A 56,210-nucleotide genomic window follows, 5' to 3' on the forward strand; every position below is an offset into this window, starting at 1 on the left:
GTGGAGGGATCGACGACTTCGATAAGACGGCCGTCAGCGGCCTGCCGCCATTGGCCGTCGATATTGAGACCGCGCGCATAAGTGCGGAGGTCGATGGTTTCCTGATCGGTCTTGAACGTGTTCTGGGACATGTTCATGAGGGGGTCCTGTCAGCTTAGATAGCGCTGCCGGCGAAATCGCCGTCGTAGGCGGCTTTCACCAGTCGTTTCATCGCGGGAAGGTATGAGGGGCGGGGATTGTTCTTGATCAGCCGATCGATGCCGAGGGCGAGTTCGGCGGTCCAATCAATCCTGTCGGAGGGAAGTCCAAGACCGGCCAACGTAGGAGTGATCCCAATCGCCGCGAACAGGCGGCTGATTTCTTCAATCGTCGCGCGGGCCATCTCGCCGTCGCTCCGGCGGGAGCGCCGAGGCCGAGAGCGACTCCGACGTGGGCGATTTCGGTTGTCGCCGCTAAGCAATTGAAATTCATTCACATAACGCAGCATGGTCGCGACGTCGAGCCCGTGTGGCGGTTGGATCGCGGTTCATCCTCAGAATCGGTTTTGTTGCCCGAGCATTGCACGCGAGCCATGATTTCGCATTACTGAGTACTTTGGATTTCTGGTCGGCTTGGTATTTGACCATAGAAATGCCCGTATCTCGCAGCGATCCTCTTGCATGGAAGTCGGAGCAGAGGCATTGACCTGGTCGGCGATGATGATGTCCTGTTTGCCGCGTTCTCAGATTTAGCTTCGCTTATCCCCTAGTCCGGTCAACTCCACGGCGTCGCGCCCAATAGCTCGTGCTTCGCCCGTCCGTAACGATGAACTGAAATAGCATGCGAGTACTCGTTGTCGAAGATGAGCCTGATCTCAGCTCGTTCCTCTCGTCTCTTCTGCAGCGCGCCGGTTCAAATCTGGGGCTTGCCTATTCTGCCGCGAGGAGCGCCGCGCGCAAATTGCCGTCGCGGGCTGCAAGGCGCAAGGATGCCTCCACGGCTCCATCGATGGGACTGAACTCCGGTAAATTCAAAGGCGGAGTCACTGATCGCCGACAATAAGACGTCCTTTCGCTCGCCGTCCAATTGAACGGCGGATAAAATTCGCAAGCTGTTCTACAGCAGGAGACCGCAACTGCTCTTCTTGGGCAACTAGCGCCAGTTCGGTTGCTCGCACATTCGGAAAGCCTGCCCGCCCATTGAGGATGCACAAATTCGCGGGTACTGCCGTACGGGCTAACAGTGTCACTGCCAAGCCGGACGAAACCGCAGCGAGGATGCCTGTCAGACTGGCGCTCGCATAGGCGATGCGCCAGGGCAGTTTTGCTGTCTCCATCGCGTAGATCGCGCGCTCGCGATAGAGGCACCCTTGCGGAAAGAGGGCAAGGGGAATCGGATCGTGGTCGCGACGCTCTGCAATACCCCGCGCTCCAACCCACACAAGCTGCTCCGGCCAGCTTCTGAGGCATGGACCGGACCGCGCCTCGCGCTGCATCAATGCGAGATCGAGCTCACCCGAACTTAGCAACGGCTCGACCTCCGCGGTCAATCCGCAGACCGTGTCGACACGAACGTTGGGGTATTGGCTGCCGACGACCTGCAATTCTGTCTTTCAGGAAAAAGGCCGATCGCAAGCTACGCGTTGTCGATCCGATAGGATCGCGCGTACTACAGGAGGGCAAGGAGAGCCTTGCCCTGACACGATTGAATTGGTACGCTCCTTTACCCCAAGGTTGAGGACAGAGGGGGAAGGTCGATGAATCATCATAGCTTCCACAATCCAACCCGAGGACCTGTGTCCGCCCCGCGTTTCATCTCGCGGGGCTGATCAAGGAGCGCATCGCGGTCTCGTTGTCAGCCATTTGCGCGCGTTTGGTCGCGCTCACTGATTCATGAGACTGCAATGTCACTTATCTCCGTCAAAGACCTCTCTCTAACTCGTGTTGACTCGCTCTTCACCGGCCTGAGTTTCTCAATCGGCAAAGGCGATCGCCTTGGCCTTGTCGCCGCTAATGGCCGCGGCAAATCATCCCTCCTTCGTATTTTGGTCGGCCAGGAAGACGCAACGGCGGGGACCGTCACCCGCATACGCGGACTGATCGCCGCCGCCGCCCCGCAAGATCCACCCGAACGGCTCCGGTCCCTTAGCTTCCATGATGCGAGAAGCTCTTGCTCCGGAGGTCGCCCAAACACAGGGCTGGCGGGTCGATGTCCTGCTCGATGATCTTTTCGTCGACGAATCCATAAGGGGCCGCGCTGTCCATACTCTATCCGGCGGCTGGCAACGGACGATGCTTCTAGCGAGGGCCGCCATTGTCGAACCTGACCTGCTCCTGCTGGATGAGCCGACAAATCACCTCGACATCGGCCGGATCGGCGTGCTGGAAAGGTTCCTAGCAGCGTTGCCTCGCGATTGCGCCATGGTCGCAGCGAGCCATGACCGCGCCTTCCTCGACGACGTGACCAGCCGGACGTTGTTCTTGCGCCCAAAGGAAAGTTCAGACTTTTCTCTGCCCTATTCTCGCGCTCTGCAAGCGCTGGAGGATCACGACGCGGCGCGAAAAAGACAGTTCGACAACGATATGCGCAAGGTCAAAGTTCTTCGACAACAGGCGGCGAAGCTCAAGAACATCGGCATCAATTCCGGGTCCGACCTACTGGTGGTAAAGACAAAGCAGCTGTCGGAGCGCGCCGACAAACTCGAGGAGCGCGCCCGACCGGCGCAGCTGGAGCGCTCAGCAGGAACCATCCGCCTTACCAACAGCGGCAGCCACGCCAAAGCGCTGATAGCAATCAAGGACACCGCCATCGTCACGCCGGATGGGAGGCCGTTGTTCCGTACCGGTACGAAATGGATCGAGAGCGGGGATCGGGTTGCTCTCCTAGGAGCAAACGGTACGGGCAGACGAGGCTCATCGAGCGATTGCGGGCGGCTGTTGCGGGGTCCGATCCGGATATCCGTGTCGCGACGAGCCTCAAGTTGGGATATTCGAATCAGGCGCTATCACAGCTCGAGATGTTCAAGACCCCACAGGACGCGTTCAAGAGCCTGAGCAATCTCCCGGACCACCAGGCGCGCTCCCTGCTCGCGGGCGCCGGCGTCGGCATAGACGCCCAAACTGCGCCTATACCTCGCCTTTCGGGGGGGGGCAGCGAGCGCGGCTTGCAATGCTTCTTCTGCGCTTGCTCCAGCCAAACTTCTACCTTTTGGATGAGCCAACCAATCATCTCGATATCAATGGGCAGGACTCGCTGGAGAGCGAGTTGGTCGAGCATGGCGCGGCTTGTCTTTTGGTCAGCCATGATCGAGCATTTGTCCGAGCTGTGGCGACGCGAATCTGGGTCATCACAGGTCAGCGACTTGTCGAGGTTGATGACCCGGTACCGGTCTTTGACAAGCTGATGTCCAGCTGATCCTGCATTGCCTGGGGCGTTGACTAGTCTGCGACCTGCTCAGGCCTAGTTGAGTTCGGTTGTCGGAATGGTCATTGATTGTCCGGCGAAATCACACGCCTCTTAAATCAGCGGGTCCCAGGTTCGAGCCCTGGTGCGCCCACCAAGCTTTTCAAAGACTTGGACAGACCTCGCGGAGTACGGAGCTTTCGGTCGGGAAATCGGCTTGATCGGTCCTGAATTCGCCTGAGAATCCGGCTTTGATAGCTGCGCGCCAAGCCGCCGGGCGCTCGGCCACGGCAAGGCCATTTGCGGATGTATCGGCCCGTTGAAGTCGTCCACGACGTTCTAGCGGACCTGCCTTCCTGCATCGAGCTGTTGAGACGTCGGAGGTCAACCAGCGTTCTTCGCCGAAACGCCGTTGCTCGTCGGCAAAGACCGTCTCGCGCCGGGGCCCGGATGAACATGGACTGCCTTCGCCGTCAGCGGCTCACCGCATTCGGAGCAGATCATGACAGGATCAAACATCTTGTGGCAGTTCTTGTGTTCATGCAGCAGCGGTCGTCCGCGCGAGTCGACCATGTGGACGTTGCCCCAGTGCACAATCGACATGATGATTGGATAGAGATCGAGACCCTTTTGCGTCAGGATATACTCGTAGCGCTTCGGCGCTTCTTGATACGGAATCTTGCGCAGGACGCCAAAGCGGACAAATTTCTTCAGCCGATCGGCGAGCAGATGGCGGGTGATTCCGAGCGACGTCTGGAAGTCATCAAATCTGCGGATGCGCAAGAAACATTCGCGCAGGATGAGGAGGCTCCAGCGGTCACCGATCACCGCCACGGTACGGGCGAGAGAGCATGGCTCCTCCTCAAGGGTATCCCATTTCATCGAAGTCTCCAGCGAATCCGTAGCGGCACTGCAAATAAATTCTAAATCAGAACTCACGGAAAATCAATGGGATGCCCGCATTCGCGCGCCACGACGCCGATTGTATGATAAACATCATATTGACAGTTCTAAAATAGAACTTTATCGGTGCGGCACGATCAATCGGGTGGCGAACAACCGCCGCCGTCGAAGAGAAGGGCGTTCCATGGCTGCTCCGCTCAAGGTCGAGTTTCATTTCGATTTCGGCAGTCCCAACGCTTACCTCGCCGAGCTCGCGCTGCCCGGCATCGAGCAACGAACCGGCGTCAAATTCGACTACGTGCCGGTGCTGCTCGGCGGCGTCTACAAAGCGACCGGCAACCTGTCGCCCGCCGAGTCGCTGCGCGGGATCAGGAACAAGCCGGAATACAATGCGCTCGAGACCCAACGCTTCCTGCGCCGGCACAACGTCACGAAGTTCACGATGAACCCGTTCTTCCCGGTGAACACGCTTGCGCTGATGCGCGGCGCCGTTGCCGCGGAGTTCGAGGGGGCGTTCGAGCCCTACTTCCGCGCTGCCTATCACCACATGTGGGTCGAGCCCAAGAAGATGGACGATCCGCAGGTCTTCCGCGATGCGTTTCTGTCGTCAGGGCTGGACATCGATCGCATCAGCGCGCGCGCCCAGCAGGACGACGTCAAGAAGAGGTTGATCGAGAACACTGGCAGCGCCGTGGCGCGCGGTACGTTCGGCTCGCCGACGTTCTTCGTCGGCGACGAGATCTACTTTGGCAAGGACAGCCTGCGCGATGTCGAGGACGAAATCCTAGCGCAATCGGCGGCGGCGCAGCGTAAGAGCGCCTGATCGCGCGGAGGCATCCAGAACGAGCCGAGCCCGCAAAGGGCCTTTCATTGGGAGGTTTCATTGGCGAACTGGCAGCAGGCTGCAGCTGAAATCACGAAGACGTTGCCGCATCGCATCCATGAGGTGATGGACATCTATGTTGCCACCACACCCGACCGGACGGCGCTGATCGAAGACAACGCGTCCATGACCTATCGCGAACTGGATAGGGCGGTTGGTGCCACGGCGGATGCGCTCCGCGCGCTCGGCGTCCGCGCCGGCGATCGCGTGATGCTGGTCAGTGAGAATTCGATCGCGCTCGCCTGCCTGCTGTTTGCGGCAAGCCGCCTTGATGCCTGGGCAATCGTCGCCAACCCTCGGCTATCGCCGCGTGAGCTCGATCAGATCAGGGATCACAGCGGCGCCCGACGCATGCTCTTCACGGCAAATGTCTCCGAAGAGGCGGCCGCGCATGCGGCGCGTTACGACGCTCCGTTGCAGGATGTCGGGCCGCTTCACGGCATCGGCGTGTCTGCTCTGAATCAGGACACGCAGGCCGAGCCGGCCGAGACCGACGGCGCCCGCCAGGTGGCGGTGCTCATCTATACGTCCGGTACGACCGGAACGCCGAAGGGCGTCATGCTCACGCATCGCAACCTGCTGTTTTCCGCAAGGACCACCGCGAATCTGCGCAGCATGACGGCGGACGACGTGCAGTATTGCGTGCTGCCGATCTCGCATATCGTCGGCATCTCGCTGCTGACGATGACGCTGATGGTCGGTGGCGTCACCCGGCTGGTCACGAAGTACAACCCCGCTGCGCTTGCCAAGGCGCTGGCCGAGGAGGGCATCACGCTCCTGAACGGCGTACCGGCGACCTACCAGCGGCTGCTCGAATACAAGCAGACGGCGGGCCTGCCGAAACTGGAGCGCGGCGCGCTGCGGCTGATGAGCGTCGCCGGTGCGCCGCTCGACCTCGAGCTCAAAGCGCGGGTCGAGAAGGAGCTCGGTCTTCCGCTCGGCAACGCGTTCGGCATCACCGAATGCTCGCCCGGCATTTCCGGCGTTCGGGCGGAGGCGCCGCGCAGCGACAATTCGGTCGGCACTCTCGTGCCGGGCATCGAGGCTCGAATCGTCGCCCGTGACGGTGCCATCGTGACCAGCGGCGATATCGGTGAACTGCATGTCCGCGGACCGAACGTGATGCTCGGCTATTACCGCGCGCCGGACCTCACGGCGAAGGCGATCGACCCGGATGGGTGGTTCAACACGGGCGACCTGGCGCGCTTCGAGGGCGAGGCGATGTTCATCGTCGGGCGCACCAAGGAGATGATCATCCGGTCCGGCTTCAACGTCTATCCGGCTGAGATCGAGGCGGTGCTGAGCACCCATCGCGACGTAGTGCAATGCGCCGTGGTCGGACGGCCGGTCCCGGGCAACGAAGAGATCGTGGCGTTCGTCCAGCTCCTCAAGGGCTCCTCCGCAACCGCGCAGGATTTGATGGCGCATGTCGCGCCTGAGCTCACGTCCTACAAGCGACCGTCCGAGATCATCCTCATGGACGCGCTGCCGGCCACGTCGACCGGCAAGCTGCTGAAACACAAGCTGGCGGAATCGCTGCGCAACTGACGCGGGCGAGATCGCTTCAACATCTCACGAGGCTGGAGAAGTCCCATGCAGAAGAGAAACAGGACGGTTGCGGTGATCGGCGCCGGTGACTTTATCGGCGGCGAGATTGCCAAGAAGTTCGCTTCCGAGGGCTTCACGGTCTTCGCCGGTCGTCGCAATGGCGACAAGCTCGCGCCGTTGGTCAAGGAGATCGAGGCCGCCGGCGGCGAGATCCACGCCCGCTCGCTCGATGCGCGAAAGGAGGAGGAAATCATCTCGTTCCTCAATGACGCCGACAAGCACGCGCCGCTCGAGGTCTGCATCTTCAACATCGGCGCGAACGTGAATTTCCCGATCCTGGAGACCACCGAACGTGTGTTCCGAAAGGTCTGGGAAATGGCCTGCTATTCCGGCTTCCTTGCGGGGCGCGAGGCCGCGCGGCTGATGCTGCCGCGTGGTGAGGGCAACATCTTCTTCACCGGCGCGACCGCGAGCTTGCGCGGCGGTTCCGGCTATGCCGCCTTCGCCAGCGCGAAGTTCGGCCTGCGAGCCGTCGCGCAGGCGATGGCGCGCGAACTCGGGCCGAAGAACATCCATGTCGCGCATCTTATCATTGACTCTGGCGTCGATACTGAATGGGTGCGGCAGCGCCGGCTTGAAGCGCTCGGCCCCAATGCGCTCGACGATCCGGACCTGCTGATGCCGCCAGCGTCGGTGGCCGCGTCCTATTGGCAACTCTACCAGCAGCCAAAGAGCGCCTGGACGTTCGAGCTCGAGATCCGCCCCTTCGGCGAGAAGTGGTAGGGGAAGCGCCAATGGAGCTCGCGCTATCCCCGGAAGACGCGGCGTTTCGCGACGAAGTGCGCGCGTTCATCAACGACAACTATCCGGCCGCGATGCGTGTCCCCAATCCGGAGACCGACCTATCCAAGGAGCAGATGCTTCTATGGCATCGCGTCCTGCACAAGAAGGGCTGGATCGCGCCGCTCTGGCCCAAGGAATATGGCGGGCCCGGCTGGTCCATCACGCGCCGCTTCATCTTCGAGCAGGAGACCACGCGTGCCGGCACGATGCCACCTTTGGCGTTCAGCGTCACCATGGTCGGTCCCGTCATCTATACGTTCGGCAATGAGGCGCAGAAGAAGAGGTTTCTTCCCCGCATCCTCTCGGGCGAGGACTGGTGGTGCCAGGGCTATTCGGAGCCCGGCTCGGGCTCGGATCTCGCCACCGTCCGCACCAAGGCGGTGCGCGACGGCGACCACTACATCGTCAACGGCCACAAGACCTGGACCACGTTGGCGCAGCATGCCGACTGGATCTTCTGCCTGGTGCGGACCGATCCAGCCGCAAAGCCGCAATCTGGCATCTCCTTCCTGCTGATCGACATGAAGTCGCCGGGCGTCACCGTGCGTCCGATCATCACCATCGACGGCTCCCATGAAGTCAACGACGTCTTCCTTGAAAACGTCCGCGTTCCCGTCGAAAACCTGATCGGCGAGGAGAACAAGGGCTGGACCTACGCCAAATTCCTGCTCGGCAACGAGCGCACCAGCATGGCCGGCATCGGCCGCTCGACGCGCTATATCGAGAAGCTGAAGAAGATCGTGAAGGCGGAGATTCCCGCGGACGATCCGGCGCATATCGAATTTGTCAGGGACATCGCCCGCATCGAGCTCGATGTGCTGGCGCTGGAAGCAACCGAGCTGCGCGTCGTTGCTCAAATGGCCCGCGGCATCGATCCGGGACCCGCGGCCTCGCTGTTCAAGATCCGCGGCACCGAGATATTCCAGGACATCACCGAGCTGACCCACCGCGCGGTCGGCAACTACGGGCTGGCCATCCGCGAGCACCCCGTCAGCGCCAATCACTTCATGCCGGGACCGGATTACGGTCACACCGCGTCAGAGAAGTACCTGAACTCGCGCAAGCTCTCCATCTACGGCGGATCGAACGAGATCCAGCGCAACATCATCGCCAAGGCCGTGCTCGGTCTCTAGCGAACAGCAGCACGGGAGGAATCGGATGGATATCCAGTTCACGGAAGAGCAGGAGCTGCTCCGATCCAGCGTCCAGCGCCTGCTGGGCGACCAGTATGGTTTCGATGCGCGCCGTAAGGCCGTCGCGAGCGAAGAGGGGTACAGCCGCAGTCAATGGCAGTCATTCGCCGAGCTCGGACTGCTGGCGGCGCCGTTCTCTGAGGACGTCGGCGGTCTCGGCGGCGGTCCGCTGTCGACCATGATCGTCATGCAGGAGTTCGGCCGTCATCTCGTGGTCGAGCCCTTCGTCGAGACGGTGGTGCTTGCCGGCGGCCTGATTGAGCACTTTGGATCCGCCGAGCAGAAGCAGGGCTTCATTCCCGACATCGTCGCCGGCAGCAAGGTGTGGGCGCTTGCCTGGACCGAGAAGGGCTCGCGCTTCGATCTTGCTAACGTCACTACGACGGCGCGGCGCCAGGGCAAGGACTATGTGTTGACCGGCCAAAAGACCGCGGTCATCGGCGCGCCCTGGGCGGACTTTCTGATCGTTTCGGCGCGCATGTCCGGTCAACAGCGCGATCGCGGCGGGGTCAGTCTCTTCGTGGTTGATCGCCGTGCCGCCAATCTAGATCTGCAGAGTTTCAAGACGATCGATGGCCGCCGCGCGGCGGAGATCAGCCTGCGCGGCGTCGCTGGCCAGCTGCTCGGTGAGGAGGGCGAGGGTGTGGCCGCGCTGGAAGCCTGCCGCGACCGTGCCATCGGCGCGCTCTGCGCCGAGGCGGTGGGTGCGATGGCTGAATTGAATGCCGCGACGCTAGAATATTCCAAGACCCGCAAGCAGTTCGGCACGACGATCGGCTCGTTCCAGGTGCTGCAGCATCGGATGGTCGACATGTTCATCGCGCATCAGGAAGCGCTCTCATTGATGCAGCATCTCACGCTGAGCCTGGATGCAGGCGAGGCCGGCGTGTCGCGTCTTGCGTCGGGCGCCAAGTCGAAGATCGGCTATGCCGGCAAGTTCATCGCCGATCAGGCGGTGCAGCTGCATGGCGGCATGGGCATGACCGACGAATTGAACGTCGGACACTATTTCAAGCGGATTTCCTCCATCAACATCCAGTTCGGCGATCCCGCCTTTCACGTGTTGCGCTACGCGCAGCTCGATGCGGCCGCCTAGCAGAGAGGCAGACATGACGACTGAAGCAGTTATCGTTTCCACCGCGCGCACCGGCGTCGGCAAGGCCTACCGCGGCGCGCTCAACCACACCGATGGTCCGACCCTGGCGGGCCACGTGATGGCCGAGGCCGTGAAGCGCGCCGGCATAGCGCCCGGCGAGGTCGAGGACGTGGTGATGGGCTGCGCCATGCAGCAGGGCACCATGGTGATGAACGTCGCTCGCAAGGGTGCGATCCGCGCCGGCCTGCCGGTCACCGTAGCCGGCACCACGATCGACCGCCAGTGTGCTTCCGGTTTGCAGGCGATCGCGGTGGCTGCGCGTTCGGTGATGCTCGACGGCGTCGAGATCGCAATCGGCGGTGGCATCGAGTCGATCAGCTTGGTGCAGAACGATCACATGAACAAGTTCCATGCCATCGATCAGGATCTCATGGCGATGAAGCCAGAGATGTACATGTCGATGCTCGAGACGGCCGAAGTGGTCGCCGAGCGTTACAAGATCGGCCGCGATCAGCAAGACGAATACAGCCTCGAATGCCAGCGCCGCGTCGGCGCGGCGCTGCAGGGCGGCCGTTTCAACGACGAGATCGTGCCGATCACGACCAAGATGGCCGTCGTCGACAAGGACACCAAGCAGGTCAGCTATCAGCAGGTCACGCTGAGCCGGGATGAGGGCCCGCGGCCAGATACCACGGCGGAAGGCCTGTCGAAGATCAAGCCGGTGTTCGAGGGCAAGACCATCAGCGCCGGCAATGCCAGCCAGCTCTCGGATGGCGCCTCCGCCTGCGTGATCATGAGCGACAAGATCGCGGCGCAGAAAGGCCTGAAGCCGCTCGGCATCTTCCGCGGCTTCGTCGCTGCCGGCGTCGAGCCCGACGAGATGGGCGTCGGCCCGGTCGCTGCGATCCCGAGGCTCCTCAAGCGTCACAACCTCAAGATCGATGACATCGATCTCTGGGAGCTCAACGAGGCCTATGCGGTTCAGGTGATCTATTGCCGCGACAAGCTCGGCATCGATCCCAGCAAGCTCAACGTCAACGGCGGTTCGATCGCGATCGGTCATCCCTATGGCATGACCGGCGCGCGGCTTACGGGGCATATCCTGCTCGAGGGCCGGCGGCGCAAGGCGAAATACGGCGTGGTGACCATGTGCATCGGCGGCGGCATGGGCGCGGCCGGTCTGTTCGAAATCATCCACTGATCGGAAGACGGAGTTTTCACGTGAAGACAGCAATAACCGAACTGTTCGGCATCCAGCATCCGATCATCCAGGGCGGCATGCACTATGTCGGCTTCGCCGAGATGGCCGCGGCCGTGTCGAATGCCGGCGGTCTCGGCATCATCACGGGCCTGACACAGAAAACGCCGGAGCTCCTCGCCAAGGAGATCGCGCGCTGCCGCGACATGACCGACAAGCCGTTCGGCGTGAATCTGACCTTCCTGCCGACGCTGTCAGCCCCGCCCTATCCGGAATACATCGCCGTGATTCGCGAGGGCGGAATCAAGGCTGTCGAGACCGCGGGCCGCAGCCCGGAGGCCTACATGCCGGCGCTGAAGGCGGCCGGCATCAAGGTGATCCATAAATGCACCTCGGTGCGGCATTCGCTCAAGGCCGAGAAGATCGGCTGCGACGCCGTCAGTGTCGACGGTTTCGAATGCGGCGGTCATCCCGGCGAGGATGACATCCCGAACATGATCCTGCTGCCGCGGGCGGCGGACGAACTGAAGATCCCGTTTGTGGCCTCCGGCGGCATGGCGGATGGACGCAGTCTCGTCGGCGCGCTAGCGATGGGCGCAGCCGGCATGAACATGGGCACGCGCTTCGTCGCCACCAAGGAAGCGCCGGTCCACGACAACGTGAAGCAGGCGCTGGTTGCGGCGACCGAGCTCGACACCGTGCTGGTGATGCGCGCCCTGCGCAACACCGAGCGGGTGCTGAAGAACAAGGGCGTCAGCGAATTGCTCGAGATCGAGCGCGAGAAGGGCGCAAGTCTGAAAATCGACGACATCCTCGACCAGGTGGCCGGCGTCTATCCGAAGGTGATGGTCGATGGGGAGATGGATGCCGGGGCCTGGAGCTGCGGCATGGTGGTCGGGCTGATCCACGACATCCCGACGGTCAAGGAACTGATCGACCGCATCATGGCGGAAGCGGAGGCGATCATCCGCCAGCGGTTGACCGGCTTCCTTGACGGCAAGGTCGAGACGCAACGGGCGCGTGCGGTCGCCTGACGAAGGGCGAGATACGAGCACAAGACCGGGGTGGCTGACGGCGTCGCGATGCTGACGCCGCAGTGGTGAGCAGAAAAGAACATCAGGGAGGAAGAGCATGCCTGTCGTAGGTAGCCATCAATACCCCACCATGGAATCCGTGATCTACGGCAAGCCCGCGGCGGAGGCGCTGCGGGAGGAGGCCGAGCGCCTGGGCGCCAAGCGCGTCTATCTGATCGCGAGCCGCACGCTCAATACGACGACCGACGAGATCGAGAAGATTCGGACGGCGCTCGGTCCACGCCATGCCGCGACCTTTGACGGGGTGCCGCAGCACACGACCCGGGACGTGGTCACGCAGATCGCCCGGCAGGCCAAGGACGCCCAGGCCGACCTGGTCGTTGCAATCGGCGGCGGCTCGGTGGTCGATGCGGCAAAGATCGTGCTGATGTGCATGGAGCACGAGATCTTAGAGCCGATGGGGCTCGATGGGTTCGAGACCACGCCGGACCGCCGCTTCGGGCCATTCCGAACCCCGAAAGTGCGCATGATCGCCATCCCGAGCACGCTCTCCGGCGGCGAGTACAATTCGGGTGCGCTGGTCACCGACACCGGCCGCAAGCTGAAGCAGATTTTCAATCATCCGATGATGATGCCGCGAAGCATCATCCTCGATCCAGCGATCACGAAATACACACCCGAGAAGCTCTGGCTGGGATCAGGTACGCGCGCGATGGACCACGGCATCGAGGCGATCTGCTCCAGCCGTCCCAATGTGCTCGTCGACGCCGTGTGCCAGCAGGGCTTGCGCTATCTGTACGACGGACTCCGGCGCACCAAGGACAATCCGAACGATGAAGCGGCGCGGCTGAACTGTCAGTTGGGGTCCTGGATGTCAGCTTTCGGGTTGCAATCGCGCGTTCCGATGGGTGCCAGCCATGCCATCGGCCATGTCCTCGGTGGAACCTGCGACGTGCCGCATTATTTCTGCACGGCCGTGATGATGCCAAGCGTGCTCCGATACAACCGGCCCGCTACGGAGGCTGCTCAGAGAACGATCGCAGCGGCGCTTGGCGCACCGGAACGGGATGCCAGCGACGCATTTGCGACGTTCATCGCGGAGCTCGGCTTGCCGCAGAGGCTCGCGGACGTCGGCGTTGCCGAGGACCGTTTCGAGTTGATCGGCAAGAACGCAATGCTGTCCATCTTCACGAGGGCGAACCCTCAGCCGATCCGTGAGCCCGGCGACGTCGTCAAGATCCTCAAATTGGCCGCCTGAAGAAGCGCCAAGTGTCCGTCACGGCCTGCCGCACGGAAGGCCGCGCGCAAAAGCAACACTGGAGGAACACGTGATGTTCAGGAGCATCCGACTGGCCTGTGCACTCTTGATCGTGGCAGCCGCACCCTGCTGGGCGGGCGATTCGGTCGGTGTCACCGCAACAAGCATCAAGATTGGCGGCATCTTTCCGCTCAGCGGACCAGCTTCCTCGATCGGCCAGGTCGGACATGGCGTGCTGGCGTATATGCGATCGGTCAACGAGCGCGGCGGCATTAATGGACGCAAGATCGACTATCTGCTGCTCGACGACGCCTACAGCCCGCCGAAATCCGTGGAGCATGCACGAAAACTCGTCGAGAGCGACGAAGTGGCGTTCATGTTCAGCCAGCTCGGTACCGCAGGCAACACGGCGGTGGCGAAATATCTGGCTGCCAAGCGCGTGCCGACGATTGCGATCGTCACAGGCGCGAGCAAGTTCACCAGTGTCAAGGATTATCCGCTGACCACCACCGGACTCGTCAGCTATGACACCGAAGGGAAGATCTACGCCAAGTATCTGACGCGCGCGTTGCCCTCGGCGAAATACGCCATTCTCTACCAGAATGACGATCTGGGCCGCGACTACGTCGGCGCGTTCAAGGCCGTTCTCGGCCCTGAGTTCGACAAGCGCGTAGTCACCGCCAGCTACGAGGTCACCGAGCCGACGATCGACTCGCAGGTCGTGGCGCTGAAGAGTTCCGGCGCGCAGGCGCTGTTCATCGCCGGCACGCCCAAGTTCGCCGCGCAGGCGATCCGCCGGGCGGCCGAGACGGCGTGGAAGCCGACGATCCTGATCAATTTCCCATCGTCGTCGATTGCCGGAACGATCAAACCGGCGGGGCTGGAGAATTCCGTGGGCGTCATCGTCGGCACCTTCAACAAGGATCCAAACGACGAGAGCTGGAAGGACGACGAGGCCATCAAGGCCTATCGCGCCTTCTTCGATCGGTATCTGGCGGGCTCCGATATCACCAATACGAGTTATCTGACCGGCTATCAGCAGGGCATGCTGCTGGAACAGATCCTCAGACAATGCGGCGACGACCTCTCGCGCGAGAACGTCATTAGGCAAGCGAAGTCGCTGAAGAACTTCACACTGTCGACCGCATTGCCCGGCATCCGGATCAACACCAGCGAAACCAACAACATGGTCTGGACGCAACTGCAGCTTCAGCGCTGGACCGGAACCCGCTGGGAGCCGTTCGGCGGGATTCTTGACGCAAGCTCGGAGTAACCCATCCGCCGCGTGACTTCTCGGCCTCGAGGCGAGGACCGACGAGGGCGGAGACGATCAGGAGGAAGCCATCATGGCCGACTTGCGGATATTCTCCTACTTGCCGAACCCCCGGGTCTGGAAGGCGACCATCGCAGCGCGGTTCTGCAGTGTGGAGGTCGAGGTCAGGGGAGCTCCGCCCAAGGAGCTGCGGGACTGGTTGTGGGACTATGACGCCCATCCTTTGGCAGAGCATGAACGCTCCTCGCTATCTTCGCTGGCGCGAGCCGGTCGCGTTGGGCTGACCGGCTCGCGCCTCTTCAAGACCGATGCGTTCATGACAGCGCAGCCGTTCGGCAATGTGCCTGCTGCCTTCGGGCCTGATGGCAAAATCGGGATCTTCGAATCGAACAGCATCATGCGGGCGGTGGCACGGCTCGGCGAGTCGAAGTCCGGGCTCTACGGGCACGATGCCTATGAGGCGTCCAGGATCGACAGCTTTCTCGACGTCAGCCTGGTGTTTGCCCGGGATGCGCAGATCTATCTCTTGGCGCTGTCGGGCGGCACGGTCGATGCGGCCGTTCACGCACGTGCAAGGGAAGCGTTTGCGATCTATGCATCAGGGATCGAGCAGGCGTTGTTCCCGCGGCGCGAGGCACTGGTGGGTACGGGATTATCGCTGGCCGATATCTGCTTTGCCGCAGAGCTTGCGCTGTTCATGAATGAGCATACGCGGGCCGACCAATTGCACAAGCGCGGGCTGGACAGGATCCTGCATCCGGCGGTGCGGGATGAATATCCGCGGACCTTTGCTCATTTCGCTCGTCTCGTCGAACACGTGCATTTCCAGCCTGATCTGAAGCCATACGTCGAAAAGCTGTTGGCGAAGGCTGGCAACTGACCTGCCGGCCGAACGTGGAGGACTAATTGCATGACCGCGCCTGTCTGCCTGATATCCGGTGTCGGCCCTGGCACAGGTTCCGCTCTCGCCAGGCGGTTTGCCGAGGGCGGCTATCGCCTCGCTCTGCTCGCCAGGAATGAGGAGCGCCTCGCTGCCCTTGAGAGGGAACTGCCGGGCGCGAAAGGATTCCGCTGCGATGTTTCCGATCCCGAGCAGATCGACGCGGTAGGGGCGGCCGTGGAGCGCGATCTCGGCAATCCCGCCGTGGTCATCCACAACGCCGTCGGTGGTGCGTTCGGCACATTCCGCGAGATCGATCCGTCGATCCTGAATCGCAACTTCCAGGTCAACACCATGGGACTGTTGTATCTGGCGCGGCGGTTCGTCCCCGCGATGCTGACGGCCGGAAAGGGTGCGATCGTTGCCACCGGCAACACCTCGGCCTTGCGCGGCAAAGCCGGTTTCGCCGGCTTCGCGCCGACCAAGGCGGCGCAGCGAATCCTGGCCGAAGCGATGGCGCGCGATCTCGGGCCACAGGGCGTTCACGTCGCTTACGTCGTGGTCGATGCCGTGATCGACCTCGAGTGGACACGGAAACGCTGGCCAGATCGGCCGGACGATTTCTTCATCAAACCGAGCGCTATCGCCGACGAGATCTGGCACGTCGCCCACCAGGATCGAAGCGCATGGTCGTTCAATGTTGAATTGCGGCCGTTTGGAGAAAGCTGGTAGCCGAGAAGCGCTTCATTGCCGATCCGTATCGGCCCGAGCGTCACTACATGCGCGGGCCGGGCCCAAAATGGTTCGCCAAACATGGTGCATCCGCATCTGTCACGATTCGCTGGAAGCAAGCCTTGAGTTCCCGGCGCAGCCAATGGCAACAGCTCTAACGTCCTAGTACTCGCCGGACGCAAAGCATTCTGATTTCGTTGGTTTGGTGTAGTTGCTCAGCACTCGGGAGATCAATGGAGCCTAGAGTCTCGGTACTAAACTTCGTTTCCAATTCTGAAGCCATGCAGATGCAAATCTGCAAGCAAGCGTCCGTCGAAAGGCCGCCTTGCTGCCCGCAACCGTTTCGGCACGCTGAGAGAAACTGCGGTCGCCATTCTGCAGCCGTGGCGACTGGTATAAAATTGAGGGCAGCTATCGTCAGAGCTGGGAGGAACGCGGACATTGCTTCGCTTCCCTTTTTCAGTTTGCTGATGGGAGGCTCTAATTCGACTCTATCTTTTTCAGTATCGAGCTACTTGCGTAGTTGTCCCCTGAAGCGGAACCACAAATGACCGATCAGCGATAGGACGATGGCGGCCACAATTATCGGGAGCCAAATCGACGTGGTTATGATGAACAAGGAAACGATGACCGCACGTCCAAAGACCGATTCGCTGACCGGATTCTTAAGGCGAGCGAAATAGACGTAGATAATAAAAATGGTGGCCGGCACCATCCACACGGCGACAAGCACCAGTAATAGGTCAACAAGTTGGCTGGCATAATGGTGCATAAGCGCACCTCCTGACAGCGTCGGCGCGAGTTGCTATCACCGCTGCGAGAGATGCGGCGATTGTCGACGATAATTGGTCTTTGTTCGCGTTGACGGGCATCTGCACGCTCGGCATCGCTGTCACGGCCGGTGCCCAAACCCACGCGAACCCACAGCCCTCGAAGCTAGGGCCTCTCAACGCGCACTCGCTGAGATGGCTCGGGCAAGGGCTCGTCCAATGCAATTATAACCATCGGCGGTGTTGTGCAATCCGTCCCACGTTACAAGCGCGCTTTGCGCAACTCCGGCACTGACCGAGTTTCGCATCAGCGCAAAACGAGAGAACAGCCCGACCCGCTCCTGCTTTGCGACATCGATGATGATGTCCTCCATCGTCGAATAGCCAGCTGAAGCGAGCACCTGTGGCGCATATTGCAGATCCATCAACACGACATCGGCAGACCCCGCCTTAAGTGCTCTTACCCCTTCAAGAACGCTTCTCTTGAGCCCGTGGTCCGGCCGGCCACCCCAGGCGACGTCATTAGTACCTAATTGCCAGATAACGAGATCAGGCGTGTGCGCGAAAACGTCACGCTCGAACCGTGCAACGTTGTTCGGAATCGTATCGCCGACTCGGCCGCTGTTGATCACCTCGATCGTCGCGTTCGATCTAAGTCTCGCTAGCTCTCGGCGCATGACCTCCGGGTATGTGGCCGCGGACCTAAGCATCCAGAGTCCCACTGTCGACGACGATCCGATCGCTACAATCCTTAACGGCTCACCGGATTTCAAACGCGACGCCGTGCGGGGCAATTGTGCACCCAGCGAGGTGTTGAAATTTGCCGAAAGGCATTTCTCGGCAGATGATAACTCGTCCTGCGCTTGAGAGGACCCACTGCCGGACAGTCCGATAAGCAAGGCCGCGCCGATTGACGCCATTATTCCAGCGGCTCGGGTCCGGAGGGCAAAATAGGTCAAAAACATGTTCCCCCAATAACTGGTCGATTCTCTCTTGACAACCGTTAGCGTCAGACGTTTCGCTATATATCCTTGAATTGCAGGTGGATTGACGCGTGGGCAGTGAGTAACCCGATGAATCCGCGGGTAGTCGCGGGTGAGACCATGACCGGACAGCCTGTAGCGAAGCGGCTGGTATTCCATATCGGCGGCTACGATCCAATCACGTTGCATGTCAGCGCGCAACGACGCTTCGTGCGCGAAATTGCCAGGTTCCAACGTACCTGGTCAGTGAAAGCGACCGTCGACGATTCGCATGATACCGCTGACCAGATCCAATGGAACGTGACGACAACCGGCCCCGATTGGCTCGTCGAAACCGATTACCGTCTGGTCCGATGGCACGATGTCATCGAGGTGTTCGGGGGGCGAAGCATCGGCTCACGCATTTCCGTCGGCATTCTTGCGTTTCTGGATTTCGTATTGGCCGGCACTCTCTGGCGTTACTTGCAAGCCAATTGGCGATACGCACTTTTCTTTCTCTATCCATTCGTCACGTTCGGATTGCTCATCGCGGCCGCCTTTTTGATCGGGGTGGCTGCATTCAAGATCACCGGATCAATTCTCATTGCTACAGGTGGCGGCCTCTTCGGGCTCGCAGCCGTGTTGGCGGGGCCGTGGCGCTGGCTGCACCTGGGCGACTTGTTCGACGATTGGATTTTTTCTTGCGAGTACATTCGATTCGGTAACTCGAAAATAGAGCAAAGGCTGGACAGGTTGGCCGCCGAGCTGGTGGTTGCTGCGACCAACTCTGCCGCAGACGAAATTTTGGTCGTGGGGCACAGCCTTGGCGCCGTACTAGCGGTCGATCTACTTGATCGCGCCTTGAAGCTGGACCCTGCGCTCGGTCGGAAAAAGAGTCCCGTCACATTCTTGAGCGTTGGATCATCGATACTCAAGATCGGCCTGCACCCGAAGGCAGTACGCTTTCGCAGGACGGTGGAACGCGTCGCCAATTCCCGCGCGATCTTCTGGGGCGACTATCAGGCCCTCACCGACGCGTTGAATTTTTACAAATGCCGGCCAATGGCCGAAATGGGCTTGTCGACAGAAAACGAGGCGACCGTCAGGGTCGTGAAGATTAGTCGAATGCTTAACGACGACATGTATCAACGCATTCGCTTCAATTTCTTCCGCGTGCACTGCCAGTTCGTCAGTGGAAATGACAGGCGAACATCGTACGACTACTTCATGCTCACATGCGGACCCATTTCAGCCAGATCCCAGACGCTCGCCCCGGACGGCGCTGTGTCGATGATCGCTGACGACGGAGGCCTTGTTGCGGGCGCGCCGGTGTCGGAAAGCGAACTGCTGCGAAGTCCGGGCGCGGCAGCCTGATTTAAATGACGCCCACCATTTCAAAAGTCATCTTCGTTGCGTTGGTGATCGGCTGGTACCTCATACGCTATAAGTACGCGCGGCGTTCCCGCCGTGCGAGGGTTGTGTGGAGCGCTCGCGGCCCCCTGGAAAACGCGCTCCTGCTCATATCTCTTTCGGGGCTTGGACTTGTGCCGCTCGTCTACGTAGCGACAGGAATGCCTCGTTTCGCAGCTCACGGCTTTTATCCCGCGTTGGCTTGGCTGGGCTCTTTCTTTGCGATTGCGGCTTTGGGCGTGTTTCACCTGACGCATCGTGCCCTCGGCCGGAATTGGTCGATAAGTCTCGACGTGCGGGAGAATCATGAGCTCGTGACGGAGGGGATTTACCGGAGAGTTCGACACCCGATGTATTCGGCATTTTGGCTGTGGGCTATCGCCCAGGCATTGCTGCTGCCGAATTGGATTGCCGGTTTCGCGGGCCTGGCCGGCTTCGGGGTCTTGTTCTTTGGACGCGTCGCAAGGGAAGAGCGAATGATGTTGCAGACGTTTGGCGACAGCTATCGCGAGTATATGGCGCGGACCGGTCGGGTCTTCCCATGGATACTCTGAGGTAGGTCCCGGCACGTCTAACCCTATGGTACCCAGAGACTGATTTGGAACCAGACGCCTCGATTTGCGTGCCATTTCCGCAACATACGGTAGAAAAAGCTGTCGGAACCGCGTCTATTCGTTGCTGCCGTGGCGAGTGTCAGGTTATTCCTAAGCGTGTCAGGTGAATACCAATCGCTCCCGAACAAATGGTGAGATCCGATGCTGAAATTCGTTGTCCTTGGAATCGCGTCTTTGGCTTTCGTGGGAACCGCAGCTGCTGCGGACCTGCCACGGCCTCAGCCGGTTGCCGCCGCGGCGCCGGTTGGCAAAGCTCCGATCGGCAAATATCCCGTGGGTAAGAGCCCCGTGGGCAAATACCCGGTCGCCGCCCCGGCTCCGTTGGTGACCAAGGGTTGATCTGACTATCTATTCGGACGCCAGCGGCGTCCGTTTGGGGTAGCAGACTACCTGTGGCATCGGATCTTGGATCCAAGAGGATTCGAAGATGGCTGGAGTGATTCGGAAATATCCGGGTCTAAAGCTTCTTGCAAAGGCCGCCATGCTGGCGGCCTTTGTAGGCTTGGGGGCCGGGATCAGTAGCGCGCAACCAATCGTGGCGCGTACCGATCAGCAGCAACGGGACGCTCTCCCCAGTTCGGTGACGAAGCATGCAGCGACCATGGCTGCTGCTACGCCGGCGATATCCGATGTAAAGCCAGCTCGAAGAGCTGCTGCCACGGGTCCCTACTACGTTGATTTTCGTGCCCGCACGGCGGCAACGTACGGTCATGCCTTCGTCTGGTACGGAAAGACGGGCGAAAAGCAGGTCGAGGTCGCTGGTCTGGCTCCGGCCGGCGACGAGGTGCCCTATATCCTGGGACACATCATGTTTGTCCCTTCTGAGACGGGTGCGACCTACGGTGATCTTGACGAGCAATATCTGACGGCCAGCTATCGCGTCTATTTGTCTGAGGCCGACGCCAAGAAGGTCTTTGCTTATATCAAGCGCCAGCAGGAGACTTCGCCGCTCTGGAATGCAGCAACGGCAAACTGCACTGCCTTTATCGGCCGCATAGCGACGTTCATGGGCCTGAACGCTCCGTTTCATCTGCTAAAGCCTGAGGAATACGTCAACAGACTCAGAGAGCTGAACGGGGGGCGAAAGACGGTGCAGCTCGAACCCGGTCGAGGCTAGAATCCTCGGATTGAGTTCATCCAGTTTTCCGCGCGTCAGGATGGACGTGAGGTCTTCAAGACATTCAATCGAGCTTATTCTTTGAGGATGCGGTTCGATACGATCAACATTCGTGGGCTGCCTCGCTTGGTTGACGAATGGGCCGGGAAGATCATGGGAACGCCCGTGGCGTTGCCTGCAAGGCAGGTCCACCTCTGCTTTGACATTGCTAAGCTCTCGTTCGAAACCGTTCCGGGGGCGAAGTCTTCCTTGGCGTAGTTGAGGAGGATTCGCAGAACTTGTCGTCGCAGACGAAGATTACTGCTGAGGCAATGGTTCTGCGTCGAGGCCGAGCATCAACATCAATCGACCAGTGCACGTCGCGTACACCGCGCTGAATCGAGATCTGTACCATCAGCACGCTTGTCGCCGCCTATGTCGATCCGCGATCATGATCGCGGTGTAGCCGACCTTTGCGGCGGTCACCGCGCGGAAAGCTGCGTGTTATCAAGTCGACAAGCGCTCTATCGGCTTTGTGAAAATGGAAGAGCTGAGTTCACGTCACTCGTATTCGAGTACGATGGATCAGGCGCTTTTTTTGAGCTAAGCCGTCTAGGCCGCCTGGAACGGCGCGGGCGGCCGCTCTATTGCGGCATACTCAAATGCCTGCAACCTATCGCGCCGGTATTCGGGGGACGCGGATGCGGGTCCATATGATTGTTGCCGGCCTTACCCTAGCGATCATCGGGAAGGCCAATGCCACGGTTGTCGACAAGGGAGCCGACGCGCAAAAGTCTTGCGAACTGCTTGTCAAGAATTCGCCTCGCAATCAGGACGAAGCTCGGTCCGCAGGGGCATGTGAGGGGATGATCGAAACCGCGATGCTCTTTTCACCAAATCTGCCCGCTGACGTGCGTGCATGCCCCCCCGCGCAAGGCAGCCCTTTGCAAAGTGCGAAGGTTTTTCTGCAGTATCTTGATGGCAATCCCGATCGAGTGAATGAACCGGGGATCACCGTCGCTATTGCAGCATTCAGGGATGCCTGGCCCTGCCGTGGGGACGATGCCGGAACTGGACCGAGAAAGCGTGCCCAAAAAAAATCCAAATAGAACGCGTATCTGTGCATACTGATGCTAGCCTCACGGTCGGCGATGTCCGTGTCAGGCCTGATTGATTCGCAATGCACTACCGTCGAGGTGCGCGAACTGAATCGCAGCGCTCACCTCCATAACCAGCACTCAAGCGCCTTATCGACGAGCCAAGCGAACCCTTGAGCCCCGATAAACAGCGGGGCATTGTGTCATCAACGCCGGGGCTGGAACAGCATGACAATCGCATGCCGCGTCCTGATGATCTATCCGAAGTTCGTTCCGAATTCGTTTTGGAACTATGCGGAGGCCTGCGAACTCGTCGGCGCGAAGTATCCCACGGCGCCGCTTGGCCTGATCACCGTCGCCGCTATGTTGCCGAAGCATTGGGACATCCGGCTCGTCAACCGCAATACCGAGGCGTTGACAGATGCGGACCTCGATTGGGCCGATCTTGTGATGATCGGCGGTATGCTCAACCAGCAGCCGGATGCCATCTACCTGATCGATCTCGCCCACCTGCACGGCAAGCCAGTATGTGTTGGCGGGCCGGACGTCTCCTCTAGCCCGCATCTTTACGCGGACGCGGACTTTCAGGTGATCGGCGAGGCCGAGCATGTCATCGAGCAGTTTATCGCCGCCTGGGAAAGCGGCGAACGCAAGGGCGTGTTCATCGCCGAGAAATTCAAGATTGATGTCACGCTGAGCCCGATGCCTCGCTACGATCTGCTTAACTTCGATCACTATCTATACATCGGCGTGCAGTATTCGCGTGGCTGCCCGTTCACCTGCGAGTTCTGCGATATTATCGAGCTGTATGGTCGCGTGCCGCGTACCAAGACCAACGATCAGATTCTCGCCGAGCTGCAGGCGCTCTACGATCACGGTTATCGCGGGCATGTCGATTTCGTTGACGACAATTTCATCGGCAACAAGAAGAACCTGCGCACCTTGATGCCGCGGCTCAAAGCCTGGCTGGAAGAGCACGACTATCCATTCGAGTTCTCAACCGAAGCCTCGATCAACATCGCGGACGACAGCGAGCTGCTGCAGGCAATGAAGGATGCGAACTTCTTCGCGATCTTCGTCGGCATCGAGAGCCCGGATCCCGAGACGCTCGTGCAGATGAAGAAGAAGCAGAACACCAAGCGCAACATCGCCGAGTGCATTCACAAGATTTACGGCTACGGCATGTTCGTCACCGCTGGTTTCATCGTCGGGTTCGACAATGAAAAGGCCTCGATAGGACAGGCGATGGCCGACCTCATCGAGGAGACGAGCATTCCAGTCTCCATCGTTGGGCTTCTTTATGCGCTGCCCGGCACCCAGCTCACACGGCGGTTGGCCACGGAGGGCCGCTTGCACCGCGGCCATGACCTTATGAACGTCGAGCAGGCGGGCGATCAGTGCACGCTTGGGTGCAATTTCGATACCAAGCGTCCACTTCGTGACATCCTTTCCGATTACAAGGCCGTGCTCGGGCACGTCTACAGTCCGGCGGCATATGCGGGACGGCTGTCCCGTCTCGCAGCCATGCTCGACCGATCCGACCGGCGCCGCGATCTGCCGGATGGCGATGTGCGCAAGAGGCTTGGCGGCATCGACAGCCTAAACAAGATTATGCGGGCTCTGCCGAAAGTTCGTGAGCCGTTCTGGAAGACCTTTGTCGAAGTCGCCAAGACCAATCCGGGCGCGCTGCGTTACATCGTGATGCTGATGGCGTTGTACATGCACCTCGGGCCGTTCTCGGAACGCGTGATCGGCGAGATTGACCGCCGCATTGCCGAGTTGGACGATGTACCTCCACTAGGGGCTACCGCGGCCAGTCAAGTGCTACCTCCAGCGACGGTGTAGCCACAGCCACTGATCGGGATATTCGCGGATCCAGCCGTCGATGACCGATGTGACCGCCTGCACCATTCACTGAATGTCGATTTGTCCTCCGGCATCGCGGACCGGCTTCACTTCTTCGGACAATTCGCCACGAAAGCGCTGTCCGGGCAGCCGGATAATGCGCGCGCCATGAATCGGGCACTCAATCTGCCGCAGCAGATCTAGTGCACGGCGCGCGGCGCAATCGACTAACTGATCGCGCCAACTGCGTCGCTGCCACGCCAGCCGATCGGGGCGACTGCGCGCCGCGCCGCCAAATCAGAAATCGACTTCGCGCCATGCTGCCGCATCTTTCGATATGCAAACGCGTCAGTGGTCGAACGCGGTTAGGACCTTCAAGAACAGGGGCCGGGACGCCATCGAAAGTGCGTACTACGCCGCGCGATTTCAGTTGGCCCACCGTGTTAGGCCGAGCGAGAAGGTCCGACGATCGGCGATTCCATCGACGGATGCTCCTTCGCAGACCCCTCCAATGTGCTATTCTCATGGCATAGGCCATAGGTATCCCATGACAGGTACTGCAGAGTGGCTCGCATCGATCGGTTTGGCGGAGTACGCCCAGCGTTTCGCTGAGAACGCCATCGATTTCTCGGTCGTTGGCGATCTCACGGAGCAGGACCTCAAGGATCTTGGCGTCCTGCTTGGGCACCGGCGCAAGATTCTGCGCGCGATTGCCGAACTCAAGAGTGAAGGCGTCGTATCAGTCCAAACGTCCGCTAAACCAGCGCCGCGAGACAGCGCCGAGCGGCGCCAATTGACGGTCATGTTTTGCGATCTGGTGGAGTCGTCGGCACTTGCGACCCGACTGGATCCAGAGGACCTGCGCTCGATAATCGGTGCTTATCACGACTGCATCGCTGGTGTTATCGCCCGGAATGAAGGCGTCATCGCGCGGTACATGGGGGATGGCGTGCTTGCCTATTTCGGCTATCCCCAAGCGCACGAGGACGATGCCGAGCAGGCGACACGCGCGGGGCTGACACTGGTCGATGCCGTGGCCAACCTCCAGACAGATATCGGTACGAGACTACAGGTCCGCGTCGGCATCGCCACCGGAATGGTCGTCGTGGGTGATCTGATTGGCGAAGGCGCCGCCAAGGAGCACGCAGTCATTGGTGAGACACCGAACCTGGCCGCTCGCCTGCAGCAGTTCGCCGAGCCCGGTATGGTGCTGATCTCCGAGAGTACGCACCAGCTCACACATGGACATTTCGAATACCGCGATCTCGGCTCTGTCGTGCTCAAAGGATGGGCGGAGCCAATACCTGCCTGGCAGGTACTCGGGATCAGCGGAGTGGAAAGCCGCTTCGAAGCGCAGCACAAGACTCGGTTGACGCCGCTAATCGGGCGTGACGAGGAGATCGAGCTGCTGTTGCGGCGCTGGCAGCACGTCGCATCGGGTGAAGGCTGCGTCGTGGTTCTAACTGGAGAGCCAGGTATCGGTAAGTCGCACATCGCGCTGGCCCTTCAAGAGCGGCTCAAAGCCGAACCACACATTACGATCCGCCATTTCTGCTCGGCACACCACACCAACAGTGCGCTTTACCCGTTCATTGCCAATCTCGAACGTGCCGCCCGGTTCGAGCGAGGCGAGACGCCGACGGAGAAGTTTGCCAAGCTTGAAGCTCTGCTGTTGCGGTCCGGCGCCGATGCAGATCGCGTGGTGCCGGCCCTGGCCAACCTTCTGTCGCTTCCGCTCAACGACCGCTATCGCCTGCCCGAGATGACCCCGCAGACCCGCAAGGACATGACGCTGGCGGCGTTCCTGGCCGAGCTTGAGGCATTGGCGGCGCAGCGGCCAGTGTTCGTCATATTCGAGGATGCCCATTGGGCGGATCCAACTTCGCTGGAGCTGCTCGCTGTTACACTGGAAAAGCTGCCGCGGCTTCGAGTGCTGCTGCTGATCACCGCGAGACCGGAGTTCGCGCCGCCCTGGCCTGGTCATGCACATGTGACGACGATCTCGCTCACACGGCTTAGTCGGCGCAACGGGGCGGCGTTGGTCGAGCGTGTCACGGCCGGGAAGACGCTCCCGGAGGAGGTCATGCACCAAATCCTCGCCCGTACCGATGGCGTACCCTTATTCGTCGAGGAACTGACGAAGACCGTGCTGGAAACAGGGCTGTTACAGGAGAGGGACGACCATTACACGCTCAGCCGTCCGCTACCATCGATGGCGATTCCAACGACGTTGAGCGCATCGCTGATGGCCAGGCTCGACCGATTGGCTCCAGTGAAATACGTGGCTCAGATCGGCGCCGTCGTGGGACGCGAGTTCTCTTACGAACTGCTGAGCGCCGTTGCCGAGTTGCCAAGGCAGACGCTAGAGGAGGCGCTCGCCCAGCTGGTTCGGGCGGAGCTGATATTCTGCCGCGGCGAGATACCTCGTGCGGTCTATACTTTCAAGCATGCGCTCGTGCGAGATGCCGCAGAATCGGGGCTTCTGAAGAGCCGGCGCGCAGCACTGCACGCCACCATCGCGGACGTGTTCGAGCAACGGTTCCCGGAAATTGTGGAGGCTCAACCCGAGACTCTCGCACTCCACCTTACGGAGGCGGGACTGTTCGAAAAGGCAGGAGAATATTGGCTGCAGGCGGGGAGGAAGGCGGCCATGCGCTCCGCCAACCTCGAAGCTATCGCACACCTGCGCAAGGGCATCGAGGTGCTCGCCCATTTGGCTGACGGCGCTCGGAAGGACAGACGAGAGCTTGATTTCCAGTTCGCGCTGGGACCATGCTTGATCGCTACCCAGGGACCGGCCTCGCCACATGCGGTGGCGATCTTCGCTCGAGCGCGCGAGCTGTGCCAGCGCCTCGAGGATCCCCCCGAGCAACTACAGATCATGTTCTGGTTGACCACTGCGAGTGTCATTCGTGGTGAGTTGCCGGTTGCCGTGGAAATGATCTCGGCGCTGCTCGAACTCGCGGAGGCGCGGGGCGATCGACCAACGTTGCTCAACGCGATGCGCGGGCAAGGCATGATTCGACTTTTCATGGGACATCTCGAAGGAGCCCACGACGTTATCGTACGGGCCTTCGAAGCGTTCGAGGCAAGCAACGAGCAGGACAGATTGGCGGCGCGTGCCGCTGGCCAGGATGCGGGCGTGGCCGACCTTGCCCTGATGTCGTGGGCGCTCTGGCTGCTGGGCCGCCCCGATACCGCACTCGCACGACTGGATACCGCCATTCAGCGTGCCGACGCCATCGGTCATCCGCATTCGCAGGCCTATGGATGCTACTATGCGTCCATTCTCCACGCTCTTCGGGGCGAGTTCCCGGCTGCGCACGCTTCTGCCGAACGCTGTCTTGCCTTGTCGGAGGAGCACGGATTTCGGCAATGGAGAGGATTGGCGCGCGCCGTTCGGGGGATAAGTGCCACCTTTCTTGATCCTTCGTCCGCCGCGCTCGCGGAAATCCAGGCTGCGATGAACGAATATCGCAACGCGGGCTATCAGCTCGGCATCACGGCCCTCTACGTGCTCCTGAGCCCGGCCTTATTGTCGATCGGTCAGCGCGAGGCCACGCTCGAGCTGATCGAGCAGGGGCTTGCCACAACCAACCGCAATAGCGAGCGGATATTTGAGGCCGAACTGTATCGACTGAAGGCGCGCGTGCTGCTCTTTGATGACGTACCGGGAGCCGGTGCCGAGGCGCAATCACTGTTCGAGTGCGCGCTGACAACTGCAAGAGGCCAACACGCCAAGGCCCTTGAACTTCGAGTTGCAGTTGACCTCGGCGCCTTGTGGATCGATCAAGGCAGACGCAAGGAAGCGCTCGACCTGCTCGCCCCCGTCTATGCGGGGTTCACCGAGGGCTCTGAAACGCAGGATCTCAAGCAAGCAAAGGCGCTACTTCACCGACTTCGGTAATTCTGCCTGGACGACAGATATTGGAGTCTGGCTCAACGGTCGTAGAGCTGCTTTACCTTGGCACTACGCATCCGCTCGCTCTCGGCATCTATGATACGTATCTTGCACCTTTTGCCATCCCACCTTGTCGTTCTTCTCCGGATGCTCATTTATGAAGTGTGGCCCGTCATGCGGCGGAAGGTCTCGATGTGCGTGATACCTCTTGATGGCCTGTTCCGCCGCGGCTTTTCCCAGCTCCCGCCCGTTATAGAGGTTGCTGTGATTCCATTTGAAATTGATGTGCCCCGGCACCTGGATCTCGACGATTATGCCGTCCCATTTGGGCTGGTCGTACTGCACGTGATATTTGAAGATCCTGACGTCGTCCTCGCCAACGGTCGCTGCGAATAACTGGCAGAGATTCGCCAGGGCATCATGAAGGTCTTTCGGTTTGCGGACCTGCCCGGAATCGACGATCCTGCTCACCCATATTTCGTCCAGATCACGGTGCTCCTCGAGCAAGCTCTCGAAGTTGACCGTGTCGACCAGCGCTCCCTCGCAGTAAGTAACTCCGTCGATCTCTACGGTTTCTTCGATGAAGGGAAGAGCTGAACACGCACATAGGCTGGACGCGCTGATTGGCCCTTTGTACTCTTTCTTGTCGCTTTGCTGGGTCATTGGTCGGTTGGAAAACAACGCGAGCTTATGGTCGTCAAGATTCCAGGCGTTGTGAAATATGAAGGGGAATGGTTCAGCCTTTTCAAGCGCCTTGAAATTTATGCTCTTCATGAATTGGCTATGCGGATAGTTGATCTTGGAGAGGCCAGTGACGTGGGACAGGTACATCATGGACGTGAGATAGCGAACGAAAGGATTGGGTGCCAGCACCTGGTTAAGGATCCATCTGTTGATGTCTCCCTCGTCCGGGATCGTGAACTTCTGTTGAGGGAACCAGAGCGACAGAGTATCCCTGACGGCGTTCATCATGCTCGATGGGTCCCATAAATGCTGATAGTTCTTGGGATCCATGACGAAGCTGGTCAGAGCCCTGCTAATGCTTCCTGCCCAATCTGGACCGAACACGGTGTTGATGGGAAAGCGCTTATAGCTTTCGTTGTCTCGAAACACGCCATTCTTGAAGAATTGATAGGTCTTTTCCGCCCTGGCTTTGTTTTCAACTCCATCAAATTGATTGTAGACAATCCCAACCCAGGCGCCGATGCAGGACAACGCCCACACGTCAAACCTTATGTCCGCATTGGCGAGAGCTTCCAGAACACCGATGTGCAGTCCTGCTGCCGGACCGCCTCCGCCGAGTGCAATAGCTCTCTTCACCATTTGGTTTCCTCCACTCAATTTATCGCAGCACTTATTCTCCAATCGGATTAATGAATTGCGTGGCGATGTCGAGGTTCGACGGGTTCTATAACATGCCGCCCGCACCGGCACACGGCGGCCAAGAACGCAACTCAGCGTATCGCAGTCTGGCCCGTCTAATTGTGAACCAGTTCACCTTTGATGTTTGTCACGAGAGCGTGGGTATTTGGCGTCGTCTTTTGCGCGCATGGCGGATGCGGCGATACCAAGAACTCGGTGCGCCTGGCTGAACTCTCGCATCCGCGGACGTTACGCTGCTTCGCGTCGGCAGACGATGGGCCAAAGCGTGTGTTCGCGAGCGACAGCCCTGTCTTCCCGCAATCAATCGCCGCGCTTCACCACGAACTGGACGCGTTCCCCTGCAAATCGGGTCTCATGATAGACGATCGGGCGCCTGTCGCGGTCGACGTCGACGCTCTCGACCGCAAGGATGGGCGTCATCGCGGATTGTCGCAGATATCGAACGTCGTCCTGCGAGGGATTTCGCGCAACGAGGCGGGTCCGCTGACGGCGACCCAGCTTGCGCAAGGTCGCGCGCTCCATCGAATTGCTGGTGCGTCGAGGGTTGATTTATCGTGACGTGGATAAGGCCGACCGCCGCCGCACCAGCCTGAGCCTCACGGCCGATGGCCGCAAGGTCTACAAGGACATTGAGAAATTCGTCGTTAGGGTCGAGCGCAAGCTCATGGCCGCGCTCGATCCGCACGAAGTCGAGGTTTTAAGGCGAAGCCTCGACAAGCTCGATCGGCAGCTGGAGACCGAGATCAAAGCGCAAGGCCGCGACAATTTCCTATGACGGTCAGACCGTCCGAATGCCGTTCCTGATACCATCGGCGATCTGACTAATCTGCTCCTCGCTGATGATGAGAGGCGACGACAGGATCAGTGTATCGCCAACGGCGCGAATGAAGATTCCGTTTTCGAGACAATGGTTGGCCACGGCGCGGGCCCGTTGACCAGGAGCATTCGGGGCAGCCTCGATCTCTACGGCCCCAAGTAGCCCGAGGTTGCGAATGTCGCGGACCACGCCGCCGGCGCTCCTGATGTCGTGAATGGCGGCTTCCCATTTTCCGGCCATGCGCGCGACTCTCTCGAAGATGCCTTCCTCCTGATAGACATCGAGCGTGGCAATCGCGGCGGCGCAGGCAAGCGGGTGGCCGGAGTAGGTGTAGCCATGAGCGAATCGACCGTGGCCTCCGGTCCCTGCGACATGGCGTCATGCACGTGCTGATGGATCAGCACGCCGCCCATGGGAACGGCGCCGTTGCTCATCCCCTTGGCGCAGGTGACGAGATCGGGCGTGACGCCCAAAGCCTGCGCGGTAAAGGGCGCTCCCAGTCTCCAGAAGCCTGTGACGACCTCGTCGAAGATCAGCGGGATGCCGGCCGCCGCCGCTGGGCGGGATACCGCTCGGCCGGCCAGCAAAAAATGTGTTCTCCCAAGCATTGCGTTCCGATGGGTCTTCGCTTAACGAAACTAGATCTGAACTCTAGAGTGGAAACTTAGAGCAGTGAGTCGGTATGGAGCGGCGAAATCCGCGATACTTTCAGCGGGTCTTAGAACCTTTGAAAAGGTTGGGTTCGACGGCGCCACCGTGACGTCAATCTGCGCCCTGGCCGGGGCGTCGAACGGGAGCTTTTTTCATTTTTTCGGATCGAAGAAGGGGCTGGCCGCGGAGCTGCTCCTTGCCGCGCTTCGTTCGTATCATTCGGCCATGCTGGCACCGCTGGCTTCTTCTCCCGACGCGAAGACCGGCGTCGCAATGTTGGTTGCAGCGCATCTTGGATGGGTCGTGGAACAGCGGCGGGATGCCAAGTTTCTGTTTGAGCAGTCGCGAGCGGAATGGCTGGCGGACTTCCGCAAGGAGCAGCAGGCGGAGAACGAGGCCTTTCGAAATGGACTCGCGAGCTGGTTCGATCCACTCGTGGCATCGGGCGCTGCGCGCGAGATGCCGATCTCGATCTTCATCAGCCAGATCATTGGTCCAGCGCAGATATTCTGTCGGGCGTGGCTGTCGGGTCGCGAGCGCAGCGATCCGCGAACGCATGCCCAGATCCTTTCACAATGCGCAATTCGATCGGTCGTTGTGGAGAGTCGATGATCGTACACACTGGAGGCAGCATCAGATCGAGGGCCCCTTCGAGTGCGTGTCTGCTCTGTTGCGCCGCCGGCTAAGGAGCCTTGTGCCGAAGGGACATCGCTCCCGAAATGACGCTTTGCGACAACGAGACTCAACGAACGGCCGAACTGTGTCTGCCGGTCGTTGGGTGGCGTTCGAAGAGACCGTGTTTCGGGCAACCGTGCTCGATGGCGAAAAGCAGTTCGTCCCGCTAATCCATATCATCTTGCGCCATATAGCCTTTGAGCTTCTATGAGGGTCGATACAAATCAATCGTTATTGTCTTTTTCTACCGCGAGAGCCGCCGGAGCAAATACACGGATCATCATCGCCGATGGCGACTTTACACGCCGGCTCGAGATGGTCCGCTACTTCGAAAGCTTTAGTATGAACGCGACCTCAGTGTCGGGATGGCTGGAACTGCGCCGATGCCTTATGCAGCCGGGCGCATACCTGGTGATCCTGGATCTTGAATTGCTTAGAGAGGGTGGGCTTGATCTGCTGCGTGAGATCCGATCCCTCTTTCACGCGCCAGTCATCCTCATCGGTGGACCTCGACGAGGGTAATGGGATCGCGGGCCTGGAACGTGGCGCCGACGACTATCTTGCACGGCCGCTGAGTCTGCGTGAACTGGTCGCACGAACACGCGCGATATTGAGCAATCAGCCAAATGTCGCCGGTGCATCGCCTCATGGCGTCAAACCCCGCGGATACTCGTTTAACGGATGGACGCTGGAGCGACGCTCGCGGATTATGCGGGACGAAACCGGAGATCCGGTCGCCCTCACGAAGAGCGAGTTTGCCCTTCTGTTTGCGTTTCTGGAAAAGCCTCAGGAGATCGTTTCCAGGTTGGACCTGATGCAAGCGGTCCGTTTGAATTTGGACACTATGGATCGGAGCATCGACGTCAGCATCTGTCGCTTGCGGCGGAAACTACAAAACTCTCCGGGCGCCCCGGAGGCCATCGAGACCGTGCGCAATCTCGGATAGGCCTTCAAGGTGCTGGTCAAACCATTGTGAAACGTGTCGAGGCATGGGAGGCCGGGCGTCTGTGAGGCGCCTCTCGTGTGGGGGCAGGGGTTTTGAGCCGTTGGTGCGGCTTCGCTGACCGATGGTCGCTGACGGCGGTGTCGGCATGTTGAAACTGAAATGCTCCTTGTGCAGGGAAGGCTCGAAGGCGAGCGCGGCTCAGTTCGGCTGTCGGCGACCGTCACCATCAGACGGCGTCGCGACACGCATTACAGCGGTAACGCTTGCGCGATTGCTGTCTGATCGAACGGATGCTTCGTGTTGATTGCATCAGGCTTTTCGCCTGGGCAAACATCGGCAATACGGAGATTGAGCATGACAGCATCGACAATGAAGCCCACGATCCCATCCATCAGCTCCGAAGGCGATGGCGAATGGCTGCAGACGAGGCCCGGCGAAAGGTGCTGCATCCGGGTGTCTGCTGCCGAGACCGGCGGGGCGTATTCCCTGGTCGAGATCGTTTCCAGCCCTGGAGATAGCACGCCGCAGATGCGACATCGCGCGGATCGCAAGCTGCGCAAGAACGATCAGGAACACCAGCACGCCGAAGGATTTGTGCCAGGGATAAAGCAGGTTGAACTTCGGCGCGAGGGCGTCATCCAGCACGGTCATCGTCCAGCCAGCGGCGATGAGGCCAAGGATCAGCAGGGCGCGCACCCAAAGCAGGATCCGCAGTGCCGCCGGATACTTATCGATCGTTGGCCGAACGTCGTAAATCATACTTTGAACTCCTTGCCGGGAACGGCCGCGAATGCACGTCAGGCAATGCGCATCGGCCCGGATGTCGTCACGCCTCGGGCGCCTTGACATGTCCTTGGGCAGGGAAATAGTTTAGGCTTAAAGCAGTTATGGCACGGCCTGCATTGGCGCCTACGATCGCCGGCGTGGCAGAGAGCATGCCGGCCGCCCGGCAGACACCCGACCTTGCGGAGCGACAGATGGGCTCACCGGCAAAGACAATCTTCCGCGACTGGCTGGACTGGCCGTTCTTCGAGCCGCGTCATCGTGCACTTTGCGATGCGCTCGATCGTTTCGTCGCGCAGCGTGGTCTTCAGGCTGCCGATCACCGCGACGTCGATAACGCCTGCCGCAAGCTCGTGCGTGCGCTTGGCGCGGAGGGGTTGCTCGATTGCGCGGTTGCGGCGCCGGACGGCGACGTGACGAGCATCGATTCCCGCTCGATCTGCCTGTCGCGTGAGACGCTGGCTTATGCCGATGGCCTCGCCGATTTTGCCTTCGCCATGCAGGGCCTCGGATCCGGCGCCATCGCGCTTGCCGGGTCGGCGGAGCTGCGACATGCCGTGCTACCGAAAGTCCGTTCGGGCGAATGGCTGGCGGCCTTTGCGCTTTCGGAGCAGGAGGCCGGCTCGGATGTGGCGGCCATGACCTGCACGGCACGCGAAGATGGCGACAGTTATGTTCTGAACGGCGAGAAGACCTGGATCTCCAACGGCGGCATCGCCGACGTCTACACGGTGTTTGCCCGAACCGGCGAAGCGCCCGGCGCGCGCGGCATCTCCGCATTCGTCGTGTTTCCGGACGACCCCGGCCTCAGCGTTGCCGATCGCATCGACATCATCGCGCCGCATCCGCTGGCGACCCTGCGGCTGGACAACTGCCGCATTCCGAATAGCCGGCGGCTCGGGGCGCCTGGCGGGGGGTTCAAGATCGCGATGCGGACCCTCGACATCTTCCGGGCTTCGGTTGCTGCAGCCGCGCTGGGTTTTGCCAGACGGGCACTGGAGGAGGCGCGACTGCACGCACAGGCACGACGCATGTTCGGTGCGACGCTGTCGGATCTGCAGCTCACCCAGGCCGCGCTCGGAGACATGGCGACTGAAACCGACGCCGCGGCGCTGCTGACCTACCGCGCCGCATGGCGCCGCGACGTCCAGAAGCTCCCCACCACGCGTGAAGCTGCGATGGCAAAACTGGCCGCCACCGAGACCGCCCAGCGGGTCGTCGATCGCGCGGTGCAGATGTTTGGCGGACGCGGCGTGCGCAAGGGCGAAATCGTCGAGAGCCTGTATCGCGAGGTCCGCGCCCTTCGAATCTATGAAGGGGCGACCGAGGTCCAGAAGCTGATCGTCGCGCGCGAACTGCTCAAGCCGCGCTAAGCCGGCCCTCGCATCTGGAGCAAAGCAAAATTCTTCCGGTGCATCCCGATCACGCCGCGCCGCCCCGTCTTGCGGTTCTCGCGGAGCGGTTCCGATCGATGCACAGAGCGCATGTCGACACGATCGGCTTGAACTCATTGCTTGCTTGAAACCTTGCGCTCCTGAACCCGGATCGCTGCCGTCGAACTTGCCGTTGCAATCAGCAGATCGCTCGAATCCCGTTGCTCCGCTTCCATAAAGCCGATGCTGCGTCCGCGCCGGATCACGCGTCCATATGAGCGGTGCAGGCCCGGATGTGCACGGCAATCCCTGGCTCCCCGCTCACAAGGCATGCGGCTGCCATCGCGACATCCATCCTGCGACGACGCCGCGTGACGTTATTCGGCATTCCATAACGCATGGCCATGCTGCGGGAAGAGGCCCTTATCCAAGTCGTACAAAAGACCACAAGCGCAATCAGCGAGTCGCTGAAGTAAGCCGCTAAAGCATGATCTGGAAAAGTGCGAAGCGGTTTTCCGGAAAGATCATGCGTAAACAACGACCTCAAGCGCGATGACGATTCTCCAAATCTCATCGCGCTTTAGTGTGCCACCGCCGCTTGGCGTCTATTGGGGCTCGATTCCGGCCGCCTTGATAATCCGTCCCCATTTGCCAATCTCGGACTTCAGGAAGGATTCCAGGGCATCCGGCGTTGCGCGGCTGGATTCGACCGGCGCCATGCTGAGTTCGGCAAAGCGGCTGATCAGGGCAGGATCCTTCAGTGCCGTCTGCAGCGCGCCGACGAGATGGTCGACCACCGGCTTCGGTATGCCGCGCGGGGCGTAGAGACCGTACCAGGTCGTGACGTCGAATTCGGGGAAGCCGGCCTCTGCCGAGGTCGGCACGTCAGGCAGGGTCGCGACACGCGCTTTGCTGGTGATCGCGTAGCCCTTGATCGTCTTTGACTGGATATACGGCGTCGGCCCGGTCGCGGGATCGCAATAGATATCAATATGGCCGGCGATGACGTCGTTCAGAGCCGGGCCGCCGCCCTTGTAATAGATCTGCGAGAGCTTGGTATCGGTGGTGCTCATGAACATCAGGCCGCAGAGCTGCGAGGCTGAGCCGAGGCCGACATTGCCGAAGGTCATCTTGTCACCCTCGCTGCGGATGCGCGCGATCATCTCGCTCAGATCCTTGGCCGGAAAGTCCGGCCGGGCCACCAGGATCATCGGCACATCGGTCACGAGCCCGATCATGGCGAAGTCGCCGACAGGATCGAACGGCAATTTTGCGTAGAGAGCGGGCGCTGTGGCCTGGCCGACATGCATGAGCAGCAGCGTGTAGCCATCGGGCGCGGCCTTGGCGACACGGTTGGTGCCCAGCGTACCGCCGGCGCCGACGACGTTCTCGATCACGATGGACTGTTTCAGCGTCGCACTCATGGCGTTGCCGAGGATGCGCGCGATGACGTCGCCGGGGCCGCCAGCCGAGAACGGCACGATCATCGTGACCGGGCGATTGGGATAGTCGTCCGCGATCGCGGTGCCGCAAGGGTAGAACAGGAAAAGCAGGATCAGCGATCGTACGAGATACTTCATCGAACACTCCCTGGCGGCATTTTTCAGTCGTCGGAAGGCGCCGCCTCCTTGGCCGCCGACGATTTTTCAATCATGTCCAGCGCGGCCACTGCGGCCGCGTTGATGTGGTCGACGCAGCAGCGCTCGGCGAGATCCGCATCGCCGCTCTGGATCGCGCGCCAGATCGCCGTGACCTCGCGCAGGCTCTTGTTGATTCGCTTCGGCTGCGACATCGACGTAATGCGCAATAGCTGGATGCGGTCGTGGAGCGGCTTGAGCATGCGCTCGATGAACGCGTTGCGGCAGCCGGCGATCAGCGCGGCGTAGAAATCGGTCTTGGCTTCCAGGCAGCCGACCAGATCCTGCCTGGCGGCAGCGGCCTTCAGCCGTGTCAGGGCATCCCCGATCCGGCGTGCGACTTCCGGGTCATGAAGCCGGGCGCATTCGCGGCCCGCGTATCCTTCGAGGACCGCGCGTGCCGCGTAGAGCTGCCGGGCTTCCTCCAGGCTGATCGTCGAGACCACGGGGCCACGGTGCGGGACGGTATTGACCAGCCCGTCGGCCTCGAGGGCGCGCAGCGCTTCGCGGATCGAGGGGCGGCTGACGCCCATCATCTCGCAGAGCTCGCGCTCGACCAGGCGCTGGCCCGGTTTCAGCGTTCCGGACATGATCGCCTCCCGCAGCTTTTGCGCGACCATCGCCCGGACGGTCGGGACGTCCTCGATGCGGAGTGTCGACTGCAATTCGCTACGTCTTTCCATGTCCGGGTCCTGTTCGGGAAAAGTCAGTACCGGTTTACAGGCAGAATCATCATTTCGGCAATTTGAACGTGCGGCGGCTGGTCGAGGGCAAAGACGATGGACCGGGCGATATCGGCCGGATCGAGCGCCATCCTGAACTGCTCGAAATAGTCCTTTTCCTTCTGCGTATCGCCGCGGTAGCGGGTCAGGATGATATTGGTCCGGGTCAGGCCGGGCTGGAGCTCGGTCACCCTGATTGCGGTTTCCGCCAGCTCGCCCCGGAGGGTCTCAGTGAACATGTGCACGCCCGCCTTGCTGGTGCTGTAGGCGGCCATGTCAGGGACGATACGGACGGCATTGATCGAGCTGATGTTGACGACATGGCCGGTATTGCGCAGGACCATGCCGGGGAGGATCGCGCGGGTAACGCGCATCAGGCCGATCAGATTGGTCTGGATGATGTTGGACCAGTCGTCCGCGGAGCCGATGTCGAAGCGGGTCCGCCCACCGATATCGTGTCCGGCATTGTTGATGAGGACGTCGACCGGCTTGAAATGACCGGGAATCGCATCCGGCATGCCATCCGCGGCCTTTGCGTCGCTGATGTCGAGCTGGATCGGAAACACCGCGTCCCCGCCCGTCGCCGCCAGTTCCTGCAGCGCCTTGGGATCGCGATCGACCAGCACGACGCGGCGGCCGCTCTCCAGCAGCGCCTTGGTGATGGCGCGACCCATGCCGCCGGCGGCACCCGTCAGCACGACGGTCTGGCCCGATTGTTCAGTCATCGCAGCACTCCCATTCCAAGGTCCTCATGCGACCGACCAGCCGCCGTCGATGGGCAGGCTGGCTCCGGTGATGTCGTTTGCGGCCGGGCTACAGATAAAAACGACCATGGCGGCGACCGCATCCATTCCGATGAAGCGCTGCGTCGGCTGGCGCTCGCCGAGATATTTGCGCGTCACGTCATCGACCGGACGGCCGCTATTGGCAGCAATGCCGGCGATCTTGTTGAGGATCGCCGGCGTCGGCAGCGTGCCCGGGCAGATCGTGTTGCAGGTGATCCCGCTGCGGGCCGTCTCGATGGCGACGGCACGGGTGATGCCCAAAATCGCGGTCTTGGTGGTGACGTAGTCGATGCGCTCCTCGACCGCGCGGCTCGAATAGATCGAGCCCAGATTGATGATCCGCCCCCAGCCGCGCTGCTTCATCGCCGGCAGCGCCAGGCGGATCAGGTGGAACGGGGCCGACAGGTTGACGGCCAGCGCCTGTTCCCATTTCTCGGGCGGAAACTGCTCGATGGCAGAGAAATGCCTGATGACGGCGTTGTTGACGAGAATATCGATGCCGCCGCAGCGGCTGACCAAATCGGCCATCATGGCCTCGATCGCCTCGCGCTGGGCGAGATCGGCGCTTGCCGCGACGACCTCCACGCCGAAGCGGGCGCGGAGTTCGTCCGCGGTCTGCTTCGGCGCGAGGAGATCGTGAAGGACAATGTTGGCACCCGCGCCGGCAAGGCCGTCCGCCATGGCCCGTCCGAGGCCCGCGGTCGCGCCGGTCACGAGTGCCCATTTGCCCTTCATCACAGCCATCGCTCCGCTACTTCTTGTCGAGCTCGGCGAAGACTTCCTTGGCGTTGCGGAACGCATCGACGCCGGCGGGCACGCCGCAATAGATCGCGACCTGCATGAAGACCTCGCGGATTTCCTCCTTGGTGGCGCCGTTGGCGAGCGCGCCGCGGACATGCGTCTTCAGCTCGTGCGGGCGATTGAGCGCGCAGAGCATCGCCAGGTTCAGGAAACTGCGGGTCTTGCGTGTCAGGCCCTCGCGGCCCCAGACGTAACCCCAGCAATATTCCGTGGTGAGGTCCTGCATCGGGCGATTGAACTCGTCCGCGGACGCGATCGCCTTGTCGACGAACTCGTTGCCGAGCACGCTTTTGCGGATTTCGAGGCCGCGGTCATAGGTCGCCTTGTCCATGTTGCTCTCCGTTTCTTGTTGGTGTTGTCAGGTCTTCGGCCAGAACGGCTTTGCCAGCGCGAGCTCGGGCGGGAATACCGTCACCGGCACGCCGGACTGCCACTGCACGATGGTCATGCCGGCGCCGACCCGGCGGCCCTTCTCGTCGAACTTGATCTCGCCCAGCGGGTAATATTTGGAGGGACCGCCATCCATCGTGCGCAGCGCCTCGCCGACGGCGACGCGATCAGCCTTGCCGGCCTTCTCCAGCGCGTCCTTGATCACCCACATGTCGCCATAGGTGGAGATCGCGTTCTGCGTCATCCACGGCTCCTTGTAGCGGGTCTTCAATTCGGCGATCAGCGCCTCGTGGCCCTTGGCGCCCCAGCTCGCGACGCAGGTCAAGACGCCCTGAAGCAGTTCGGGGCTGACGGTCTGCAGCATGTCCGGCTCGGCGATCGCGATGCCGAACGAGATCGTCGGAACCTTGCCCTGGCCGAGGCCGAATTCGTTCATCTTCTCGAGCAGCAGCTTTGCGTCCGAGATCACCGTCGGCAGGAAGAACAGCAGATCGGGTTTCGCCGAGCGGATCTTCTGCACCAGCGACGTCGCGTCCGCCAAGGGCGGCGTGAACGTCTCGTCGACGATCAGCTGCAGCTGGTTCTCCGCCAGCAGGCCTTCGCGCATCGCCTTTGCGGAGGCGATCGAGGCGCCGGTGTTGTCGGTCAGGATCGCGACCGTCTTCGGCCGCTTGCCCGAGGCCGTCTCTGCCAGCTTGATGAGCTGCGGCAACGCCTGCTTCGCCTGTGAACCCGCGGTGGCCGCGGTCTGGAACACGTATTTGAATCCGCGCTCGGTGATGAGGTCGGAGTAGGAGAGGGTGAGCATGGGCAGGTTGGCGCGCTCGGTGACCTCGGTCACCGCGAGGGTGAAGGAGGAAAGGTAGGCGCCGCTGGCCGCGACCAGATCGGTCTCCTGCGCCACCATCCGCTGGGCCGCGTTCTTGGCCTTCTCCGTGGTGTCACCGGAATCGAGCACGACGAGCTTCAGCTTGGCGCCACCGAGCGCCTTGATGCCGCCTTGCGCGTTGATGTGATCGACCGCCATCTCGGCGCCCTCGCGCATCACCGTGCCGGGGCGCGCATAGAGCCCGGAGATCGGTACCAGCAGGCCGACCTTCACTTCGGAAGGCTGCTGCGCCCAGCCGGCGCGGGATGCGATCAGCGTGCCGGAGGCACCGGCAAGCAATGTTCGCCGCGATATCGTGATCTTGTTCTTTGCAGTCATGACAATTCTCCTCCCTGAAAAATCGCGCGACGCTGTTAGGATTTCTTCGGCCAGAACGGCTCTGCCTGCGCGAGCTCGGGCGGATAAACGGTGACCGGTACGCCCGACTGCCATTGCACGATGACGACGCCGGCGCCGACGCGGCGGCCCTTTTCGTCGAATTTGAGCTGACCGCCCGGATAATATTTCGAATCGCCGGCATCCAGCGACCGCAAGGCCTGTGCGACCGCATTGCGGTCGGCTTTGCCGGCCTTTTCCAGCGCCTCCTTCATCACCCACATGTCGCCATAGGTCGAAATGACGTTCTGCGTCGCCCAAGGCTCCTTGTACTTGGCCTTGAGCTCGGCGATCAGTGCTTCGTGACCCTTCGCGCCCCAGCTGGCGACGATGGTCATGATGCCCTGTACGATCTCCGGGCTCACGCTCTGGAGCATGTCGGGCTCGGCGATGGTGATGCTGAAGGACACGGTCGGGATCTTGCCCTGGCCGAGACCGAACTCGCTGATCTTCTCCAGCCCGAGCTTTGCGTCCGAGACCGCGTTCGGCATGAAGAGCAGCAGATCTGGCTTTGCCGAACGAACCTTCTGGATCAGCGGCGTCGCATCCGAGAGTGGTGGGGTCCAGACTTCCTCCACCACGAGCTGGAGGCCCTCCTGCGCGAACAGCTTCTCCTTCAGCGCCTTGGCGGTGGCGACCGAGGTTGCGGTGTTGTCCATCAGCATCGCCACGGTCTTCGGCCTCTTGCCGGATGCTTTCTCGGCGAGCTTCATCAACGTCGGCAGTCCGAGTTCGGACTGGCGGCTCGCGGTCGCGGCGGTCTGGAAGATGTATTTGAAGCCGCGGTCGGTCAAAAGGTCCGAATAAGAGAGCGTCAGCATCGGCAGTTCGGCACGCTCGGTGACCTCAGTGACCGCAAGCGTGAAGGACGAGAGATAGGAGCCGGTGGCGGCAACGAGATCCGGCTCCTGCGCGACCATGCGCTGTGCCGCGTTCTTGGCCTTCTCGGTGGTGTCGCCGCAATCGATCACGACCAGCTTCAACTTGGCGCCGCCGAGCGCCTTGATGCCGCCCTGCGCGTTGATGTGCTCGATGCCCATCTCGGCGCCCATCTTCATCACCTGGCCGGGGCGGGTGTAGATGCCCGACAGCGGCACGATCAGCCCGACCTTGACCTCGGCGGGTGCTTGCGCGCGTGCCACGCCGGCAAGGCTGACGGCGGCGGCCCCGGACAGCACGGTCCGGCGCGAAAGCCCCTTCGATGTCTTGTTCATTGTGTTCTCTCCCTTGTCCTTGTTCTTGTGTTGGTCACATGCCGAGATAGGCCTTGCGCACGCGGTCGTCGGCGCGCAGCGTGTCGTTGTTGCCTTCGAGCACGACATGTCCGGCTTCGAGAACGTAGCCGTGGTCGGCCGATTCCAGCGCCTCCGCGACGCGCTGCTCGACCAGCAGCATGGTCAGCCCGGACTGGCGGCGGATCTCGATCAGCCGATCGAAGATGAAGTCCGCGGTCGAGGGCGCAAGGCCCATCGAGGGCTCGTCCAGCATCAGGAGCTTCGGCGAGGAGGCGAGGCCGCGGCCGATCGCAAGCATCTGCTGCTGGCCCCCGGACATCGTACCCGCGAACTGGTTGCGGCGCTCCTTCAGCACCGGCAGCCATTCGAATATCCGCTCGATATTGCCCCGCCAATCACGCCTGCCGCTCTCGGTCATCGCACCCATCTCCAGGTTCTCCATCACAGTCAGTGACGGGAACACCTGGCGGCCTTCGGGGACGTGGGCGATGCCGAGATGGGCGCGCTGCGGCGGCGGTACGGCGAGGAGATCAACGCCGTCGAAGGTGATTCCGCCGCCGCTCGGCTTCACGATGCCGGAGATCGTCTTGAACAGCGTGGTCTTGCCGGCGCCGTTGGGGCCGACGATCGCGACGAACTCGCCGGCGCCGACATTGATCGAGACGTTATTCAGGACGGGTTTTGCGGAATAGCCCGCGCTCAATCCTTCAATTCGCAGCATGGCCCACCCACTTCTTGCCGAGATAGGCCTCGATCACACGGTCGTCGCGCGTCACCACTTCCGGCAGGCCCTCGGTGATGACGGCGCCGTGGTCGAGCACGAGGAAGCGATCGACCAGGCGGACCATCGCCTGCATGGTGTGCTCGATGATGGCGATGGTCATGCCGTCGCGCGCGAGCTGCTGGATCACGGCGACGACCTCGTCCGCTTCGCCATGGCCGAGGCCCGCGAGCGTTTCGTCGAGCAGCAGGATGCGCGGCTGGCCGGCGATCGCGCGAGCCAGCTCCATCAGCCGCAACTCCTTGGTCGAGAGCTCGCCGGCGACACGACTGGCCACGGCGGAGAGTCCGACACGCGCGACCGCGTCGGCGGCCAGCTTGCGGGCTTCCTCGTCGGAGCTTGCGCGCACATAGGCGCCGACCACGACATTGTCGAGGATCGACATGCGCAGGAACGGCCGCATCACCTGGAAGGTACGGCCGATGCCGGCCTCGCAGATCACGTGCGGCCGCTGTCCGGACATGTTGCGGCCGTCGATCAGCACCTCGCCCTGGCTCGGCTTCAGGAAGCCGTTGAGGAGGTTGAACAGCGTCGTCTTGCCCGCGCCATTGGGGCCGATGATGCCGAGGATCTCGTTCTTGTGCAGCTTGAAGCTGACATCCTGCACGGCCTTGAGGCCGCCGAACGAGCGCGAGAGGTTGCGGACCTCGAGCACGACCTCGCCCGTCGCGGCGCGCTGCCGCGCGGCGGGCTTCAGCGGTGTGACGTTGGTGGTCGTTGCCTCCGTCGCGTCACTGACCGTTGCCTTCGATGCGTTCCGCTTGCGCACAAGATCGCGCATTTTCCAGAACAGGCCTTCCGGCGCCAGCAGGATGACGCAGACGATTGCGATGCCGAAGATGACGCCCTGAATGCCGGGGATGCGCGCGCCGGCTTCCGCATGGAGGATCTCGGCGAGCGGGATCAGGATCACCGAGCCGATGACCGGACCCCAGACCGTGCCGACGCCGCCAAACATTGCGACCGTCAGTGCCTGCGCGGACACCAGCATGCCGAACACCGATTGCGGGGTCACGACCAGCAGCACCTGCGCGTAGAAACCGCCGATGGCGGCGGCGATGGCGCCGCTCAGGGTGATCGCGCGCAGCTTCCAGGCCAGCGTATTGATGCCGGCCGCTTCGGCCGCGGCCTCGTTCTGCTTGATCGCAAGCAGCGCCATGCCGAAGCGCGAGCGCTCGATCACCTGCGTCAGCACGATGGTGGCCAGCATGATGGCGAGCCCCAGCAGCGTGTAGATGTGGGGATCGGTGAACTGCATGAAGGCGATCGGCGCGTCGCGCTTGATCGGAAGCGTCACCTCCTGGAAGCCGAGCCATTCGAATACGTAGAGAATGGCGAGCGGATAGGCGAGCATCGCCAGCGCGAAGTAGTGGCCCTGCAGGCGGAAGGTCGGAAATCCGATCAGGAGCCCGGCGATGCCGCCGAGCATGGCAGCGATCGGGATCAGCAGCCAGGGCGAGATGTTGAAATAGATCTGCCCGAGCGCGGTCGCATAGGCGCCGATCCCGAAGAAGGCGGCATGGCCGAACGAGATCAGCCCGGTGTATCCGCTGAGCAGGTTCCAGGACAGGCCGAACACCGCCCAGACCGGCACCAGCGTCAGGATCAGCTGGTAGTATGAGTTGGTGACGCCGAGCGAGATCCCGGCGTAAGCGAGGGTGAAGAGCAGGGGCGGCAGGAAGGAACGCGTCCGGAGCATGATCACGTCCTCTCGACCATGCGCCCGAAGAAGCCCTGCGGACGGAAGAAGATGATGAGGAGGAAGACGGCGAAGATCGCGGCGTTCTGCAATTGCGTCGGCAGGATCAGCGTCGACATCTGCTGCACGAGGCCGATCGTCATGCCGCCCCAGAATGCGCCGATGATGCTGCCCATTCCGCCGAGCACGACGCCGGCATACATGACGATGACGTATTCGAGACCGACGAACGGATGGAACGGATAGTTGGTGGCGAGCAGGCCGCCGGCAATCGCGGTGATGCCGCAGCCGAGTGCGAACGCAGTGCGGTGCGCGCGGTCGACGTCGATGCCCATATAGGTCGCCGCGGTCGGATTGTCGGCGGCGGCGCGGAGCGACTTGCCGATCCGGGTGCGCGCGATCAGCAGCGAGAGCAGGATCATCATGGCGAGCGACACGACCGCATCGATGCTGCGGGCCTTGTTGAGGAAGATGCTCATGTCGAAGAACGGGCCGAGCTCCCAGGCCGAGCTCGACAGCGGCGTGCGGATCGAGGCCAGCACCGAGCCGAACACGATGAGGCCGCCGTTCTGCAGGATCAGCGCGATGCCGAGCGTGAGGATGAGCTGGGCGTAATGGCCTTCGCCTTCGAGCGAGGCGGTGCGCGTGCCGGAGACGCGCGAGATCAGCGTCCGATGGACGAAATAGCCGAACACGGCGAGCACGGGGCCGGCCAGCAGGATGGCGACGAACGGCCCGACCGTATTGCCGAACAGAGCCTGCACGCCGGCGGCGGTGAAGAGATAGAAGGCGGTATACATGCCAAGCATCATGAAATCGCCGTGAGCGAAGTTGATGACGCGCATGACGCCGAAGATTAGGCCGAGCCCGACGCACATCAGCCCATAGACGGCGCCAATCAGCAGGCCCGCGGCGAGCGCTTGCAGAAATCCTTCCATCAGCCACGCCTCCGCGCTGCCGACAATGTTAGACTGGCCTCCAAGCCGACCATGTTTCCCCCGTATTCTCCGGCATTTCTTATGATGCCGATCGTAAGACCCGTTCCGTCTCTAGGCGGCATTGCGCCGCAATGGCGCCGGCATTGCCGAGCCGCTCGCAATCGTCGACGAGTTGTTCGAGCCGGTGCGCGCGATCCTCGCCGAGAACTCTGGCAGCGGCAGCGCGAAAGCGGCCGCGAATTTCTGAAGGCGTTGCCGCGATCACGTCGGGCAGCGCGTGCCGGATCGTCCGGCCACTGCGCAGATGCACGGTCACGTCCGCGCCCTGCTTGCCGGGGAAGGCGGCGGTGAAGCCAGGATCGGCCTCGAGATCCGTGATCGCGACGAGGCGAATGATGTCGGCATCGTCGAGCTCGGAGTAATTCTCTTCCTCGATCTCGCCCCGCGCCAGCGTCGCCGCGACGCTGAAGGGAATGCTCATCTTGGCCTGCAGCGCGTTGCGGTAGGGCCCCATCGAATCGCACCCGGGATAGCGAACGGCGGCATCGGGCGCGCGGATGACGACCCGGTCGATCTCGTCAGGGCTGGCGAGCTCGTGCGAGACGCGGAGCGCGGCCTGCGCGGCGGTCTGCGCGAAGTTGCAGGCCGGCACCGGCTTGTTGTAGACGGCCATGATCTCGCACTCGCCATCAGGGAAGAGCGCGATGCTGGCTGGCGCGGCCTGGCGGCGATATGCGGCGAACAGGCCGGCCTCGCCGTCGAGGATGGTTTCGGAGCCGAAAGCGCCGGCTGCGGCCAGGCCGATCGCCTTGATCGCATTGCTGGCTGCAAAGCCCGGATGGAAATACATGTCGGAGCCACCGGCATGCGGCCATTCGTTCAGTCCGCTGGACGTGTTGGTCGCGATCGCGATGGCGCTGGTGGCTACGTCCTCGGAGAGGCCGAGCGCAAAACTTCCGGCGAGCGCCGCGCCCGGAGGGGCCACGAGGCCGGTCGGACGATAGAGGCGGGCGAGATCGGAGGTCAGCAAAGCGCGGCCGATCCGCGCGCCGGTCTCATAGCCGATGATGGCGGCGGCGAGCAGCCTTGCGCCGTGCAGCGGCGCCTGTTCCGACAGCGCGAGCAATGTCGGCCAGATCACGACGCCGTGGTGCGCGATGCTGGCCGCATGCATGTCCTCGCGGACGAGGCCATGCCCCATCACGGCATTGGCGAAGGCGGCATCGGCCGGCGAGGAGAGTTGCGACGTTCCGATGATCGTCGTGTTGCCGCCGCCTTGTGCGATCGCGACGGCCTGGCGGCTCCAGGCATGCTGGCCGGCCTCGAAGGCGCAGGACAGGAAGTCGAGCAGGCAGAGCTTTGCCTTGGCGACGACGTCCGGCCCGAAATCACCGAGATCGAGTGCAAGCGCGCTCCGCGCCATCTGGCGCGCGAGCGAGAGTTTGCCTGATCCGGTCGGGCCGATCGTCATCGCAATCGCTCTCCCTGAACGCGAGCTGCGCTTAGCCGCGCATCTCGACGCCGGCCCACTCCTCGAGCACTTTTGCGATCGAGGTGAAGTCGGACGACGCACCATATTTGGCATTGGTGATTGCGAGCATCTGCCGCACCACCGCGCCGCAGACCATCGGCACGCCCATCGCCTCGGCCTCGTCCACGCAGAGCCGGACGTCCTTGTAGGAAAGTCCGGTGGCGAAGCCGAAATCGAACGTGCCGGGCAACACTGCGCGTGGGAATTTGTCCTCGGAGGCGCTGTTGCGGCCGCTGCTGGCGTTGATGATGTCGATCAGCACCTTTGCGTTGACGCCGCCCTTGACGCCCATCGCGACGGCTTCCGAGGTGATCACGAGCGCGGCTGCCGCCATCAGATTGTTGGCGAGCTTGGCGGTCTGCGCCACGCCGGGCTTGTCGCCGGTGTAGAACAGCTTGCCGAAATTCTTCAGGATCGGCTGCACGGTTTCGTAGGTCGCTTGCGGACACGACACCATCACCGCCAGCGTGCCGTTGACGGCGCCCTTGATGCCGCCGCTCACGGGCGCATCGACCAGCGTCATGCCCTTGGCCTTCAGGCCTTCCGCAACGAGCTTTGCCGCGCCGGGACCGGAGGTCGAGAGATCAATCACGATCTTGGCGCGATTGCCGCTGCCGATGCCGTCCTGGCCGAGCGTAACCGCCTTGACGATGTCGGGCGTCGGCAGACTGACGAGCACGATGTCGGCGCGCGAGGCGACGTCGGCCGGCGACTTTGCGAGTTGCGCGCCGCGCTTGACCAGCGGCTGCACTGCCTCAGCCTGCGTGTCGTAGACGACGAGCGAATAGCCCGCGTCGATCAATCGCCCCGCCATGGGGCCGCCCATGCGGCCCGTGCCGATTACGCCGAGGATCTCTCCCGCCATCGTCTACTCCCTGTCGCGCGATCCCGTGACGGGCGCGCCTTCTTGATCTCGTTGGTCAACCGTTGTCGCCGGCCGGCCTTTCCGGCCGCCGTCGTCGTGGCAGCGGGATCCCGCGCCAACGGGGCGGATTGTTATGATTGTCAGACAAGCTGTCAAGCATAACATTTGGGGTCGACAGTTTGCCGCGGATCGTCCTATGGTTCGGGAAAACGAGGAAGACGCCCCGCGTGCCACAAGATCCAATTCCGAGTGTGAGCAGGACGCTCGCCGATTTCGTCGCGGCGTCGTCATGGGCGGACGTGCAGGCGCAGAGTGTCGAGGCGCGGCGCTCGATCCTCAATTTCTTTGCGACCGCGCTCGGCTCCGCGCGCGATCCGGTGGTCGTCGCCGCGATGCGGACCTTGTCACCGTTCAGCGGCGCCGCGACATCGACGGTCATCGGTCACTCCGAGCCGATGGATGCGCTATGCGCGTCGTTTCTCAATGCCATCTCGGCCAATCTGCTCGACTTCGACGACACCCATCCCGAGACGATCATTCATCCGGTCGCGCCGGTCGCCGCTCCCATATTTGCGCTTGCGGAGACGCGAAAACTGTCGGGGCGCGAGGTGTTGACCGCGTTCATTCTCGGCGTGGACGTGGAATGCCGCATCGGCAATTCGGTTTCGCCGCGCCATTATGCGCGCGGCTGGCACATCACCTCCACCTGCGGAATCTTTGGTGCGGCCGCAGCCTGTGCGAAGCTGTTGGGCCTGCCTGCGGAAGGCATTGCGAACGCGATCGGAGTTGCGGCGAGCCAGTCGGCCGGCAATGTCGAGAACCTGCCGAGCGCCGCCAAGAATGTCAGCGTCGGCAACGCCGCCAGGAACGGATTGTTCGCCGCGCTGCTGGCACAGCAGGGTTATGAGGCCGCGCCGCGCGCCATCGAAGGTCCGCTCGGCTGGGCGCGCACCATGGGTGACGTGCCGGATCTTGCTCGTTTGCTCGATGGCCTCGGCAAGACCTGGGAAATCGCAAAAAACACCTACAAGCCCTATCCCGCCGGCATCGTGTTCCATTCGGTCATCGATGCCTGCCTCATGTTGCGCGAGCGGATCGGCCGCAACGTCGATCCGATCGAGTCCGTGACGGTGCAGGGCTCAGCGCTGCTGCTCGCGCGCGGCGATCGTCCCGTCAACAACGAGCGCGATGCCCGCGTCAGCATCCATCATTGCGTGGCCTGCGGACTGCTGCTCGGCACCGCGGGTGTGGTCGAGTTCGTGCACGAGACCGTGGTCCGGCCCGATATCGTGCAAATGCGGCAGAAGGTGAGGGCGGAGCTCGATGCTCAGATGCCGGACGGCGCTGCGCGCGTCGCCTTGCGCCTGTCGTCCGGCGAGGTGCTCACCGAGACCGTGACGTCGCCGCGCGGCAGCCAGGCCGCAGCGCTGTCGGACCACGACATCGAAGACAAGCTGCGCGAAGGCGTACGGACCGGTCGAAGCGATTGGGATGCGGACCGCGTCATCGACGCTGTCTGGCGGCTCGATGCGGTCGATGACGTCGGTGAACTCCTGCAATCGCTACGTCCGTCGTCGGCGACGCGCCAAACAACTTCCAACTAGACTCTCTCAAGACCTGAAAGGGACGATCATGAGCAAGACCGAACTGTTCGAAAAAGGCCTCAAAGTTCGCAAGGAGGTGCTCGGCGAGGACTACGTCAACAAGTCGATCGCCGGCGCCGACGAGTTCACGCGCGCGATGGCGGAATGGTCGACCGAGTTCTGCTGGGGTGCCTTGTGGACGCGGCCAGGCGTCGACCGTCGCACGCGCTCGATCGTCAATCTGGCGATGCTCGGCGCGCTGAACCGCCCGCACGAATTGAAGCTACACGTGAAGGGCGCGCTGAAGAACGGCCTGACCAAGGAGGAGATCAAGGAGATTCTGCTCCAGGTCGCGGTCTATTGCGGCGTGCCCGCCGGCATCGACGCCTTCCGCAACGCGCGCGAGGCTTTTAACGAGGTCGACGCGGCCGGTTCCTGAGCGAGAGTCCCATGGCTGCCCCAGAATACGAGCTCTTCGCCATCCGCTATGCCACGCGCGATGCGCAGCGGAGCGAGCACTTCATCGGCGGCGACCCGCACGACGGGCCGATGCCGATGGACTACTTCATGTGGTTGGCGAGGGGAGGTGGCCGCACCTTCGTCATCGACACCGGGTTCAACGCGGAAGTGGCAAAGCAGCGCAGGCGAAATTTCCTGCGCTGCCCGGTGGAGACGCTGGCGGCATTCGATGTCGACGTCGCCGATGTCAAGGACGTCATCCTCACGCATCTGCACTACGACCACGCCGGCAATTTCGACCGGTTTCCGAATGCGCGCTTTCATCTCCAGGAGCGCGAGCTTGCGTACGCCACTGGGCGCTACATGCATTATCCACGTCTGTCGCATTCCTTCGAGGTCGAGGATATCTGCGGAATCGTGCGGCTGAACTACGCGCGGCGGGTGCTGTTCTACGATGGCGACGCTGAGATCGCGCCCGGATTGACCGTTCATGCCGCCGGGGGCCATTCCGCCGGTCTTCAGTTCGTCCGCGTCAACACGCGCCGCGGCCCCGTCGTGCTCGCCTCCGACGTCAGTCATTTCTACGAGAACATGACCAGCGAGCGTCCGTTCACGACGGCGTTTCATGTCGGCGACATGCTGGTGGGTTTCGACAAGCTGCGCGCCGCAGCACCCAGCGCGGACCACATCGTCCCCGGCCATGATCCGCTGGTCATGAAGCTTTACCCGGCGCCCAGCCCCGAACTGAACGGTGTCGCCGTTCGTCTCGACGTCGCGCCGTCCGGAGCCCCTCATCCTTAGGACGTCGAGCACGGGATGGCGCAATCTGACCAAAAAATCGATTTTCGATTTTTATTGACCTGCGAGCCCGGCCTTGCAATCATCCCACCATGGGTCCGCTTCAGTTCCAATTGTCCGGAAGCCCCGGGAATGGTCCGCGCAGCCTGACATCGGCGCTGCATGAGCGCCTGCGTGCCGACATCCTGGCGACGCGGCTGCTGCCGGGGCAGAAGCTGCACATCGCGGGACTAGCCAAGCAGTTCTCCGTGAGCCTTGCCGCCGTGCGCGAAGCGTTGTCGCGCCTGGTCGCCGACGGTCTTGTGCAGGCCTCCGACCAGCGCGGTTTTCGCGTCAGCCCGGTCTCGCTCGCCGATCTCGCCGACGTGACGCAGACGCGCATCGACATCGAGGGCCTTGCGCTCCGCCGCTCGATCGAGCGTGGCGGCGAGGCCTGGCTCGCATCGGTGAAATCCGCCTGGGCGGATCTCAAGGCCGTTCCCTATCATTATCCTGATGATCCCACCGTGCACTACGAGGAATGGGTGATCCGTCACCGCATCTTCCATCGTGCGCTGGTCAATGCCTGCGGCTCGCCGTGGCTGCTCGGCTTCCGCGACGTGCTGCATGAACAAAGCGAGCGCTACCGCCGGCTCTCGATCCGTCGCGCGCTCGGCAGCAAGTCGCGTGACGTCGAGGCCGAGCACATGGCGATCGTCGCCGCCGTGGTAAAGCGCGACGCGGATGCGGCAGTTCGCGCGTTGTCAAAGCATTTCGGCATCACCAAGGAATTCGTGGAGCTCGCCGCCTCGCGCATTGCGGAGGTGAGCCGCGCGACCTGACGATCCCTAGAAATTCGGCACAAAAAAATACAGACCGGGAGGAAACAATGAAGATCAATCGCCGTCATGCGCTGATGTCGCTCGTTGCCGCCGCAATGCTGGCCGGCCCTGCGAGCGCCGCCGACACCATTCGCGTCGGTTTGCCCACGAAAACCTATTGGCCGACGACGATCGCCGAGACGGCCGTGCGGCAAAAGCTGTTCGAGAAGGAAGGCATCCAGGCCGAGCTGACCATCTATCGCAGCGGGGCCGAGACCTTCGAAGGCATGGCCGCGGGCGCGGCAGACATCATCCTCGATCCGCCGTCCCTGGTCTCCGCGGGTCGCAAGAAGGGCGTGATGTCACGCATCGTCGCCAATGCCGCGATGGGTAATTTCGGCTGGCAGCTGATGGTCCCGACCAAATCGACGCTCGACGTCAAGGATCTCAACGGCAAGAAAGTGGCGATCACCGCGGCCGGCTCCGGCTCCGACCTGCTCGCGCTCTGGACCATCCAGGACAGGAAGATCGATTTCACCCGCGTTCCTGTCGGCGGCGGTGGCCTCGTGCCGAACCTGCTGGCTGGCAACGTCGAGGCGGCCGTGGTCTATTCGCCGCTCAGCTTCCAGATCTCGAAGTCCGGCGAAGCCAAGACCATCCTCGATTACGCGACCGCGGTTCCGCCGAACCTTACGGCGGGGTGGATCGTGCTCGACAAGTTCGCGGATGCAAAGCCCCAGCTGGTGCAGAAGGCGGTGAACGCGCTCTATGGCGCGGTTGCGTTCATGCGTGCCAACCGCGACGTCACCGTCAAGCTGATCGCCGAGCTCTACGAAATGCCGCCGGAGATCGCCGGCCTGGAATACGACAACACCATCATGAAGCTCGAGACCAGCGGCGACATGGGCGCCGCTGACGTGAATGCGGCCGTGCAGCTGTCGCTCGATCTCGCCAAGCTCGGCGGCCTCAAGGACATCGTCCCGGTCGAGGACGTGATCTCGACCAAGTTCAAGCCCGTCCCGACCAAGTAGCAGCGATGCAGAGCACGCTCGCCATCAACCTTTCGCGGATCGCGATCATCGTCGCGATCCTGGCCCTGTGGGAAATGCTGTCGCGCACCGGCATCGTCAATCCGCGCCTGCTGCCGTCGGCGTCCGACACGTTCGCGACGCTCGGCGATCTCCTGCAGCGCGCGGCGGTGCAGAAGGATCTGATGGTGACCGCGACCGAGGTGCTCGCCGCGTTCGCGCTGGCCGTGCCCTTCGGCGCGGTGATCGGCTTCCTGGTTGCCGAGAACCGCTACTTCGCCGATGTCGCCAAGCCGCTGCTGTTCTTTGCCTTCAGTATCCCGAAGTCGATCTTCCTGCCGATGTTCATCCTGGTGTTCGGCGTCGGCTTTGCCCAGAAGGTCGGCTTCGGCTTCTTCTCGACCATCTTCATCGTGATCATGTCGACCACGACGGCGGTGGACTCGGTCAAGGTCGAGCATCTGACGGTGGCGCGCTCCTACGGTGCCACGCCATGGCAGACGGCGTTTCGGGTCTATCTGCCGAGCATGCTGCCGGTGCTGCTGGAGGCCTTGCGGATCTCCATGATCTTCAACCTGACCGGTGTGATCCTTGCCGAGATGTACGCCTCGCGCGACGGCATCGGCCACCAGATCGCGACCTGGGGCGAGAATTTCCAGATGAAGCAGCTCCTGGCCGGCGTCGTGATGGTGGCCGCGATTGCCATGACCTTCAACGAACTTGTCAGATGGGTGGAAACGCGATGCAGCCATTGGCGAACGTGACCCCGTTGAAACCCGCCGCGCGGGCCGGCGCGATCGAGGTGAAGAATGTCGGCCAGGTGTTCAAGACCAGGTCGCAGGACGTCGTCGCGCTGGAGGACGTTTCGCTGGAGATCAAGCCGGGGCGATTCGTCGTGCTGGTCGGCCCGAGCGGCTGCGGCAAGTCGACCCTTCTGATGATGATGGCCGGCCTGCGTCAGCAGACGTCCGGTGCGATCACGATCAGCGGCGCGCCGATCCCGCAGCCCGACCCCGACAGGGTCGGGGTGGTGTTCCAGGAAGCGAGCCTGTTTCCCTGGCTCACGGCCGAGGACAATGTCGAATTTCCGCTGGCGCTACGCGGCGTGTCCAAGGCTGAGCGCCGCGCCAAGGCGCAGGATGCGCTCAAGCTGGTCGGGCTCGAAGGTTTCGGCAAACGCCATCCGCATGAACTGTCCGGCGGCATGAAGCAGCGCGTCTCGATCGCGCGCGGGCTGGTGCAGGATCCGCCGGTGCTGCTGATGGACGAGCCGTTCGCAGCGCTCGACGAGCAGACCCGCATGACCATGGGCGACGAACTGCTGCGGATCTGGGCGGCGACCGGCAAGACCGTCGTGTTCGTCACGCACAGCCTGACCGAAGCCGTGTATCTCGCCGACGAGGTGATCGTGATGTCGGCGCGGCCTGGCCGTATCGTCGACCATCTCCAGGTCCAGCTCCCGCGGCCTCGCACCTACGAGATGCTGAGTGGCGATGCCTTCGGCGCGTTGCGTGATCGCATCTGGCGGCACATCCGCAAATCGGCGTGAGGCGGAGATGAGCGCCAAAACGCTGCGATACCTGATCGTGATCGGCCTGATTGCCCTGTGGGAGCTGTTGCCGCGCACCGGTCTCATTCCCGAGCTGTTTCTGCCGTCGCTGTCGTCGACGCTGATGGCGGGATGGACGGACGCGGCCGAATATGGTCACGCGCTCGCGGTGACACTCTACGAGGTCGTCGTTTCCATGGCATTCGCCTGCGGTGGCGGCATCCTGCTCGGCGCCATCGTCGGCAGCCTGCCGCGCCCGCGCGTGCTGATCATGCCGATGGTGTCGAGCCTCTATGCGGTGCCGCTCGTGATCCTCTACCCCGTCTTCACGGTCTGGCTCGGCATCGGTTCGGAATCCAAGATCGCGTTCGCCTCGATCTACGGCTTCCTGCCGACGATGCTCGCCACCGCCGCAGGCATCCAGACCATCGATCCGCAACTTCTGCTCGCCGCGCGCAGCATGGGCGCGACGCTGAGCCAGCGGCTGGTCCGCGTCATCATTCCCGCGGCGATCCCGACCGTGCTGTCCGGCCTGCGCGTCGGCGGTGCGCTTGTCATCGTCGGCGTCGTCGTCTCGGAGATGCTGATCTCCTCGGCCGGCATCGGCTATCTCATTTCGCGTTACCGCACCATCCTCGACAGCCCGCACGTGTTCGCGGGCGTATTGCTCGTGCTGTTCCTCGCCATCGCCTTCAATGCCGCGATCCGCTGGATCGAGCGCAAGGCGGCGATCTGGCAGACCGGCACCCGCGCCGGTCAGGCCAATGACGAGATCGCGTCGGGCGCGATGCAGCCGGCGACCTGAGGTATCCGCGTGTACGATTTGACCCTGACATTCGACAACGGCCCCGATCCCGAGGTGACGCCGCGCGTACTCGGCATCCTCGCCGAGCGCGGGATCAAGACCACCTTCTTCGTGATCGGCGAGAAGCTCGCCGATCCCGCACGGCGCGCGCTTGCGGCGCGAGCGCACGGGGAAGGGCACTGGATCGGCAATCACACCTTTACGCACAGCATTCCGCTCGGTGAGCAGAAGGATAGCAACACGGCAGAGCACGAGATCGGCCGGACGCAAGTTGCGATCGGCGATCTCGCGCACCCGCAGCGCTGGTTCCGGCCGTTCGGTGGCGGCGGCAATCTGGATGCGCGGCTGCTGAAGCCGTCCGTCGTCGACTATCTCGCCCGCAACAAGCACAGCTGCGTGCTCTGGAATGCGATCCCGCGCGACTGGGATGATCCTGGTGGCTGGACCGAGCGCGCGCTCGACCAGTGCAGCCGGCAGCCCTGGACGCTGATGGTGCTGCACGATCTGCCGACCGGCGCGATGGATCATCTCGAGCGGTTCCTCGATCGCGCTGAGGCGGCCGGCGCCCGCTTCCGCCAGGATTTCCCGCCCCAATGCGTTCCGATCCGCAACGGCGAGATCGCACTTCCGATCAACGACTATGTATCCTCCATCGAAGAGAGTGTTTGACTGATGAAAGTTGCAAGCTTCACGATCGCCGGCAGCCCGAGCTATGGCATCGTCACCGACAACGGCGTCATCGACGCCGGCAAGCGTCTGAAGGCCTATCCGACGCTGAAGGCGCTGCTGGCGAAAGGCTCGTTCGACGAACTGAAGAAGCTCGCCGCCGAGAAGCCCGACTACGCGCTGCAGGATGTTGCGCTGCTGCCGACCATTCCCGATCCCGACAAGATCTTCTGCATTGGCGTCAACTACGCTACGCATCTGGCCGAGAGCGGTCACCCGACGCCGGCGCATCCGATGATCTTCACCCGCTTTGCCAACAGCCAGGTCGGCCACGGCCAGCCGATGATCCGGCCGCTGGAGTCGGAGCGTTTCGACTACGAAGGCGAGATGGCCGTCATCATCGGCAAGGCGGGCCGTCGCATCTCGCGCGAGGCCGCGCTCAGCCATGTCGCCGGCTATGCCTGCTACAATGACGGCAGCATCCGCGACTGGCAGCGCCACACCTCGCAATTCGCGCCGGGCAAGAACTTTGCCGGCACGGGCGGCTTCGGCCCCTGGATGGTCACGACTGACGAATTGACCGACGTCACCAAGCAGACGCTCATCACGCGCCTCAATGGCGTCGAGGTGCAGAAGGCGCCGATCTCCGACCTCGTCTTCGACGTCCAGGCCCTGATCGCCTATTGCTCGACCTTCACCGAGCTCGCGCCGGGCGACGTCATCGTCACCGGCACGACCGGCGGCGTCGGCGCCTATCGCACGCCGCCGCTGTGGATGAAGGACGGCGACACGGTCGAGATCGAGATTTCAGGCATCGGCATCCTGCGCAATCCCGTCAAGGACGAGCGACGCGCGGCCTGATAGCCGCGTTTCACAACAATAAGAAGGAGATCCCCATGCCCATGCCAACGCATATCCTGCCGACCACTGTGGTCGGCAGCTATCCGCAGCCCGAATGGCTGGTGAATCGCGCGATGCTGTCGAAGGTGGTGCCGCGCACCCGCCTGCATGACATGTGGCGGCTGCCGGCGGAGCATCTGGAGGAGGCGCAGGACGATGCCACCATTGTCGCGATCCGCGACATGGAGCGCGCCGGCATCGACATCGTGACCGATGGCGAGATCCGCCGCGAGAGTTACTCCAACCGCTTCGCCACGGCGCTCGACGGGATCGACGGCGACAATCCCGCGATGATCGTGGCGCGCACCGGGAACACCCAGACGCCGGTGCCGCGCGTCGTCGGCCCCGTCAAGCGCAAGGGCCCTGTCGAGCTGCACGACATGCAGTTCCTGCGCAAGAACACGGACCGCGCCGCCAAGATCACGCTGC

56 protein-coding genes and 3 pseudogenes (2 of these 59 only partly in view) are annotated in these 56,210 nt (G+C 62.1%); 36 read left to right on the plus strand and 23 right to left on the minus strand.

Annotated features, from left to right (window positions below; genetic code table 11):
- The 3 genes and pseudogenes from QA642_RS14060 to QA642_RS14070 all read right to left on the minus strand — a co-directional run.
- Positions 1-137: pseudogene (locus QA642_RS14060) on the minus strand (NAD-dependent succinate-semialdehyde dehydrogenase); it reaches 1,347 nt to the left of the window's first position.
- A gap of 17 nt (positions 138-154) precedes the next feature.
- On the minus strand, positions 155-487 hold the full coding sequence (locus QA642_RS14065; RefSeq protein ID WP_283085183.1) for an iron-containing alcohol dehydrogenase: 333 nt from the start codon (positions 485-487) through the stop codon (positions 155-157).
- Between the two features lie 534 nt (positions 488-1,021).
- Positions 1,022-1,582: a LysR substrate-binding domain-containing protein gene (locus tag QA642_RS14070; protein ID WP_283085184.1), complete on the minus strand. Its 561-nt coding sequence runs from the start codon at positions 1,580-1,582 to the stop codon at positions 1,022-1,024.
- A 300-nt stretch (positions 1,583-1,882) separates the two neighbouring features.
- Here QA642_RS14070 and QA642_RS14075 point away from each other — a divergent pair.
- Positions 1,883-3,393, plus strand: a pseudogene (locus tag QA642_RS14075) (ATP-binding cassette domain-containing protein).
- Positions 3,394-3,765: 372 nt separating this feature from the next.
- Here the strand turns inward: QA642_RS14075 and QA642_RS14080 are convergent.
- A complete protein-coding gene (locus QA642_RS14080; RefSeq protein ID WP_283085185.1) occupies positions 3,766-4,263 on the minus strand; it encodes a helix-turn-helix domain-containing protein in 498 nt (165 codons plus the stop codon).
- Positions 4,264-4,468: 205 nt separating this feature from the next.
- Between QA642_RS14080 and QA642_RS14085 the strand changes: the two genes are divergently transcribed.
- The 12 genes from QA642_RS14085 (at position 4,469) to QA642_RS14140 (ending at position 16,380) form a co-directional block, all read left to right on the plus strand.
- On the plus strand, positions 4,469-5,107 hold the full coding sequence (locus tag QA642_RS14085; RefSeq protein WP_283085186.1) for a 2-hydroxychromene-2-carboxylate isomerase: 639 nt from the start codon (positions 4,469-4,471) through the stop codon (positions 5,105-5,107).
- A gap of 60 nt (positions 5,108-5,167) precedes the next feature.
- A complete protein-coding gene (locus QA642_RS14090) occupies positions 5,168-6,715 on the plus strand; it encodes an AMP-binding protein (RefSeq protein WP_342739566.1) in 1,548 nt (515 codons plus the stop codon).
- Positions 6,716-6,760: 45 nt separating this feature from the next.
- On the plus strand, positions 6,761-7,498 hold the full coding sequence (locus tag QA642_RS14095) for an SDR family oxidoreductase (RefSeq protein WP_283085187.1): 738 nt from the start codon (positions 6,761-6,763) through the stop codon (positions 7,496-7,498).
- A gap of 11 nt (positions 7,499-7,509) precedes the next feature.
- Complete coding sequence (locus QA642_RS14100; protein WP_283085188.1) at positions 7,510-8,691, plus strand: acyl-CoA dehydrogenase family protein; 1,182 nt, start codon at positions 7,510-7,512, stop codon at positions 8,689-8,691.
- A gap of 25 nt (positions 8,692-8,716) precedes the next feature.
- On the plus strand, positions 8,717-9,847 hold the full coding sequence (locus tag QA642_RS14105; protein ID WP_283085189.1) for an acyl-CoA dehydrogenase family protein: 1,131 nt from the start codon (positions 8,717-8,719) through the stop codon (positions 9,845-9,847).
- 13 nt (positions 9,848-9,860) lie between these two features.
- The gene (locus QA642_RS14110) at positions 9,861-11,048 is read left to right on the plus strand and encodes an acetyl-CoA C-acyltransferase (RefSeq protein WP_283085190.1); all 1,188 of its coding nucleotides are present in this window, start codon (positions 9,861-9,863) and stop codon (positions 11,046-11,048) included.
- A gap of 20 nt (positions 11,049-11,068) precedes the next feature.
- Complete coding sequence (locus QA642_RS14115; protein ID WP_283085191.1) at positions 11,069-12,079, plus strand: nitronate monooxygenase family protein; 1,011 nt, start codon at positions 11,069-11,071, stop codon at positions 12,077-12,079.
- A gap of 97 nt (positions 12,080-12,176) precedes the next feature.
- Positions 12,177-13,337, plus strand: coding sequence for an iron-containing alcohol dehydrogenase (locus tag QA642_RS14120; protein ID WP_283085192.1), 1,161 nt, complete (start codon positions 12,177-12,179; stop codon positions 13,335-13,337).
- A 73-nt stretch (positions 13,338-13,410) separates the two neighbouring features.
- A complete protein-coding gene (locus QA642_RS14125) occupies positions 13,411-14,610 on the plus strand; it encodes an ABC transporter substrate-binding protein (RefSeq protein WP_283085193.1) in 1,200 nt (399 codons plus the stop codon).
- Positions 14,611-14,683: 73 nt separating this feature from the next.
- A complete protein-coding gene (locus QA642_RS14130) occupies positions 14,684-15,490 on the plus strand; it encodes a glutathione S-transferase (protein WP_283085194.1) in 807 nt (268 codons plus the stop codon).
- 30 nt (positions 15,491-15,520) lie between these two features.
- Positions 15,521-16,222, plus strand: coding sequence for an SDR family NAD(P)-dependent oxidoreductase (locus QA642_RS14135; RefSeq protein WP_283085195.1), 702 nt, complete (start codon positions 15,521-15,523; stop codon positions 16,220-16,222).
- Positions 16,195-16,380 (plus strand): hypothetical protein, encoded by a 186-nt coding sequence (locus tag QA642_RS14140; RefSeq protein ID WP_283086887.1) that lies wholly within the window; start codon positions 16,195-16,197, stop codon positions 16,378-16,380. Before QA642_RS14135 ends, QA642_RS14140 begins: the two co-directional genes overlap by 28 nt.
- 353 nt (positions 16,381-16,733) lie before the next feature.
- On the opposite strand, the gene QA642_RS14145 is transcribed toward QA642_RS14140, so the two are convergent.
- Positions 16,734-16,994 (minus strand): hypothetical protein, encoded by a 261-nt coding sequence (locus QA642_RS14145; protein ID WP_283085196.1) that lies wholly within the window; start codon positions 16,992-16,994, stop codon positions 16,734-16,736.
- A 174-nt stretch (positions 16,995-17,168) separates the two neighbouring features.
- Positions 17,169-17,957, minus strand: coding sequence for an SGNH/GDSL hydrolase family protein (locus QA642_RS14150; RefSeq protein ID WP_283085197.1), 789 nt, complete (start codon positions 17,955-17,957; stop codon positions 17,169-17,171).
- A gap of 138 nt (positions 17,958-18,095) precedes the next feature.
- Here QA642_RS14150 and QA642_RS14155 point away from each other — a divergent pair, with 138 nt between their 5' ends.
- The 6 genes from QA642_RS14155 to QA642_RS14180 all read left to right on the plus strand — a co-directional run bounded on the left by QA642_RS14155 (position 18,096) and on the right by QA642_RS14180 (position 24,016).
- Positions 18,096-19,328 carry a hypothetical protein gene (locus QA642_RS14155; RefSeq protein ID WP_283085198.1) on the plus strand — a complete coding sequence of 411 codons (1,233 nt, stop codon included), beginning with the start codon at positions 18,096-18,098 and terminating at the stop codon, positions 19,326-19,328.
- Positions 19,329-19,333: 5 nt separating this feature from the next.
- Complete coding sequence (locus QA642_RS14160; RefSeq protein ID WP_283085199.1) at positions 19,334-19,918, plus strand: protein-S-isoprenylcysteine O-methyltransferase; 585 nt, start codon at positions 19,334-19,336, stop codon at positions 19,916-19,918.
- Between the two features lie 201 nt (positions 19,919-20,119).
- Complete coding sequence (locus QA642_RS14165) at positions 20,120-20,317, plus strand: hypothetical protein (RefSeq protein WP_084334208.1); 198 nt, start codon at positions 20,120-20,122, stop codon at positions 20,315-20,317.
- Positions 20,318-20,405: 88 nt separating this feature from the next.
- The gene (locus QA642_RS14170) at positions 20,406-21,095 is read left to right on the plus strand and encodes a hypothetical protein (RefSeq protein ID WP_283085200.1); all 690 of its coding nucleotides are present in this window, start codon (positions 20,406-20,408) and stop codon (positions 21,093-21,095) included.
- A 641-nt stretch (positions 21,096-21,736) separates the two neighbouring features.
- A complete protein-coding gene (locus QA642_RS14175; protein WP_283085201.1) occupies positions 21,737-22,183 on the plus strand; it encodes a Rap1a/Tai family immunity protein in 447 nt (148 codons plus the stop codon).
- A gap of 216 nt (positions 22,184-22,399) precedes the next feature.
- Entirely contained in the window at positions 22,400-24,016 is a 1,617-nt protein-coding gene (locus QA642_RS14180; RefSeq protein ID WP_283085202.1) for a B12-binding domain-containing radical SAM protein, read from the plus strand.
- Here QA642_RS14180 and QA642_RS14185 read toward each other — a convergent pair.
- Positions 23,996-24,214 (minus strand): annotated as a pseudogene (locus tag QA642_RS14185) (lipid A biosynthesis lauroyl acyltransferase); the annotation flags it as partial. The gene QA642_RS14180 and the pseudogene QA642_RS14185 overlap by 21 nt on opposite strands.
- Positions 24,215-24,563: 349 nt before the next feature.
- Between QA642_RS14185 and QA642_RS14190 the strand changes: the two are divergent.
- Complete coding sequence (locus QA642_RS14190) at positions 24,564-27,923, plus strand: adenylate/guanylate cyclase domain-containing protein (protein ID WP_283085203.1); 3,360 nt, start codon at positions 24,564-24,566, stop codon at positions 27,921-27,923.
- Positions 27,924-27,986: 63 nt separating this feature from the next.
- On the opposite strand, the gene QA642_RS14195 is transcribed toward QA642_RS14190, so the two are convergent.
- Both QA642_RS14195 and QA642_RS14200 read right to left on the minus strand, forming a co-directional pair.
- Entirely contained in the window at positions 27,987-29,240 is a 1,254-nt protein-coding gene (locus QA642_RS14195; protein ID WP_283085204.1) for a patatin-like phospholipase family protein, read from the minus strand.
- A gap of 360 nt (positions 29,241-29,600) precedes the next feature.
- Complete coding sequence (locus QA642_RS14200; protein WP_283085205.1) at positions 29,601-29,807, minus strand: UTRA domain-containing protein; 207 nt, start codon at positions 29,805-29,807, stop codon at positions 29,601-29,603.
- Here QA642_RS14200 and QA642_RS14205 point away from each other — a divergent pair.
- On the plus strand, positions 29,800-30,075 hold the full coding sequence (locus QA642_RS14205) for a hypothetical protein (RefSeq protein ID WP_283085206.1): 276 nt from the start codon (positions 29,800-29,802) through the stop codon (positions 30,073-30,075). The genes QA642_RS14200 and QA642_RS14205 overlap by 8 nt on opposite strands.
- 3 nt (positions 30,076-30,078) lie before the next feature.
- On the opposite strand, the gene QA642_RS14210 is transcribed toward QA642_RS14205, so the two are convergent.
- Positions 30,079-30,411 (minus strand): aminotransferase class III-fold pyridoxal phosphate-dependent enzyme, encoded by a 333-nt coding sequence (locus QA642_RS14210; protein WP_283086888.1) that lies wholly within the window; start codon positions 30,409-30,411, stop codon positions 30,079-30,081.
- A gap of 86 nt (positions 30,412-30,497) precedes the next feature.
- Here QA642_RS14210 and QA642_RS14215 point away from each other — a divergent pair, with 86 nt between their 5' ends.
- The 3 genes from QA642_RS14215 to QA642_RS14225 all read left to right on the plus strand — a co-directional run bounded on the left by QA642_RS14215 (position 30,498) and on the right by QA642_RS14225 (position 32,389).
- On the plus strand, positions 30,498-30,785 hold the full coding sequence (locus QA642_RS14215; RefSeq protein ID WP_283085207.1) for a hypothetical protein: 288 nt from the start codon (positions 30,498-30,500) through the stop codon (positions 30,783-30,785).
- Between the two features lie 4 nt (positions 30,786-30,789).
- Positions 30,790-31,380, plus strand: a complete 591-nt coding sequence (locus QA642_RS14220) for a TetR/AcrR family transcriptional regulator (protein WP_283085208.1) — start codon at positions 30,790-30,792, stop codon at positions 31,378-31,380.
- Between the two features lie 565 nt (positions 31,381-31,945).
- Complete coding sequence (locus tag QA642_RS14225; protein ID WP_283085209.1) at positions 31,946-32,389, plus strand: winged helix-turn-helix domain-containing protein; 444 nt, start codon at positions 31,946-31,948, stop codon at positions 32,387-32,389.
- A gap of 309 nt (positions 32,390-32,698) precedes the next feature.
- Here the strand turns inward: QA642_RS14225 and QA642_RS14230 are convergent, their stop codons facing one another.
- Positions 32,699-33,148 carry a cytochrome b/b6 domain-containing protein gene (locus tag QA642_RS14230; protein WP_283085210.1) on the minus strand — a complete coding sequence of 150 codons (450 nt, stop codon included), beginning with the start codon at positions 33,146-33,148 and terminating at the stop codon, positions 32,699-32,701.
- Between the two features lie 218 nt (positions 33,149-33,366).
- On the opposite strand from QA642_RS14230, the gene QA642_RS14235 reads away from it, so the two are divergent.
- Positions 33,367-34,545 (plus strand): acyl-CoA dehydrogenase family protein, encoded by a 1,179-nt coding sequence (locus QA642_RS14235; protein WP_283085211.1) that lies wholly within the window; start codon positions 33,367-33,369, stop codon positions 34,543-34,545.
- 605 nt (positions 34,546-35,150) lie between these two features.
- Here QA642_RS14235 and QA642_RS14240 read toward each other — a convergent pair.
- The 12 genes from QA642_RS14240 to QA642_RS14295 form a co-directional block, all read right to left on the minus strand.
- Positions 35,151-36,125, minus strand: coding sequence for a tripartite tricarboxylate transporter substrate-binding protein (locus tag QA642_RS14240; protein WP_283085212.1), 975 nt, complete (start codon positions 36,123-36,125; stop codon positions 35,151-35,153).
- A 23-nt stretch (positions 36,126-36,148) separates the two neighbouring features.
- Positions 36,149-36,865: a GntR family transcriptional regulator gene (locus QA642_RS14245; RefSeq protein ID WP_283085213.1), complete on the minus strand. Its 717-nt coding sequence runs from the start codon at positions 36,863-36,865 to the stop codon at positions 36,149-36,151.
- A 23-nt stretch (positions 36,866-36,888) separates the two neighbouring features.
- A complete protein-coding gene (locus QA642_RS14250) occupies positions 36,889-37,629 on the minus strand; it encodes an SDR family oxidoreductase (RefSeq protein ID WP_283085214.1) in 741 nt (246 codons plus the stop codon).
- Between the two features lie 24 nt (positions 37,630-37,653).
- Positions 37,654-38,433, minus strand: coding sequence for an SDR family oxidoreductase (locus QA642_RS14255; protein ID WP_283085215.1), 780 nt, complete (start codon positions 38,431-38,433; stop codon positions 37,654-37,656).
- A gap of 7 nt (positions 38,434-38,440) precedes the next feature.
- Positions 38,441-38,821, minus strand: coding sequence for a carboxymuconolactone decarboxylase family protein (locus QA642_RS14260; protein ID WP_028137140.1), 381 nt, complete (start codon positions 38,819-38,821; stop codon positions 38,441-38,443).
- 27 nt (positions 38,822-38,848) lie between these two features.
- Positions 38,849-40,087 (minus strand): ABC transporter substrate-binding protein, encoded by a 1,239-nt coding sequence (locus QA642_RS14265; RefSeq protein ID WP_283085216.1) that lies wholly within the window; start codon positions 40,085-40,087, stop codon positions 38,849-38,851.
- Between the two features lie 35 nt (positions 40,088-40,122).
- Complete coding sequence (locus tag QA642_RS14270) at positions 40,123-41,358, minus strand: ABC transporter substrate-binding protein (RefSeq protein WP_283085217.1); 1,236 nt, start codon at positions 41,356-41,358, stop codon at positions 40,123-40,125.
- A 34-nt stretch (positions 41,359-41,392) separates the two neighbouring features.
- Positions 41,393-42,100 (minus strand): ABC transporter ATP-binding protein, encoded by a 708-nt coding sequence (locus tag QA642_RS14275; RefSeq protein WP_283085218.1) that lies wholly within the window; start codon positions 42,098-42,100, stop codon positions 41,393-41,395.
- Entirely contained in the window at positions 42,087-43,859 is a 1,773-nt protein-coding gene (locus QA642_RS14280) for a branched-chain amino acid ABC transporter ATP-binding protein/permease (protein ID WP_283085219.1), read from the minus strand. Before QA642_RS14280 ends, QA642_RS14275 begins: the two co-directional genes overlap by 14 nt.
- Positions 43,860-43,861: 2 nt before the next feature.
- Positions 43,862-44,797 carry a branched-chain amino acid ABC transporter permease gene (locus QA642_RS14285; RefSeq protein ID WP_283085220.1) on the minus strand — a complete coding sequence of 312 codons (936 nt, stop codon included), beginning with the start codon at positions 44,795-44,797 and terminating at the stop codon, positions 43,862-43,864.
- A 79-nt stretch (positions 44,798-44,876) separates the two neighbouring features.
- Positions 44,877-46,268, minus strand: coding sequence for an MmgE/PrpD family protein (locus tag QA642_RS14290; protein WP_283085221.1), 1,392 nt, complete (start codon positions 46,266-46,268; stop codon positions 44,877-44,879).
- Positions 46,269-46,299: 31 nt separating this feature from the next.
- Complete coding sequence (locus tag QA642_RS14295; protein WP_283085222.1) at positions 46,300-47,193, minus strand: NAD(P)-dependent oxidoreductase; 894 nt, start codon at positions 47,191-47,193, stop codon at positions 46,300-46,302.
- Between the two features lie 227 nt (positions 47,194-47,420).
- Here QA642_RS14295 and QA642_RS14300 point away from each other — a divergent pair, with 227 nt between their 5' ends.
- The 11 genes from QA642_RS14300 to QA642_RS14350 form a co-directional block, all read left to right on the plus strand.
- The gene (locus QA642_RS14300) at positions 47,421-48,797 is read left to right on the plus strand and encodes an MmgE/PrpD family protein (protein WP_283085223.1); all 1,377 of its coding nucleotides are present in this window, start codon (positions 47,421-47,423) and stop codon (positions 48,795-48,797) included.
- A gap of 28 nt (positions 48,798-48,825) precedes the next feature.
- A complete protein-coding gene (locus tag QA642_RS14305; RefSeq protein ID WP_028137131.1) occupies positions 48,826-49,215 on the plus strand; it encodes a carboxymuconolactone decarboxylase family protein in 390 nt (129 codons plus the stop codon).
- 11 nt (positions 49,216-49,226) lie between these two features.
- On the plus strand, positions 49,227-50,036 hold the full coding sequence (locus tag QA642_RS14310) for an N-acyl homoserine lactonase family protein (protein ID WP_283085224.1): 810 nt from the start codon (positions 49,227-49,229) through the stop codon (positions 50,034-50,036).
- A gap of 89 nt (positions 50,037-50,125) precedes the next feature.
- Entirely contained in the window at positions 50,126-50,854 is a 729-nt protein-coding gene (locus QA642_RS14315) for a GntR family transcriptional regulator (RefSeq protein WP_283085225.1), read from the plus strand.
- Positions 50,855-50,901: 47 nt separating this feature from the next.
- A complete protein-coding gene (locus QA642_RS14320; protein ID WP_283085226.1) occupies positions 50,902-51,864 on the plus strand; it encodes an ABC transporter substrate-binding protein in 963 nt (320 codons plus the stop codon).
- A gap of 5 nt (positions 51,865-51,869) precedes the next feature.
- A complete protein-coding gene (locus QA642_RS14325) occupies positions 51,870-52,625 on the plus strand; it encodes an ABC transporter permease (protein ID WP_283085227.1) in 756 nt (251 codons plus the stop codon).
- Positions 52,604-53,410 carry an ABC transporter ATP-binding protein gene (locus tag QA642_RS14330; protein ID WP_283085228.1) on the plus strand — a complete coding sequence of 269 codons (807 nt, stop codon included), beginning with the start codon at positions 52,604-52,606 and terminating at the stop codon, positions 53,408-53,410. The genes QA642_RS14325 and QA642_RS14330 overlap by 22 nt, the downstream gene beginning before the upstream one ends.
- Before the next feature lie 7 nt (positions 53,411-53,417).
- Positions 53,418-54,215, plus strand: coding sequence for an ABC transporter permease (locus QA642_RS14335; RefSeq protein ID WP_092218420.1), 798 nt, complete (start codon positions 53,418-53,420; stop codon positions 54,213-54,215).
- Positions 54,216-54,224: 9 nt separating this feature from the next.
- Complete coding sequence (locus QA642_RS14340) at positions 54,225-54,884, plus strand: polysaccharide deacetylase family protein (RefSeq protein ID WP_283085229.1); 660 nt, start codon at positions 54,225-54,227, stop codon at positions 54,882-54,884.
- Between the two features lie 3 nt (positions 54,885-54,887).
- A complete protein-coding gene (locus tag QA642_RS14345) occupies positions 54,888-55,742 on the plus strand; it encodes a fumarylacetoacetate hydrolase family protein (RefSeq protein WP_283085230.1) in 855 nt (284 codons plus the stop codon).
- 35 nt (positions 55,743-55,777) lie between these two features.
- Positions 55,778-56,210, plus strand: the 5' end (the start) of a protein-coding gene (locus QA642_RS14350; protein ID WP_283085231.1) for a 5-methyltetrahydropteroyltriglutamate--homocysteine methyltransferase. It continues 611 nt past the right edge of the window; 433 of the gene's 1,044 nt are visible here — the first part of the coding sequence; the start codon lies at positions 55,778-55,780; the stop codon falls past the right edge of the window.

The sequence above is a fragment of the Bradyrhizobium sp. CB2312 genome (genome assembly GCF_029714425.1).
Taxonomy (GTDB): domain Bacteria; phylum Pseudomonadota; class Alphaproteobacteria; order Rhizobiales; family Xanthobacteraceae; genus Bradyrhizobium.

Bases quoted from the DNA above. Each gene is read 5' to 3' on its own strand.
- QA642_RS14065 (WP_283085183.1), bottom strand. From the start codon at position 487: ATGCTGCGTTATGTGAATGAATTTCAATTGCTTAGCGGCGACAACCGA.
- QA642_RS14080 (WP_283085185.1), bottom strand. From the start codon at position 4,263: ATGAAATGGGATACCCTTGAGGAGGAGCCATGCTCTCTCGCCCGTACC.
- QA642_RS14085 (WP_283085186.1), top strand. From the start codon at position 4,469: ATGGCTGCTCCGCTCAAGGTCGAGTTTCATTTCGATTTCGGCAGTCCC.
- QA642_RS14095 (WP_283085187.1), top strand. From the start codon at position 6,761: ATGCAGAAGAGAAACAGGACGGTTGCGGTGATCGGCGCCGGTGACTTT.
- QA642_RS14100 (WP_283085188.1), top strand. From the start codon at position 7,510: ATGGAGCTCGCGCTATCCCCGGAAGACGCGGCGTTTCGCGACGAAGTG.
- QA642_RS14105 (WP_283085189.1), top strand. From the start codon at position 8,717: ATGGATATCCAGTTCACGGAAGAGCAGGAGCTGCTCCGATCCAGCGTC.
- QA642_RS14110 (WP_283085190.1), top strand. From the start codon at position 9,861: ATGACGACTGAAGCAGTTATCGTTTCCACCGCGCGCACCGGCGTCGGC.
- QA642_RS14120 (WP_283085192.1), top strand. From the start codon at position 12,177: ATGCCTGTCGTAGGTAGCCATCAATACCCCACCATGGAATCCGTGATC.
- QA642_RS14125 (WP_283085193.1), top strand. From the start codon at position 13,411: ATGTTCAGGAGCATCCGACTGGCCTGTGCACTCTTGATCGTGGCAGCC.
- QA642_RS14130 (WP_283085194.1), top strand. From the start codon at position 14,684: ATGGCCGACTTGCGGATATTCTCCTACTTGCCGAACCCCCGGGTCTGG.
- QA642_RS14135 (WP_283085195.1), top strand. From the start codon at position 15,521: ATGACCGCGCCTGTCTGCCTGATATCCGGTGTCGGCCCTGGCACAGGT.
- QA642_RS14145 (WP_283085196.1), bottom strand. From the start codon at position 16,994: ATGCACCATTATGCCAGCCAACTTGTTGACCTATTACTGGTGCTTGTC.
- QA642_RS14150 (WP_283085197.1), bottom strand. From the start codon at position 17,957: ATGTTTTTGACCTATTTTGCCCTCCGGACCCGAGCCGCTGGAATAATG.
- QA642_RS14155 (WP_283085198.1), top strand. From the start codon at position 18,096: ATGACCGGACAGCCTGTAGCGAAGCGGCTGGTATTCCATATCGGCGGC.
- QA642_RS14160 (WP_283085199.1), top strand. From the start codon at position 19,334: ATGACGCCCACCATTTCAAAAGTCATCTTCGTTGCGTTGGTGATCGGC.
- QA642_RS14165 (WP_084334208.1), top strand. From the start codon at position 20,120: ATGCTGAAATTCGTTGTCCTTGGAATCGCGTCTTTGGCTTTCGTGGGA.
- QA642_RS14170 (WP_283085200.1), top strand. From the start codon at position 20,406: ATGGCTGGAGTGATTCGGAAATATCCGGGTCTAAAGCTTCTTGCAAAG.
- QA642_RS14175 (WP_283085201.1), top strand. From the start codon at position 21,737: ATGCCTGCAACCTATCGCGCCGGTATTCGGGGGACGCGGATGCGGGTC.
- QA642_RS14180 (WP_283085202.1), top strand. From the start codon at position 22,400: ATGACAATCGCATGCCGCGTCCTGATGATCTATCCGAAGTTCGTTCCG.
- QA642_RS14190 (WP_283085203.1), top strand. From the start codon at position 24,564: ATGACAGGTACTGCAGAGTGGCTCGCATCGATCGGTTTGGCGGAGTAC.
- QA642_RS14195 (WP_283085204.1), bottom strand. From the start codon at position 29,240: ATGGTGAAGAGAGCTATTGCACTCGGCGGAGGCGGTCCGGCAGCAGGA.
- QA642_RS14215 (WP_283085207.1), top strand. From the start codon at position 30,498: ATGCACGTGCTGATGGATCAGCACGCCGCCCATGGGAACGGCGCCGTT.
- QA642_RS14230 (WP_283085210.1), bottom strand. From the start codon at position 33,148: ATGATTTACGACGTTCGGCCAACGATCGATAAGTATCCGGCGGCACTG.
- QA642_RS14235 (WP_283085211.1), top strand. From the start codon at position 33,367: ATGGGCTCACCGGCAAAGACAATCTTCCGCGACTGGCTGGACTGGCCG.
- QA642_RS14240 (WP_283085212.1), bottom strand. From the start codon at position 36,125: ATGAAGTATCTCGTACGATCGCTGATCCTGCTTTTCCTGTTCTACCCT.
- QA642_RS14245 (WP_283085213.1), bottom strand. From the start codon at position 36,865: ATGGAAAGACGTAGCGAATTGCAGTCGACACTCCGCATCGAGGACGTC.
- QA642_RS14250 (WP_283085214.1), bottom strand. From the start codon at position 37,629: ATGACTGAACAATCGGGCCAGACCGTCGTGCTGACGGGTGCCGCCGGC.
- QA642_RS14255 (WP_283085215.1), bottom strand. From the start codon at position 38,433: ATGGCTGTGATGAAGGGCAAATGGGCACTCGTGACCGGCGCGACCGCG.
- QA642_RS14260 (WP_028137140.1), bottom strand. From the start codon at position 38,821: ATGGACAAGGCGACCTATGACCGCGGCCTCGAAATCCGCAAAAGCGTG.
- QA642_RS14265 (WP_283085216.1), bottom strand. From the start codon at position 40,087: ATGACTGCAAAGAACAAGATCACGATATCGCGGCGAACATTGCTTGCC.
- QA642_RS14270 (WP_283085217.1), bottom strand. From the start codon at position 41,358: ATGAACAAGACATCGAAGGGGCTTTCGCGCCGGACCGTGCTGTCCGGG.
- QA642_RS14275 (WP_283085218.1), bottom strand. From the start codon at position 42,100: ATGCTGCGAATTGAAGGATTGAGCGCGGGCTATTCCGCAAAACCCGTC.
- QA642_RS14280 (WP_283085219.1), bottom strand. From the start codon at position 43,859: ATGCTCCGGACGCGTTCCTTCCTGCCGCCCCTGCTCTTCACCCTCGCT.
- QA642_RS14285 (WP_283085220.1), bottom strand. From the start codon at position 44,797: ATGGAAGGATTTCTGCAAGCGCTCGCCGCGGGCCTGCTGATTGGCGCC.
- QA642_RS14290 (WP_283085221.1), bottom strand. From the start codon at position 46,268: ATGACGATCGGCCCGACCGGATCAGGCAAACTCTCGCTCGCGCGCCAG.
- QA642_RS14295 (WP_283085222.1), bottom strand. From the start codon at position 47,193: ATGGCGGGAGAGATCCTCGGCGTAATCGGCACGGGCCGCATGGGCGGC.
- QA642_RS14305 (WP_028137131.1), top strand. From the start codon at position 48,826: ATGAGCAAGACCGAACTGTTCGAAAAAGGCCTCAAAGTTCGCAAGGAG.
- QA642_RS14310 (WP_283085224.1), top strand. From the start codon at position 49,227: ATGGCTGCCCCAGAATACGAGCTCTTCGCCATCCGCTATGCCACGCGC.
- QA642_RS14315 (WP_283085225.1), top strand. From the start codon at position 50,126: ATGGGTCCGCTTCAGTTCCAATTGTCCGGAAGCCCCGGGAATGGTCCG.
- QA642_RS14320 (WP_283085226.1), top strand. From the start codon at position 50,902: ATGAAGATCAATCGCCGTCATGCGCTGATGTCGCTCGTTGCCGCCGCA.
- QA642_RS14325 (WP_283085227.1), top strand. From the start codon at position 51,870: ATGCAGAGCACGCTCGCCATCAACCTTTCGCGGATCGCGATCATCGTC.
- QA642_RS14330 (WP_283085228.1), top strand. From the start codon at position 52,604: ATGCAGCCATTGGCGAACGTGACCCCGTTGAAACCCGCCGCGCGGGCC.
- QA642_RS14335 (WP_092218420.1), top strand. From the start codon at position 53,418: ATGAGCGCCAAAACGCTGCGATACCTGATCGTGATCGGCCTGATTGCC.
- QA642_RS14345 (WP_283085230.1), top strand. From the start codon at position 54,888: ATGAAAGTTGCAAGCTTCACGATCGCCGGCAGCCCGAGCTATGGCATC.